Below are 55532 nucleotides of genomic sequence, written 5' to 3'. Positions count from 1 at the left end.
GTGTGGGACCTGTGCCACAGCGCGGGCGCCCTGCCCGTGGGTCTCGACGCGCACGGCGTCGACCTGGCCGTCGGCTGCACGTACAAGTACCTCAACGGCGGGCCCGGTTCGCCGGCCTATCTGTACGTCGCCGAACGCCATCAGGCGGCTTTCGACTCGCCCCTGCCCGGGTGGACCTCGCACGCGGACCCGTTCGCGATGACTCCCGGATACGCCCCCGCGGACGGTTCCGTACGGGGCAGGGTCGGCACCCCGGACATCCTGTCCATGCTGGCCCTGGAGGCTTCGCTGGACGTGTGGGAGGGCGTCGCGGTCGAGGCCGTGCGGGCCAAGTCCCTGGCGCTGACGGACTTCTTCCTGGAGTGCGTCGCCGCCTACGTCCCCGAGGGCCGGGTCACCCCGGTCACCCCCGCCGCCCACGCGGAGCGCGGCAGCCAGGTCTCGCTGCGGTGCGAGAACGCGGACGAGACGGAAACGGTGATGCGCGCGCTCATCGAGCGCGGTGTGGTCGGCGATCTGCGCCGCCCTGACGTCCTGCGCTTCGGTTTCACCCCGTTGTACGTCGGTTTCGCCGACGCCGAGCGGGCGGCACGGATCCTCGCCGAAGTGCTGGCGGTCTGAGACCGACCGTCCTATGGGGGGCGGACGGTCGGTCCGACCCTCCGCCGCCGTGCGGGTCCACACTCCGGGCCCGTACGGCGGCGGTTCGTCGTACTGGTACCGTCCCCGCAGGTCAGTCCAGTTGGGCACGGGCCCAGGACGGTTGGAGCAGCATGTCGGATTCTGCCGCGCGTGATCGTGACGCCGCCGAGACCGAGTCGGCGTTCGCCCATCCGGTGGTCGCCCCCGACGGGTCCGCGGCCTACGGGAGCCACCCCGACCAGGTGATCGACTTCTTCGCGCCGCGGGACGGCCGTGCCGGGGCGCCGCTCGTGGTCCTGCTGCACGGCGGTGCCTGGCGGGCGCCGTACGACCGGCAGCACGTGTCGCCGTTCGCGGACTTCCTGGCGCGGCGCGGTTTCGCGGTGGCCAGCGTGGAGTACAGGCGCGGTGGCGAGATCCCGCGGCAGGGCACGGCGGGTCCGGTCGCGGGGCGCTGGCCCGAGACCTTCGACGACGTGGCCGCGGCGATGGACGCCCTGCCGGCGCTGGCGGCCCGGGGGCTGCCGACGGCGGATCTGCGCAAGACCGTGGTCGCCGGGCACTCGGCCGGCGGACAGCTCGCCCTGTGGGCGGCTGCCCGGCACGTGCTCCCCGAGGGTTCGCCGTGGCGGCTGCCCGCCGCGCCGCCGCTGCGAGGTGTGGTCGCGCTGGCGCCGATCGGGGACTTCGCGAGCGCGGTGGAGCTGGATGTCTGCTCGGGTGCGCTGCACCAGCTCCTGGGCGGCGTGGACGGCTTCGAGGCGCGGAGCGCGCACGTCGATCCGGCACTGCTGCTGCCGACGGGGATCGCGACCGCCGTGGTCCAGGGCGTGGACGACATCACCGTGCCGCCGGCCGTGACGGAGGCGTTCGTGGACGCCGCGGCGAAGGCGGGGGAGATGGTGGGACTGACGCTGCTGGACGGGGTCGGGCACTTTCCCCTGATCGACCCGTCGGCGGACGCCTGCGCCGTGGTGGCCGAGGAGATCGCCCAACTGGCCTGGTAGTACTTACGACGGACGGCGAAGGATCCGTATCACTGCTGACGACCGGAGCCCGGGGCGGCGCCTACCGTGTGAGCGTGACCGAGACGAAGACCAGAAGCCCGGAATTCCGGCTGGCCGCAGGGGCGATAGGCGGCCTGCGGCAGGACCTGTTCCACCACGGGTTCGATTACCGTCCCCTGCCCCCTCTTGGCACCGGCGGTCCCGTGATCAGGAGGCTGCCGAAGGCGATCCGTACGCGGGCGGTCTGGGCACCGCACGCGGTGGTCGGGGTGGTCGCGCTGATCTGCGTGCTGGCCGGCACCTTCGAGGCGAACACCTACTCGGTGTTCGGCATCGGAACCGTCATCACCGCCGGCGTTCCGGCCGCCGCCCTGCTGATGACGCTGGTCCGCCCCGTCCTCGGGTTCTGGGTGTCGATCGTGAGCACCCCCTTCGTGGCCGCCGCGGGCCAGGGGGACTGGCCGTGGGGTCCGAACGCCTTCGTGTGTCACCTGGGCGTGCTGATCGTCGTCGCGGCGAGGACCCGGCCGCGTACCGCCGCCTGGATGTGGCTGATCACCTTGTTCGCCGGGTCCTTCCTGGGCAACTTCGCCGGCCCCTACTCCTCCACCACCGCGCCCATGGCCGTCGCCTCGGCATTCGCCCTGCTCCTCGTCACCGTGGTGCAGGTACGCCGCGAGGCCCAGCGGGAGGTGACCGTGCAGCGCACCGTCACCGCCGTGGAGCGTGACCGGCGCACGCTCCTGGAGGAGCGCACCACCATCGCCCGTGAGCTGCACGACGTCGTCGCCCACCACATGTCCGTCGTCGCCATCCAGGCCGAGGCCGCCCCGTACCGGGTGGAGAATCCGCCGCCCGAGCTGGAGCAGGCGTTCGTGACCATCCGGGAGAACGCCGTCGCCGCGCTCACCGAGCTGCGCCGCGTCCTCGGCGTCGTACGGGCGGAGGACTACGAGGCGCCGGACGCCCCGCAGCCCACGCTCGCCGAGCTCGACCGGCTGCTGGACAACGTCCGGGAGACGGGCCTGGAGACGGAGAAGACCGTCACCGGCGCGGTGCGGGGGCTTCCGCAGGGCGTCGAGCTGTCGGCGTACCGGATCGTCCAGGAGGCACTGAGCAACACGCTCCGGCACGCGCCGGGCGCCACCGCCAAGGTGGAGATCGGCTATGTGCTCGGCGGGCTCGGGGTGCGTGTCGTCAACGGCCCCGCACGGGGGCTGGTCAAGCCGTCGCCGGGTGCCGGGCACGGAATCACGGGGATGCGGGAGCGGGTCGCGATGCTGAACGGGGAGATGACCGCGGGGGCGTCCGGGGACGGCGGCTACGAGGTCGCCGTGTTCCTGCCCGTACCGGCGCAGCGCTCCGGCGCGGAGGACGGTGAGGGCGCGTGAACGAGTCGCCCATCCGGGTCCTGATCGTCGACGACCAGATGATGGTCCGCGAGGGCTTCTCCGTGCTGCTCAACGCCATGCCGGGCATCGAGGTCGTCGGTGAGGCCGTCGACGGGCGGCAGGCCGTCTCGCAGGTCGCCGCGCTACGGCCCGACGTGGTCCTGATGGACATCCGGATGCCCGAGCTCAACGGCATCGAGGCGACCCGGGAGATCGTCGCCGCCGACGCGGACGCCAAGGTGCTCGTCCTGACCACCTTCGACCTCGACGAGTACGTCTACCAGGCCCTCCGGGCCGGCGCCTCCGGCTTCCTCCTGAAGGACGCCTCGGCGCGGCAGCTCGCCGAGGGCGTACGGGTGGTGGCGTCGGGCGAGGCGCTGCTCGCTCCGACGGTGACCCGGCGGCTGATCACCGAGTTCTCGAAGATCGCCGATGCGCCGAGACCGCCCGCCATGTCCAGGATCGGTGACCTCACCGAGCGGGAGACGGAGGTGCTCGTGCTGATCGCCCAGGGGCTGTCCAACCTGGAGATCGCCTCGCACCTGGTGGTCGCCGAGTCGACCATCAAGACCCATGTGAGCCGCATCCTGGTGAAGCTGGGGCTGCGCGACCGTACCCAGGCGGCCGTGTTCGCGTACGAGGCGAGGCTGGTCACGCCCGGATAGCGTCGGGCCCATGCACGTGTCCTTCGACCCCTGGTCCCCGGCGTTCGTCGCCGACCCGTACCCCGCCTACGCCGCGCTGCGCGCCACCGGCCGGGCGCACTACTTCGAGCCGACGCGGCAGTGGCTCGTCCCGCACTACTCCGATGTGTCCGGGCTGCTGCGCGACCGGCGGCTGGGGCGGACCTATCTGCACCGCTTCAGTCACGACGAGTTCGGCGTGACCGCGCCGAACTCCGCCCACGAACCGTTCCACACGCTCAACGGGCACGGGATCCTCGATCTGGAGGCCCCCGACCACACCCGGATCCGGCGGCTGGTCGCCAAGGCGTTCACGCCCCGGCGGGTCGAGGCCCTCGCCCCGACGGTGGAGCGGCTGGCCGCCGGGCTCGTCGACGACTTCGTCGAGGCGGGCGGCGGCGATCTGCTGAGCGCGGTCGCCGAGCCGCTGCCGGTGGCCGTCATCGGCGAGATGCTCGGGGTCCCGGAAGCCGACCGGCATCTGCTGCGGCCCTGGTCGGCGGCGATCTGCGGGATGTTCGAGCTGAACCCGCCGGAGGAGACCGCGCGGGCCGCCGTACAGGCGTCGGTCGAGTTCTCCGGCTATCTGCGCGAACTGATCGCCGCGCGGCGCGCGGACCCGGGGACCGATCTGATCTCCGGGCTCATCGCCGCCCACGACGACGAGGACCGGCTGACCGAGCAGGAGATCGTCTCCACCTGCGTGCTGCTGCTCAACGCCGGTCACGAGGCGACCGTCAACGCCACCGCCAACAGCTGGTGGATGCTCTTCCGGCACCCCGGGCAGCTGGCCTCCCTGCGCGGGGACCACAGCCTGCTGCCGACGGCGGTGGAGGAACTGCTGCGCTACGACACCCCGGTGCCCATGTTCGCGCGGTGGGTCCTGGACGACATCGAGGTCGACGGCACCGTCATCCCGCGCGGTGCGCAGGTCGCGCTGCTCTTCGCGTCGGCCAACCGGGACCCGGAGCGTTTCGCCGACGCGGAGACGCTGGACCTGTCCCGGCGGGACAACCCGCACATCTCCTTCGGCGCGGGCATCCACTACTGCCTGGGTGCCCCGCTGGCCCGCCTCGAACTGACCGCTTCGTTCGGTGAGTTGCTGCGCAAGGCGCCCGGTATGCGGCTGACCGCGGAGCCGGAGTGGAAGCCGGGCTACGTCATCCGGGGGCTCCGGGAGCTACTGGTCGAGATCTGAGGAGAGCGCGCCGGAGAGCCGTATGTGGTCCGGGTGGTGCGGGTTCGTGCACGGCGGGAGTCCCCACGTGGACAGGGCGAGGACTCCCGCCGTGCACGTGCCGGCGACGAGGGCCCGGGACCGCAGGGATCTGGGCCCGCGAAGCAGACGCAGGGTCAGCAGCCAGGTGAGCGGCGGGATCAGGGCTCCGGCGAGCAGGACGAGGGGCAGCTCCGTCCAGAGGACGGAGAGGTCCCTGCCGTGCCCCTCGAAGCCGGCGCCCATGTGCAGGCCTGTACGCAGTGACGAGCCCCAGACGTACAGGGCGGTCGCCGCCCCGAGCGCCGCCGTCGCACACCCGCCGTAGCCCGCCGCGTCACGTTGCTCCATACGCGTCCAGACGTGCGCGCACCAGGGCCGGTTCCCTACTTGGTCTGCAGGTCCCGTCGCCGGAAGCCCTCCAGGCCGAGCAGGATCAGGGCGGCGGCGATCAGCGTGAGTACGGCCATGGGCGTCCAGCTCATGGGGGCCGCGGGCAGCTGCGGCACATGGCCGAAGGGCGACACGTTGTTCATCCAGTGCGGGAACCGCAGCAGTCGGCCCAGGTAGCCGACCACGAACGCGTACACCGGCACGGCCCAGGCCGCCGATGCCGCCCGGGGCAGCCAGCCGAAGAGGACGGCCGCGACCCCGACGGTGACCCAGAGCGCCGGAGCGTACGCCAGCGCGGCCCCCACCAGCTTCAGGAGCAGCCCGGAGTCGCCGGCCGACGCCGCCCCCGCGACGCCGATGCCGAGCCCCGCGAGGAGCAGCACGAGCGTGCCGCCCGTCAATGCCACGGCGAGGTGGCTGCCCGCCCAGCGGGCGCGGGACAGGCCGGTCGCGAGCAGGGGCTCCACCCGGCCCGCGTTCTCCTCGGACCTCGGCCGCAGGGCGGCCATCACCACGTACACGGCGGCGACGACGGCGAGGACCACCATGACCATCGAGGCGAAGGACTCGGCCATGGTCGTGCCGCCGATGTCCTTCAGCGCCTCCTGCAGCTGGTCGATGTTCTTCAGCATGTCGTCCGCGTTGCCGAGGATCGACCCGTACATCGCACCCATCAGGAACAGTCCGGCGCCGAAGCCGGCGAGCACGGAGCGGTGCAGCCGCAGAGCGAAGCCCAGTGGTCGGGTCAGGGACCTGGACGCGACCGGGCTGCCGAGCCGCGCGGCACGCAGCCCGGCCCCCACGTCCCGCCGGGTGGACAGGACGAATCCGGCGCCCGAACACAGGACGGCGAGTGCCGCGCAGAGCAGCAGCGGCCACCAGCGGTCGTCCACGTACGGGTAGGTGCGCTGGACCCAGCCGATGGGGGAGAGCCAGGAGAGAGTGTCGTTGCCGCCCGCGTCACCGGCGGCCCGCAGGACGTACGCGAGGCCGATGACCGCCATGGCCATGCCGGAGGCGCCCCGGGTGTGCGCGGTGATCTGGACGGTGACCGCCGCGACGCCGGCGAAGACGACGCCCACGGCCGCGTGCGAGAAGCCGTAGAGCAGGGAGCCGCCGGTGTCGATGGAGTCGATGCCCATCGAGCCGAGACCGACGGCCAGCAGCAGCGCGAGCGCGAGGTTGGCGAGCACCGCGACGGACAGCGCGGCGGCAAGGTGGGCGTGCCGGCCGACGACGGTGGAGCGGACCAGCTCGGCGCGGTTGGTCTCCTCCTCGTCCCGGGTGTGGCGGGTGATGATCAGGACGCTCATGAGGCCGACGAGCACGGCCATGAAGCCGAGCATCTGGTGGCCCGTCATCGAGCCGAAGGTGTAGTCGTCGAGATAGTGCTCGGGCCCTGTCATGGCCAGTCCGGCCGGGCTCTTCATGGTGGTGACGACGGAGGCGCGGTCCGCGGGGTCGGCGTACAGCGTCGTGTAGTTGCTCGCCGTGGAGGCCGTGCCGACGAACAGGGCGAGGACCCAGACGGGCAGCCGGACACGGTCCCTGCGCAGGTTGAACCGGATCAGGGTGCGGGTGCCGGCCAGAGCGCCACCGCTGTGCGTGAGGGGCCGGGCGGGTGCGGGTGCCCGGGTCGTGGTGGCGGCGGTCATCGGACGCCTCCCTCGGGGTGGCCGCCCACGGCGAGCTCGTCGCCGTAATGGCGCAGCATGAGCTCCTCGAGGGTCGGCGGATGGCTGATCAGGCTGCGTACGCCGCATTCGGCGAGCCTGCTCACGGCGTCGTGGAGGTGGCCGCCGTCCACGGCGAACCGCACCCGGCTTCCCGGCCCGTCGTCGCCGACCTCCACGGAGTGCACCCCGGGCAGGCCGTCGAGCCCGGTGGCGGGCCGGTCCGTCTCGGCCTCGATCGTCGTACGCGTCAGATGCCGCAGCTCGCTCAGCGACCCGGACTGCACGGTCCTGCCCAGCCGGACGATGCTGATCCGGTCGGCCAGTTTCTCCACCTGGGCCAGGATGTGGCTGGAGAGCAGCACGGTCCTGCCCGCGGCCTTCGCCTGCAGGATCACGTCCTGGAAGACCACCTCCATCAGGGGGTCGAGGCCGGAGGTCGGCTCGTCCAGGAGCAGCAGTTCCGCTTCGGAGGCCAGCGCGGCGACGATGGCCACCTTCTGCCGGTTGCCCTTCGAGTAGGCGCGGCCCTTCTTCGTCGGGTCGAGGTCGAAGCGCTCGATCAGCTCGTCGCGGCGCCGCTTGTCGGCCCCGCCGCGCAGCCGCGAGAGCAGGTCGATGGCCTCGCCGCCCGTGAGGCCCGGCCAGAGCTCCACGTCGCCGGGCACGTAGGCGAGGCGCCGGTGCAGCTCCACGGCGTCGTGCCACGGGTCCTTCCCGAGCAGCTGGGCCGCGCCCGAATCGGCACGGAGCAGGCCCAGCAGGACCCGGATGGTGGTGGACTTCCCGGCGCCGTTGGGCCCCAGGAAGCCGTGTACCTCGCCGGTTTCGACGGTGAGGTCGAGGCCGTCCAGCGCGTGCGTCCGCCCGAACGACTTGTGCAGTCCGGACACGGTGATTGCCTTCGTCATGTTTCTGAACGTACGCTTGTTTCACAAAGTTGTGAAGTTAAGGAAACGTATAAAGTTGGTGCCGTGACCGGAGAAGGGGAGGCGGCGGAAGCTATGGCGAGCGGGACCGGGGAGTCCGGGAGGACGAAGGACGGCGCGGACGGGCGTGACGAGGACGCGGTGTCCCGTTTCGTCGAGCGCTTCGCGGCGGAGATGACCGAGGCGGGGATGCAGCGGATGGCCGCGCGCGTCTTCGCGGCGCTCCTCGCCGACGACGACGCCTCCATGACCTCGGCGGACCTCGGGCGGCAGCTGCGGATCAGCCCGGCCGCCGTGTCGGGTGCGATCAACTACCTCACCCAGGTCGGCATGGTCGGCCGCGAGCGGGACCCCGGCTCACGCCGCGACCGCTACCGCCTGCACGACGAGATCTGGTACGCGACCTTCGCCAACCGTGACCAGGTGCTGGTCCGCTGGGGGCGCACGATCAAGGACGGTGCGCGCTCCCTGGGCGAGGACACACCGGCGGGAGCGCGCCTCGCGGAGACGGCGGAGTTCTTCGAGTTCATGCAGGCGGAGCTGGTCGGCGTCCTGGACCGGTGGCGCGAGAGCCGCAAGACCTCGGGGTGAGGCCCCGGGGCGGCCTCAGGCCCCCGCCGCGGGGAGCACAAGCCCCCAGGCGCCCGCCCGTACGGTCCATGTGCGGGTCCTGACGGGGCCCGCGACCTGTATGTCCGCCCGGTAGCGGAAGTCGGGCCCGGAGACCGTGACCGCCTTGGCCTCCGCCGTGTGGGTCGTGCCGGAGGCCGTGCGGATCACCACGTCGGCAAGGCCTCCGTCGCCCTGGGCGGTCACCGAGACGCCCTCGACCGGCCGGTCCAGGTCGTTCAGCAGGACCCCGTCCGCCTCGACCCTCAGCCGGTGGGAGCGGGAGGGGCCCGAGGACGAGGGCGGGGCGGGGCGGACCAGTGAGGCCACGAGGGTGCGGCAGGTGTCCCACACCGTGTGGGGCGGGCCGGGCGAGGGCCAGGCCGCGGGGATGCGCAGCTCCCCGAGGACCACCCCGTCGCTGTCGTCGACGAGCAGGTCCAGCCGGCGCACGGCCCCGTCGAGCGCGGTGCGCGCCGCCGCGACCGCGCCCCGGGGCACGCCGAGCGCGTGGGCGAGTTCCAGCGTGTGCGCAGCGCCGACCGGGATCAGGGAGAGCGCGCTGTCGGCCAGCTCCCGCTCCCGGTGGAGCTGGGACACCGCTCGCAGCAGCGCGTGGTCGTCGCCGACGACGACCGGGCGCCTGGAGCCCCTCCGGTGCAGGGCTCTGGCGAACTCGTCGGGGCCGTCCGCGAAGCAGATCTTGGCGTGCGCGCCGGCGCTCAGCACATCCTTCGCGATGCGCACGGATTCGCCGTCGTAGCGGCGGGCAAGGGGGTCGATGAGCACGAGTAGCTGGTGGTCGCCGTCGCCGGGGGGCTCTGCAGCCGACACCTCGGTCCTTCCTCGGGTAGCATCTTGGTGCAAGAGCCCCTTGCGCTATTGCGCCAGGGGCTTCGTCTATTCCGGGGCACCCGGTTCGACGGCTCAGGCTTTGCCGTACATCGTCGTGCGGCAGGTACGACCTTTACGTACGCCCCCTGACCTTGGACATGCCCCGCCCGGAAGGGGTGTACGCCTGTGCCCGCACTTGTGCTGCTCGGTGCTCAGTGGGGTGACGAGGGCAAGGGGAAGGCCACCGACCTCCTCGGTGGATCCGTTGACTATGTGGTGCGATACCAGGGCGGCAACAATGCCGGCCACACGGTTGTCGTAGGCGACCAGAAGTACGCACTGCATCTCCTCCCCTCCGGAATCCTTTCGCCGGGGTGTACCCCGGTCATCGGTAACGGTGTCGTCGTCGACCCGGCGGTCCTGCTCTCCGAGCTGAGCGGTCTGAACGAGCGAGGCGTCGACACGTCCAAGCTCCTGATCAGCGGCAACGCTCATTTGATCACTCCGTACAACGTCACCGTCGACAAGGTGACGGAACGCTTCCTCGGTAAGCGCAAGATCGGCACGACCGGGCGCGGTATCGGCCCGACGTACGCCGACAAGATCAACCGCGTGGGCATCCGCGTCCAGGACCTCTACGACGAGTCGATCCTGGAGCAGAAGGTCGAAGCGGCGCTGGAGCAGAAGAACCAGCTCCTCGCCAAGGTCTTCAACCGGCGCGCGATCGAGGCCGACAAGATCGTCGAGGAGATGCTCCAGTACGCGGAGCAGATCAAGCCGTACGTCGCCGACACGACGCTGATCCTGAACAACGCCATCGACGAGGGCAAGGTCGTCCTCTTCGAGGGCGGTCAGGGCACTCTGCTGGACGTCGACCACGGCACGTACCCCTTCGTCACCTCGTCGAACCCGACCGCGGGCGGCGCCTGCACCGGTTCCGGCGTGGGCCCGACGAAGATCAGTCGGGTCATCGGCATCCTCAAGGCCTACACCACCCGCGTCGGTGCCGGACCCTTCCCGACCGAACTTCTCGACGAGGACGGCGAGGCGCTGCGCCGGATCGGTGGCGAGCGCGGTGTCACCACCGGCCGTGACCGCCGCTGCGGCTGGTTCGACGCCCCGATCGCGCGGTACGCGACCCGGGTCAACGGCCTCACCGACTTCTTCCTCACCAAGCTGGACGTGCTGACCGGCTGGGAGCAGATCCCGGTGTGCGTGGCGTACGAGATCGACGGCAAGCGCGTCGAGGAGCTCCCGTACAGCCAGACCGACTTCCACCACGCGAAGCCGGTCTACGAGATGCTGCCGGGCTGGTCCGAGGACATCACGAAGGCCAAGACCTTCGGCGACCTGCCGAAGAACGCGCAGGCCTACGTGAAGGCGCTGGAGGAGATGTCCGGGGCCCCGATCTCCGCGATCGGTGTCGGCCCCGGCCGCACCGAGACCATCGAGATCAACTCCTTCCTGTAGGAGATTCCTCAGCGCGACGGCCGGACCTTCCCCCGCGGAAGGTCCGGCCGTCGCTGTTGCCGGGGGCGGGCGCCGTCAGGGCAGCTGCCGGAGGAACGCGACCACGAACAGCGCCCCGGCGGCGGAGCAGACGAGCACCGCCGGCAGCACCCAGCCGGGCCTGCGCTCCCCGCGCAGCGGCGCCGTCAGCCGCTCGTGCAGCCGGGCGACGCCGGTGAGCGCGGCGACCGCGGCGACGGCGCAGGGGGTGGCGACGGCGCAGTGCGCGAGCCAGGCCCCCGCCCTGCCCGGGCCGCCCCAGGAATGGTCGTAGGGGCCCTGGTCCACGAACCCGTAGAACAGCCCCCGGGCCACGGCCATCAGGAGCACGCCGGTCAGGACCAGGGAGAGCGCGCCCAGCAGCACGGTCGCGACGGCGTGACCGGCCGCTCGTACGACTCCCGGAGGTGGTGCTACGGGCCCGGCGTCAGCCCGTAGCAGGGAGCGCGCGGACCCTCCGCGGCCCGCGGCGGCCGCTCCGAGCGCTGCCACCCCGCGGGGCAGCAGGGTGACCGCGTCCCAGGTGCGGAGCGCGATGAGGCGTGCGGTGAGGGGCGTCCGTCGGGTGTTCATGGGCGCGGATGCTAGGAGCGGGTCCGGCCGCGTCGCCAGATACCAGGGTGCTGTCCTCGCCCCCTACCCCGGTATGGCTCAGCCCTCCCCGCAGAGCCGCATCCCCTTCGGGGTCGCGCACGGCAGGTGGCCGTTGGTGCGCATGATCTCCTCGCCGTAGTTGTCCAGGTAGTTCAGGAAGCCGGCCACCAGGGATTCCGCGGGCGGTGATCCGTAGGTGTACGCGTACTCGATCTCCTGGTACGGGTAGCTGCTGGCCCCGATCGTGTCGACGGACGGGGTGGTGCCGTCGATGGCCGTCCGGTGTGCCCCGTCGGGCACTTCGCCGTTCCGCAGTTCGGTGTAGCCGATCGCGCCGTCCAGCTCGGCGACCTCGGACAGGACCTGGTCCGTGCCGTCGAGTTCGCAGCGCATGACAGGGGCGTCGGCGTAGTCCTTGGTGGTGCAGTCGCGCGAGGAGGTGGCGAGCTCGTTGGTGTTCAGGACGCGGCGCTGGAAGACCTCGCGGGTACCGGAGTTGGCGTCCCGGCTGACGAGGCGGATCTCCAGGTCGGGGCCGCCCTCGACGATCTCGTTCCAGTTGCGGATCTCGCCTCGGTAGATCCGTCTGACCTGGTCGAGGGAGAGATCCTTCACCGGCACCGTGTCGTTGACCACGAGGGAGAACAGCGAGATCGCGACCGGCTTCCCGTGCAGCTTGGTGAGAGCGGCGGGCCTGGGACCGTCGGACAGGGCGATCATGGTGGGTGATCCGGCCGATCCGGCCTTCGCGCCCAGGGCGTCGAGCTTCCGCACCCCGGCGTTGCTGCCATGGATGTCGAGGCGGATCTCGGCGCCCTCGCACTCGTCCTCGTACTTCTCCTCCAGTTCCTCCAGGACCGGCTCGAACGCGGTGGAGCCGGTGACCGTGAGGGTGCCCACGGCACAGTCCATCGGGGGAGGGGAGTCGTCCCGTACGACGATGATGCCGGCGAGGGCGATGACACAGGCGGTGAGGGCCACGGTGATGAGCCTGGCCCCCCGGCCGAAGATCGGGGGCTTCTCGTCGGGGCGGGCCGCCTTGTTCCGCTCCACCTTTCCGTCCCGGATGCTCCCGGTGACCTTGATCGGGCCGCCCACGTTCGAACCGGTCAGCAGGACCAGGAGCTTGAAGTGCTCGTTGCGGTTGAGCGGGACGCGCGGCAGCCAGATGAGGGAGCCGTTGTGCTGGACGGCGTCGTCCGGGGTGAAGGTGTCCATCAGGTGGTCGGCGCCCGGCGCATGGGTCACGGCGATACCGCGTACGGTGCGGCCCGAGAACTCGACGGTGAGGCCGGGGTGCACTGCGCGCTGGGGGTAGTCGTCCTCGCCGATCGACTGCGAGCCGTCGTTCTCGATGCGCAGCAGGACCAGGGTGGCGTCGGCCATGCCCGGGGTCTCGTTGAAGAGGCCGACCCGCACATTGACCCGGCCCTGGCTGACGCCGCTGCCTATCGGGGTGTCCATCTGCACGCGGTAGCCGATGCGTTTGCGGCGCGGGACGCGGCGCTCGTACCAGAGCACACCCGCCGAGGTCAGGATGCCCAGCAGGGCGGTGAGGACGGCTACGACGTTCTCGGGGGTGAACAACGAATCCATGTTGCTCGCGCTCCCTCGTGGGTGCGGTGTGCCGGACGGCGTCACCGTACGGCCGGGGGCCGTGGGGTGGGGGAGCCTCCGGATTCCTTCCGGTGAAGTTCGCCTTCTGTTCAACAAGCTGGTGCTGAGGCGGAGTTGGGGCACGCGGTCCGATGGGCGAGTTCTGGTCTAGACCTTGACAGGTCCAGACCATCGACGCTTGAGTGGGCCCAACCCCCCATGGCGGCGCTCGCTCGGTGCGGGCGCCGCGCCGAAGGAGTGATCCCGTGGCCAAACGTGTCATGAGCCTGATCGCCGCGCTGGGCGCGGTCATCGCGACGTTCGTCTTCCTCCCCGCCTCCACGGCATCGGCCGCCGCCTGTGCCCCTGCCTGGAGCGCGTCCTCCGTCTACACGGGCGGTGGATCGGCCTCCTACGGCGGGCACAACTGGTCCGCGAAGTGGTGGACGCAGAACGAGCGGCCGGGCACGGCCGACGTCTGGGCCGACCAGGGCAGTTGCGGGTCCGGCGGCACGGAGGAGCCGAACCCCACGGGCTTCGTCGTGAGCGAGTCCCAGTTCAACCAGATGTTCCCGAGCCGGAACTCCTTCTACACCTACAGCGGGCTCACCGCCGCGCTGAGCGCCTACCCCGGCTTCGCCAACACCGGCAGTGACACGGTCAAGAAGCAGGAGGCGGCGGCGTTCCTCGCCAACGTCAGTCACGAGACCGGTGGCCTGGTGCACATCGTGGAGCAGAACACCGCGAACTACCCGCACTACTGCGACACCAGCCAGTCCTACGGCTGCCCGGCCGGCCAGGCCGCCTACTACGGCCGTGGCCCGATCCAGCTCAGCTGGAACTTCAACTACAAGGCCGCCGGTGACGCGCTCGGCATCGACCTGCTCGGCAACCCCTGGCAGGTGGAGCAGAACGCGGCCGTCGCCTGGAAGACCGGTCTCTGGTACTGGAACACCCAGTCCGGCCCCGGCACCATGACCCCGCACAACGCCATCGTCAACGGCGCCGGCTTCGGTGAGACGATCCGCTCGATCAACGGCAGCATCGAGTGCAACGGTGGCAACCCCGCCCAGGTGCAGAGCCGCATCGACAAGTACCAGGCGTTCGTCCAGATCCTCGGCACCACACCCGGCTCGAACCTGAGCTGCTGAGCCCGGCCCCACCCCGGGGAGCGGGGGCGTGTCCGGCAGCGGCCGGGCACGCCCCCGATTCGCGTTCCGGGGCCGGTGGTCGGCAGGATCACCGACCATGGACACGGACAGCGACGCCACACCTCCCACGACCACCGAGGCCCGGCTCGCCCTGATCGACAGCGTTCTCGCCCTGCCGTACCCCGCGGGGGAGGAGAGCGAGGACGACGGCGTGCACAGCAGCGGGCCCGGACACCACCTGCTGATCCTGCAGGTGAGCCAGGACTTCTGGGACGACCGGTCGCCCGAGCTCGTCGAACCCGCCGAGCAGGAGATCGAGGACGAATTCAGCGTCCTGGCGAACGCGTTGAGCGGGCGGTGGGGCGAGCCGGAGACCGTCGACCTCTGGCCGTATCTGGAGGGGGACGAGGACGGCGTGCGCGCCGCCGTTCCCGAGCCGATGGGGCAGCTCTGCAATCTGGCGGGCAGCATGCAGGTCTGGCGCGTGCCCGGCGGCACGCGGTGGCTCGGTCTCGCCGTGGGGCAGGCCGACAGGGAGTTCCCCATCTGGCTGATGGCCGCCGTGGGGGAGACGTCCATCCTCCCGGGGTGAGACCCGGAGGCTCCCGCTCCACCGAGGAGGTCAGAGCAGCGGCGGTTTCACGGACATCAGCAGGTGCTGGTGCGTGGCCGCCCCGGTGCCCTCCCCTCCGGTGATCATGGCGCGCTGTCCCGGCCCCATCAGCTCCATCCGGACCGTCGCGTCCTCGAAGGAGGACAGGGCGTCCATCAGATACGCGGGATTGAAGGCCACCGTCATCTCCGTGTCGCCGGGAGAGGCCGTCGGCAGCCGCTGCGAGGCCACGTCGTCCTCGAACCCCGCCTGCAGCAGCACCGAGCCGTCCGGTCCGGCGGAGAAGGACATCTGGAGCGGGCTGCCCCCGTCCGCGACCACGGAGACCCGCTTGACGGCCTCCACCAGGCGGGCCCGGTCCAGCACCACGACCGCGGGGTCCGTCAGCGCGAACAACTCGTCGTGACGCGGAAGTCGGCCGTCCAGCAGGCGCACCGTCGTGCGCGTCCCGGCGTGCTCGAATCCGACCGACCCCCCGTCCACGGAGACGTCGACCTGTCCGGCCCTGCCGAGCGACCGGGCGATCTCGGCCAGTCGGCGGGCCGACACCACGACATCGGCCGTCACGTCGGGCGCCGTCGCCCTGAACGGCAGGGTGCGCACGGCGAAGCGGTACCGGTCCGTCGCCGCCAGCGTCATCGTGGAGCCGTCGAGCCCGAGGCGGATCCCGGTGAGCGTCGGCAGGGTGTCGTCCCGCCCCGAGGCCACGGCCACCTGCGCGACCGCCGAGGCGAACTCCCCGGCGTCCACCGCCCCGCGCACCTCCGGCAGCGGCGGCAGGGCGGGGTAGTCGTCGAGGGGGAGGACCGAGAGGCCGAAGCGGGAGCCGTCTCCCGTGACCGTGAAGCGAGAGCCCTCCACCGCGCACTCCACGGGCCCCTCGGGCAGGACCTTGCAGATGTCGAGCAGCCGCCGCCCCATGACCAGCACCTTCCCCGGCCGGACCGTGTGCGCCTCCGTCCCGACGCGCGCGGAGGCCTCGAAGTCCAGCCCGGACACGAGGAGTCGGCCGGGGTCGGCTTCGAGGAGGAGCCCGCCGAGGACGGGAACGGGGGAACGCGCGGGAAGCACCCGCGCCGCCCGGGAGACGGCATCGGTCAGCGCACCACGTTCCATGCGGAATTCCACAGCAGGGGGCCTCTCCGGCGTACGACACGGTCGAGAACCACGCTAGGCGGCACCACTGACAGCCGGCCGCGGACCGACGACAGCGACCACCCCCGTGAGCCGCTGCCGCCGTGCCTTCCGGACGTCCCCCGACGTCCTCAGGCCCCCGGATCCGGGGCGTCCTGACGTCCCCCGACGTCCCCCGAACGCCCCGGAACACGCTGGGGACTTTAGGTGGGCGGGACGGCGTGCGGGGAGATTCAAATCGCACTGTGTGGCCTCCGACGGGTATCAAACCGCACAGCCGGACCGGTACTCTGCACTCCGGTTTCGGGGAGGAACGGAGGACACGTGCGTGCGCGTGAACGGGCCGACGACGTACTGCTGATGTACCGGCTGGCGCGGACCGGTGGGTCGCCGGAGCTGCTGCGCAGGCTGGCCCAGCGGGCCGAGGGCTGGGCCGGGATCCTGGACGGGGGCGGCACGGTGCTCCAGTCCGTCGCCGGGAACGTCCGCTGGCCCGGCCACGAGGCCGCCGGACTCGCCGCCCGGGCGGCGCGGGAACTGACCGCCCGGAGCGCCGGCTCGTACGCCCTCGACACCGAGGAGTGCTCCGCGCTGCTGCTTCCCCTCGACCGGACACCCGAAACCGACGGCGCGGTCCTCGCTCTCGTAGCACCCAAGCCTCTGCCCGGCGGGCTGACCACGCTCATGGCCGACGCGGTGATGCCGCTGGCGCTGTCCTGGGCGTCGGAGAGCGTCGAACGCAAACGGCGTCGGGTGGACCTCGCGGAATCCCGGGGCCGCGAGGCCGTGCTGCATCTGCTGATGACGGGCCAGCTCTCCATCGCCCACCAGGTGGCGGGCGCCCTGCGGCCGAAGCTCCCCGATCCCGTACGCGTCTGCGTCGTCGAGTGCTCCGGCGGGCAGCGGGACGAGGTGGCCCGGATCTGTACGGACGTCTCCGGCGGCCGGACATGGATCGTGCGCTGCCCGGTCTACGCCCGGCATCTGATCCTGATCGTGCCGGCGGACGAGGAGACGGAGGCGGAGGGGCCGGAGGGCGGCCGCACACTCGGAGCGGCCGTCGCCGGGCTCGTGGACGACTGTGTAGTGGGCGTCAGCGAGGAAGTACGGCTGCCCGACACGGCGACCGCCTACCAGCAGGCCTTCCACGCCCTCGCCGTCGCCCGTGGGCTCCCCGGGCGCCACGCCAGATTCGGCGCCGCCCAGGAGCCCGCGCTGGTGGCCGGCGCCGCCGGCGCGCGGTGGGCCGATGCCCTGCTCGCCCCCCTCCTCGCCCATCTGCCGCGCCGCTCGCAGGACCCGGGCAGCCAGGAGCTGTCGGCGACCGTCGCGTCCTGGCTGGCCTTCTCCTCCCATGCCACCCAGCACCTGAAGATCCACCGCAACACCCTGGCCGCCCGCCTCAAGCTCGTCGGCGAACTCCTCGGCCTGGACCTGAACCGGGTGCCGGACCAGGCGGCCGTCGACCTGGCGCTGCGGATCCGGGCCACTCCGGCCCTGCGCCGCTCCGGCCCCGCGGTCTCCACGCCGTCCGAGGACCTCGACACGGTCCTGCGCGCCCCGGAAGTACAGGACTGGGCCGTCCAGCAGCTGCGCATCCTCGCCCAGGCCGGACCGATGGCCGAGGAGACCCTGCGCACGTGGCTGCGCTGCGAGGCCCAACTGAGCCCGACAGCCGCCGAACTGGGTATCTCCGTGCCCGGTGCGCGCAAGCGCCTCACGCGGCTCGAGGCGTTGCTGTGCCGGTCGCTGCTCCAGACGCCCAGCGCACGGTACGACCTGTGGCTCGCGTTCCGGGCGGTGGACGTCGCGGCGTGAGCCGGACGGCGGATCCCACAGCGTGAGCCGGACGGTGCACTCGCGGCGTGAGCCGGATCGGTCCCGTACCGCTCAGCCTGTTTTCGTGTACGTCAGGCTCTGGCCGGTGGCGGTGATCTCGCGGCGCAGGGAGCCGTCGGGCAGCAGCGTCAGGACAGTGGGCTCCCCCGGGGTGCACGACGACTGCGGTTCACCCTCGGTGACCCGGGAGGGGCCGATGCGGACGGGCCCGCCGGAGGAGGGCTCGCTCGCCAGGTCGGCCTGGAACACGCAGCGGTAGGAGCCGCCGGTGTCGAGCGGGCCCTCGGTGGTGAGGGACAGGACCGCGTCTCCCACTTCGCCCTGATGCACGACGAGTTGACGGGTGGACGCTCCCGCGCCGCCCTCGACGGCCCCGGACCAGGTGCCCAGGAATCCGGCCGGGACGGTGCCGTCGTCGCCTGTGCCGTCCTCGCCCGCGCCGTCGGAGTCGGTGCCGTCCGGGCTCTTCCCGCCCGCGGTGGAGCCGTCGCCGGAAGGGGAGACGCTGCCGGTCGGGGACGCCGTGGGACCGCCGTCCCCGCTCCGCATGAAGGCGTAGACCCCCCAGCCCGCCCCCACCGCGACGATCAGGGCGACGGCCACCAGCAGCAGGGTGGAGCCCGCCCTGCGGCGCTCGGGTGCGGGCGGGGCGAAGCCGCCCGGCGGGCCGTACGGGGGCGTGGGCCCGTATCCGTAGGCGGGGGCGGGCTGTTGCGGGTAGCCGTACGACGCCGGCTGCGACACCGGGACAGGCGGCCCGACCGCCGTGGGGAGCCCGTGCGTGGCGCCGGGCGCCCGTGCCGGTGGGGGTGGAGCGGGCCTGGTGGGGGCGGCGGGCGGCACGGGCGCGGGCGGCGCCGCCCGCGGGCCCTCCGCTGGGCCCTCCTCCGGGTCCTCGGAATCCAGCAGCTCCACGGCGTGCCGGCCCAGCTGGGCGATCAGCGCGCCCGGAAGCCATGGCTCCGCCGTGTCCGTGTCGCCGAGCCGCTCCAGGACGCTGTCCGTGGAGGGCCGCGCGGCCGGGTCCTTCGCCAGGCAGTCCCGGATGAGCTCGACCAGGTCGACGGGCACGCCGGTGAGGTCGGGATCCTCCTGTGCGATCCGGAACATCAGCGCGTGGCCCCCGCTGTCCGCCGCACCGAACGGCAGCCGGCCGGTGGCCGCGTACGCCAGCACGGAGCCGAGGCAGAACACGTCGCACGCGGGCGTCACACGCTCGCCCCGCACCTGCTCGGGCGACATGAATCCGGGGGAGCCGATCATCGCCCCGGTGCGGGTCAGGCCGCCGTCGGCGGCGGTCTCCAGGGCGCGGGCGATCCCGAAGTCGATGACCCGGGGGCCGTCGATCGTCATCAGGACGTTGGACGGCTTCAGGTCACGGTGGATCAGCCCGGCCCGGTGGATGTCCTGGAGGGCCCCCGCGAGCCCGGCGCCCAGGATGCGGACGGAGCGCCCGGGGAGCGGACCGTACGCCCCCGATTCGGTCACCGGGGCGCCCGGAAGGCCCGAGACGATGCGGTGGAGCGAAGGGCCCGCTACGTAACCGGTGGCCACCCACGGCACCGCGTCGTCCACTCCGGCGTCGAGCACCGGCGCGGTCCAGGAACCGCCGACCCGCCGGGCGGCCTGCACCTCCGCACGGAAACGGTCGCGGAAGTGCTGCAGTTCGGCGAGCTCGGGGCGGACCAGTTTGATGGCGACGGTGCGGCCCCGGTCCGAGCGGGCCAGGAACACCTGGCCCATACCGCCGGCGCCGAGGCGCCCCAACAGGCGGTAGCTGCCGATGCGTTGCGGATCGCCGGAGCCCAGCTTCTCCATGGTGCGCTTCCTCCCCCGTACGGCCGTGGCGGGCCGTGGGTCGAGAATAGCGGCGCGGGTGCCCGTGGACCGCCCCTCAGCCCCCGGAGGACTCCCCCTGCTGTCCGGCCGGGGACGGCAGGGTGTCCATGGCGTCCGAGAGCCGCTCCAGCACCTGGACGGTCCGCGCGAACTCCTCCTCGCCCAGCGCCTCGGCGAGCCGTGCCGCGAACTCCGCGTGGTCGGGGACGATCCGGCTCACCGCCGCCCGTCCCTCCTCGGTGGGCCGGAGCAGCTTGGCCCTCCGGTGGGCCGGGTTCGCGACGTATTCGGCGAGGCCCCGGTCGACCAGCAGGTCGGCGACCCGTTGCACGCTCTGCCGGGTGATCCCCATCGCGCGGGCGATGCCCGACACGGGAAGCGGCTCTGTAAGGACCGCACCGAGGACCTGCCACCGGGCCGCCGTGAGCCCGGCGGGCCCGGCCAGCTCCTCGGCCACGGCCAGGAACCGGCCGTTGAGCCGGAACACCCCGATCGCGGCGCGGCTGAGCAGCGAGGAGTTCTCGGCGTTCCCGTCGGCCGTACCGCTCATTCGTTCAGCTCCTCGTAGGCGCTCGCGTCCGAGTCGTGGAAGAGCCGGTACCAGGCGTCCAGCTTCTTCGGTCCGAACACCCCGAGCAGCTCGAAGATCTCGCGGGCGAAGGCGATCGGCTCGGTCGGCCCCGCCGTGACGAGAGCGCCGCGCGACGCCCCGCCGGCGTCCGTCACCGCGTCGGCCTCCACGTAGTGCGCGCCGCCCGCGTATCCCGTGGCGGCGAGGTAGAAGGAGACGGCGCTCGTGTGGGAGCGGTCGTCGAGCAGCCCCTCGCGGGCCAGCCCCGCGGTCGCCCCGCAGATGGCCGCCACGGGCACACCGGCGTCCAGGAAGTCCCGTGCCGCACGGGCGAAGGGGTCGAGCGTGTCGCCGGTGTCCCAGAGCGAGGCGCCGGTGAGGATCAGCAGCTCGCTGTCGCCGGGGGCCAGGCCGGCGAGCGCCAGGTCGGGCTGGACGCGCACCCCGCCCATGGTGGTGACGGGAGCGGTGGTGAGGCCGACGGTCCGCACGGTGTGGCCGTGGTCGGTGAGCTGGGCCGTGGCGAAGCCCGGCTCCCAGTCGGCGAAGGTGTCGTAGACGGCCAGGTGGACGCTCGTGCCGGTCATGGTGACCTCCGTCGGGGAACTGGCGGGAACGTTGTGCACTTCGAGCTCTATGACAGAAGGCTGTCATGACGACAGCATGCTGTCAATTGGTTGGCCGGTCGCGGCCGTGAACCCGACACCCTGCCGAGCCGCGCGGCCCAAGCCGTACACAGTGGCCATGGAGGACGCCCCGCGCCGCCGCATACGCTCGCCGCATGAGCACCGATGCCCCTCGCGCCCCGTACGTCGACTCCGCAGCGGGCGCGGCCGTGAAGGCCGCCGACCGCGCGCACGTGTTCCACTCCTGGTCCGCCCAGGGCCTGATCGACCCGCTCGCCGTCGCCGGCGCCGAGGGGGCGTACTTCTGGGACTACGACGGCAACCGCTACCTGGACTTCACCAGTGGTCTCGTCTTCACCAACATCGGCTACCAGCACCCCACCGTCGTCGCGGCGATCCAGGAACAGGCGGGCAGGCTCGCCACGTTCGCCCCCGCCTTCGCCGTCGAGGCGCGTTCGGAGGCGGCACGCCTCATCGCCGAGCGCACCCCCGGCGACCTGGACAAGATCTTCTTCACCAACGGCGGCGCCGAGGCCGTCGAGAACGCCGTCCGCATGGCCCGGCTGCACACCGGGCGCCACAAGGTGCTCTCCGCCTTCCGCTCGTACCACGGCGCCACCGCCACGGCGATCAACCTCACCGGCGACCCGCGCCGCTGGGCGTCCGACACCGGTTCGGCGGGCGTCGTCCGTTTCTGGGCTCCGTTCCTCTACCGGTCCCCGTTCTACGCGCAGACCGAGGCCGAGGAGTGCGCCCGCGCGCTCCAGCACCTCGAGGACACCCTCGCCTTCGAGGGCCCGGCGACCGTCGCGGCCGTCGTCCTGGAGACGATCCCCGGCACGGCGGGAGTCATGACGCCGCCGCCCGGCTATCTCGCGGGCGTCCGCGAGATCTGCGACCGGTACGGGATCGTGTTCGTGCTGGACGAGGTGATGGCCGGCTTCGGGCGGACCGGGAAGTGGTTCGCAGCGGACCACGACGGTGTCGTGCCGGACCTGATCACGTTCGCGAAGGGCGTCAACTCCGGTTACGTGCCGCTCGGCGGTGTCGCGATCAGCGCCGAGATCGCCGCCACTTTCGAGACCCGGCCCTACCCCGGCGGACTCACCTACTCCGGGCACCCGCTGGCCTGCGCGGCGGCCGTCGCGACGATCAACGTGATGGAGGACGAGAAGGTCGTCGAGAGCGCGGCACACCTCGGTGAGCACGTGCTCGGCCCCGGTCTGCGCGAGCTCGCCGAGCGCCATCCGTCCGTCGGCGAGGTGCGGGGCCTGGGCGCCTTCTGGGCGCTGGAGCTGGTCCGCGACAGGGAGACCCGCGAGCCCCTGGTCCCGTACAACGCGACCGGCGAGGCCAACGCCCCGATGGCGGCCTTCGGCGCGGCCTGCAGGAAGCACGGTCTCTGGCCCTTCATCAACATGAACCGCACCCACGTCGTCCCCGCGTGCAACATCACCGAGGCCGAGGCGAAGGAGGGCCTCGCGGCCCTTGACGCGGCCCTCTCGGTCGCCGACGAGCACACGCTGTAGAGCAGGCGCGTGCACGGTGTGACCGGCCCGGACGTGGTGCCGTCCCCCGTCCGCCGGTCGGTCTAAGGTGACCCGAGCCGAGAACGGGAGGGGGCGTCATGGGTGCGGGCGGAGGTGTGACCCGCAGTACGCTGCGGCAGCAGATCGCCGACGCACTGCGTGACGAGGTGCTCGCCGGGCGTCTGCGGCCACGGGTGGAGTTCACCGTCAAGCAGATCGCCGAGCAGTACGGGGTGTCCGCGACGCCCGTGCGGGAAGCGCTCTTCGACCTCTCCGCGCAGGGACTGCTCGAATCCGACCAGCACCGCGGCTTCCGCGTCCGCGAGTTCTCCGTCGCCGACTACCGGGCGATGGTGGAGGCGCGCGCACTGGTCATAGACGGGGTGTTCCGGCGGATCTTCGACGGCTCCGGTTCGGCGCCCGCCGTGATCGGCGCGCACCGCGCCGCTCTCGTCTCCGTACGCCGCCGGGGCGAGGAGGCGGCACGGGCGACGCGCAGCGGCGACCTCGACATCCTCATCGGCTACGACCTGCGGTTCTGGCGGGAGCTCGGCGCCGTCATCGGCAACGCCTACATCAGCGACTTCCTGCAACGGCTGCGGATGCAGGCCTGGGCCTTCGCCGTCCCGTACCTGCGCGGGGACGGCGACGTGCGCGACTGGCTGTGGAACGGCCACCAGGAGCTGGTGGAGGCGATCACGGCCGCCGACGGGCCGGCCGTACGCACGGTGCTGGACGACTACTACACCCACGGGCTGGACTGGGCGGACCGGCTGGCCGCCGACGACCCCCCGCATCCGGGCCACACCTGAGCGCGTACCGCTCCGACGCGGACCGCGGTCGGCCCGCACCCTGTGCGCGGGGTCGCGGCCGCATTACGCTGTCCCGACCATCGCACGAACCCGTTGGAGAGCGAGACTTCGTGGCCTGTGACCTGTGGCTGGTCCCCCTCGTCGATGTGCTGTGCCACAGCCCCGACAATCCGTTCGCCGAAGAGATCGCCGTCTACGACAAGGCGTTGACCGAGGCGGGGCTGCCGCCCGTGCCGGTCTACGCCTACATGCCAGGACTCACCGGGGACGTCGCCCCGGTCGCGGGCTTCGACTACGACGCCCTGCACTTCCTGCGCCGCGCCTACCTGCTCCAGCTGAGCGGCCTCGCCGTCACGCCCGTCGACGAACTGGGCGGGGACTACGAGCAGTTGCTGGAGATGTTCGAGCAGAGCGCACAGGAGTCCCACCTGGTCTGGCACTACGACCACGCCGGAGCGTATGTCCCGGTGGACTTCCCCCGGCCGCTCTCCGACGACCAGCTCCTGGAGGGCGGAGGCCCGCTGGGCTCCTCCCACGGGCTGCTGCGCGAGCTGGAGTTCGTGGCCCCGTCCATCGGCATCGACCCGGCCAACCCGCCGGCCGCCCCCCTTCCGCCCGCCGGTCCCACCTCGCTGGAGGAACCGGCCGCTCCGGTCCCGTACGACGAGAACCCCTTCGCCCGGGAGCGGCACGTCTGGCTGGGCCTGCACGCGGCGGCCACCCGTAGCCTCGCGCAGGGCTCGATGATCATCTTCAGCTGACCGGCGCCGGCCGCCCTGCTTCCTCAGCGGGGCGGGTCCGGTCTCAGCGTGCGGGTCCGGTTTCAGCGGGGCGGCTCCGGCGGCCGCTGGCGCGGCATGTTCGGCCGGACCGCCGCAGGCATCGTGAGCCGGCCGGGTGCGGACCCCGGCTCGGGGCGGCCGCCGGGCCCGCCCGTCACCAGCGACTGCATGCCCATGGGCGCGGGCCCGGCCCGGAACTCCACCATCCAGTCCGCCGTCTCCATGCGGACGAGCTCGGTGATGTCCTCCGAGAACCGTCGCAGCACCCCCAGGCACCGCTCCGCGGCCTCGCTGGCGGTGCCCTCCGTCGGCCCGAGCACCTCCCGGACGCACTCGGAGGACCAGTCGAACTGGAGCACCTGCAGGCGCCGCTGCACGGCCTGTGCCGTCGCGAGGTTCCTTATCCAGCCGGAGGTCAGGCCGAAGTACCGGTCGCACGCCATGCACGCGGCGCCCAGCAGCAGTGACAGATAGCCCCAGCCGGCCGACCCGTGCAGCTCCCCGGTCAGATCGAGCAGCGGGAGGGCCGCGCCCGCGACCACTCCGGCCGCCGTGCCGAGCCGGAGCAGCCTGGCCGTGCGCCGCTTGCGGACCCGGTCACGCAGATACCAGTCGGCGGTCTCCATGGCGCCGGCCTCGACCCACCGGTAGAGCTCGTCGAGCCGCTCGGCGGGTTCACCCCAGTCGCCGAGGGGGAAGGCGCGGCCGGTCAGGTCCCGGGGGCTCGAACCGTAGCGTGAACCGGACCGATCGGTTCCGGTGCCTGCACCGGATCCCGCGCCGGACTCCTTGCGGGGCGGCCCCTCGGGCTGCATCTCCGGCTGACTCACCGGGGCACTCCTCTGCACTCTGCGTTCGGCGCGTATCGACGCGGATCGGCACGGTTCTCGGTCACGGAGGGGGCCGGTGTCCGGCATATGACCGGGGCCCCACCCGTGTAACTCTGCGTTACCTTCGCTGTGCGTACGGGTACGGATACCCATCCTCTTCCTACCGCCGAATGGTGGGCCGCGGGGTCGAAATCGCGGGATTCCCGCCTGGACACGGCCTCTGGTCAGGTATAGGAGCACGGCAGGCACTTTTCAGAACTCACCCGAAAGAGTTGGTCCCCGGCGGGTGGGGCGCGGCGTCGGGCGAACACGTAGGCTCGGCATACCGAAACAATCCGTCGTCGAAGTGCCAGGAGTGACCGTGATTCCCGGTGGTGGCCAGCCCAACATGCAGCAGCTGCTCCAGCAGGCCCAGAAGATGCAGCAGGATCTTGCCGAGGCCCAGGAGGAGCTGGCCAGGACCGAGGTCGACGGACAGGCGGGCGGTGGTCTCGTGAAGGCCACCGTGACCGGGTCCGGCGAGCTCCGCGCCCTGGTGATCGATCCCGGAGCCGTGGACCCGGAGGACACCGAGACGCTCGCCGACCTCGTGGTCGCGGCGGTCCAGGCGGCGAACGAGAACGCCCAGCAGCTCCAGCAGCAGAAGCTGGGCCCGCTGGCCCAGGGCCTGGGCGGCATGCCGGGTCTCCCGTTCTGACCCTGTAGCGACCCACCCGTACCGGATACGGTACGAGCAGGAAAAAAGGAGAGGCGTTCCGTTGTACGAAGGCGTGGTTCAGGAGCTGATCGACGAGCTGGGCAGGCTGCCGGGCGTCGGTCCCAAGAGCGCGCAGCGGATCGCCTTCCACATCCTGCAGGCCGAGCCCACCGACGTACGCCGTCTGGCCCATGCCCTCCTCGAGGTCAAGGACAAGGTCCGCTTCTGTGAGATCTGCGGCAACGTCGCACAGCAGGAGCAGTGCGGCATCTGCCGCGACGCGCGCCGCGACCGCTCGGTCATCTGCGTGGTCGAGGAGCCCAAGGACGTCGTGGCGATCGAGCGGACCCGTGAGTTCCGGGGCCGCTACCACGTGCTCGGCGGCGCGATCAGCCCGATCGAGGGCGTCGGCCCCGACGATCTGCGCATCAGGGAGCTGCTGGCCCGGCTCGCGGACGGCTCCATCACGGAGCTGATCCTGGCGACCGACCCCAACCTGGAGGGCGAGGCCACCGCGACGTACCTCGCCCGGATGGTCAAACCGATGGGCCTGCGGGTCACGCGGCTGGCCAGCGGGCTGCCCGTGGGCGGCGACCTGGAGTACGCGGACGAGGTCACCCTCGGCCGCGCCTTCGAGGGGAGGCGGCTGCTCGATGTGTGACCCGGCATCTGACTGCGGTTTTATGCGCGGCGGCGCTATGTTCTACCCACCGTTCGCGACCGTGCCCACGGGAGGTCCCCTCGATGTCTGACGCCACGCTGAACTCCGTCACGCAGGATCCGGACGACTTCGCCGTCCAGATCGCGGACCAGATCAAGACCTTCATCGTCGCGGTCACCGAGGTGTCCAAGGCGGAGGAGCCCGAGGAGGCCGTCCCGGTCCTCCTCCTCCAGGTCTCCCAGCTCCTGCTGGCCGGCGGGAGACTCGGCGCGTACGAGGACATCCTCCCGGACGAGCGCTACGAGCCGGACCTGGGCGCCGAGCCGGACGCCGACGGGCTGCGTGAGCGCTTCGCGGAGCTCCTGGAGCCCATCGACGTGTACTCCGAGGTCTTCGACCCGTACGAGCCCCGCAAGGCGCCCGTACCCCACCGCATCTCCGACGACCTGGCCGACCTGGTCACGGACCTCGGCCACGGCCTCGCGCACTACGAGGCGGACCGCACGGCGGAGGCCATGTGGTGGTGGCAGTTCTCGTACTTCTCGAACTGGGGCTCCACCGCGTCCTCGGCCCTGCGCGCGCTCCAGTCGCTGATCGCCCACATCCGGCTCAACCAGCCGCTCCAGGAGCTCGACGGCCTGGACATCGACCAGGACCCGGGGGACGGGGACCTGGCCGAGGAGGCGGGGCGTGTGATGGCCGAGGAGATCGCGGGGCCGCTGGGCCTGCGACCGGTCCTGTAACGGTCCTCCGTGGCTTGTGCGACGGCTGCGCCTGTTGTGTCCTGGGACACAAAGAGGCGTGCGGTCCGGGGCAGCGGGCAACAGCCCGGTACGAGCAGTTCGGAGCGACATGCCGTTTCGGGTGGTGGGCGGGACATCTCACCATCCGGTACCGACGGGTTGATTCCGGACTGCTCGTTAAACTGAGCCGACCGCACCATTATTGAGCGAGGAGCGCACGTGGGCCTTGTCGTGCAGAAGTACGGAGGCTCCTCCGTAGCCGATGCCGAAGGCATCAAGCGTGTCGCCAAGCGAGTCGTGGACGCCAAGAAGAACGGCAACCAGGTGGTTGTCGTGGTGTCCGCGATGGGCGACACGACGGACGAGTTGATCGATCTCGCCGAGCAGGTATCCCCGATGCCTGCCGGGCGTGAGTTCGACATGCTGCTGACCGCCGGGGAGCGGATCTCCATGGCCCTCCTGGCGATGGCGATCAAAAACCTGGGCCACGAGGCCCAGTCGTTCACGGGCAGCCAGGCCGGTGTCATCACCGACTCGGTCCACAACAAAGCGCGCATCATCGATGTCACGCCCGGCCGCATCCGGACCTCGATCGACGAGGGCAACATCGCCATCGTCGCCGGGTTCCAGGGGGTCAGCCAGGAGGGCAAGAACATCACGACCCTCGGTCGCGGTGGCTCCGACACGACCGCTGTCGCACTGGCCGCCGCGCTGGACGCCGAGGTCTGTGAGATCTACACCGATGTGGACGGTGTCTTCACCGCCGACCCCCGGGTCGTGAAGAAGGCCCGGAAGATCGACTGGATCTCCTTCGAGGACATGCTGGAGCTGGCGGCCTCCGGCTCCAAGGTGCTGCTGCACCGTTGCGTCGAGTACGCACGCCGTTACAACATCCCGATCCACGTCCGCTCGTCCTTCTCCGGACTGCGTGGCACCTGGGTCAGCAACGAGCCGCAAGGGGACCAGCAGGTGGAGCACGCCATCATCTCCGGAGTCGCCCACGACGTCTCCGAGGCCAAGGTCACGGTCGTCGGGGTTCCCGACAAGCCGGGCGAGGCCGCCGCGATCTTCCGCGCCATCGCGGACGCGGAGATCAACATGGACATGGTGGTGCAGAACGTCTCCGCCGCCTCGACCGGTCTCACGGACATCACGTTCACCCTGCCCAAGGCCGAGGGCCGCAAGGCCATCGACGCCCTGGAGCGCAGCCGCGCCGGCATAGGCTTCGAGTCGCTGCGCTACGACGACCAGATCGCCAAGATCTCCCTCGTCGGCGCGGGCATGAAGACGAACCCCGGTGTCACCGCGGGCTTCTTCGAGGCGCTGTCCGACGTCGGTGTGAACATCGAGCTGATCTCGACGTCCGAGATCCGCATCTCGGTGGTCACCCGTGTCGACGACGTCAACGAGGCCGTGCGCGCCGTGCACACCGCATTCGGACTCGACAGCGACTCCGACGAGGCCGTCGTCTACGGGGGCACCGGCCGATGACAGGACGCCGTCCTTCGCTCGCGGTCGTCGGCGCGACCGGTGCGATCGGCGGCGTCATGCTCCAGATTCTCTCGCAGCACGAGGACGTCTGGGGCGAGGTCAGACTGATCTCCTCTCCGCGCGCGGCCGGCACCAAGCTGGTCGTACGCGGTGAGGAGACCGAGGTCCTCGCGCTCGCCGAGGACGTGTTCGACGGCGTGGACGTCGCCCTGTTCCTGGTGCCGGACGAGGTGTCCGCGCAGTGGGGGCCGGTCGCCGCCGCCAAGGGCGCGGTGGTCGTGGACGACTCGGCCGCCTTCCGCCTCGACGACGACGTTCCCCTCGTCGTACCCGAGATCAACCCCCATGCCGCGCGGATGCGACCGCGCGGCATCGTCGCGTCCCCGAACTGCACGACGCTGTCGCTGATCGTCGCGGTCGGCGCGCTGCACGCCGAATTCGGGCTGCGGGAGCTGATCGTCTCGTCCTACCAGGCGGTGAGCGGCGCCGGCCGGGACGGAGTCGCCGTGCTCCGCGAGCAGCTGGCCCTGGTGGCGGGTACGGAGCTGGGCACCCGCCCCGGCGACGTACGGCGGGCGCTGGGCGACGGCGAGAAGAGCCCCTTCGCAGCCCCGGTGGCTCTGAACGTGGTGCCCTGGGCCGGGACCGACGCCGGGGACGGCTGGTCGTCCGAGGAGCTGGCGATCCGCCAGGAGTGCCGGAAGGTCCTGGGTCTGCCGGACCTCAAGGTCACGGCGACCTGTGTGTACGTGCCCGTCGTCGCGACGCACTCCATGTCCGTGCACGCCCGCTTCGAGAACGAGGTCTCGGTGGCCCGGGCGCACGAGGTCCTGGCGACCGCGCCCGGGGTGGTGCTCTTCGACAGCCCGGCGGCCGGTGACTTCCCCACGCCGTCCGATGTCGTGGGCACCGACCCGACCTGGGTGGGCCGGGTGCGGCAGTCGATGGACGATCCGCACTCCGTCGAGATGTTCATCTGCGGCGACAATCTCCGAAAAGGCGCGGCTCTCAACGTGGCCCAGATCGCCGAATCGGTGGCGGGCGAATTTCTTCGTACCTGATCGAACCTGTTTTGTAGGATCTGTGTGCGCTCTGTGGGTAACTTGCTGGTCTGAACCTCTTGAGCTGGGGCGTTGTCATATCCGACGATGATCTCCTCGCCCTCCGCAACCGCTGGGCGGGCGCTACGCGTCTCTGTCGTCACTTCTTGCGTGGCTGGATGCGTTTTCGGGGCATTTGGGGAAGAGCAGGTACGAATGAGGGCATGTCGCACAGCATCGAACGCGGTGCCGTACGCGTACAACCCTGACGGGGGGAAGCGTGTCCAACTGGCGTGGCAGAGGTTCTCGACATCACAGTGGTGGGCCCGTTGCGAGGCGCTTCGGTGCGTCCGCTCCGGAGGCCCCGCGCGGCCGGCGGCATGCCGGTGATCGCGCCCATGCCCGCTGCGCGCTCCACCCGGCTGCCTTCGCAGCGCGAGGGCGCTGAGGAGACGGTGGCGGCAGGAACGACGGTCGACCATCTCACCGAGACCTATCGCGCGCACTACCGCTCGTTGCTGGGGCTCGCGGCGCTCCTGCTGGACGACACCGCGTCCTGCGAGGACGTCGTGCAGGAGGCCTTCATCCGGGTGCACTCGGCGCGGAACCGGGTGCGCGATCCGGAGAAGACGCTGGCGTACCTGCGCCAGACCGTGGTCAACCTGTCGCGCTCCGCGCTGCGTCGGCGCATCCTCGGGCTGAAGCTCCTCTCCAAGCCGATGCCCGACATGGCGAGCGCGGAGGAGGGCGCGTACGACCAGCTGGAGCGGGACGCGCTGATCAAGGCGATGAAGGGACTGCAGCGGCGCCAGCGTGAGGTGCTGGTGCTGCGCTACTTCTCGGACATGACGGAGGCCCAGGTCGCCGAGACGCTGGGTATATCGCTCGGTTCGGTGAAGGCGTACGGTTCCCGGGGCATTGCGGCACTGCGCGTGGTGATGGAGGCGCAGGCATGAGCAGGCCCGAGCACAGGCACGACGATGACCGGACTGGAAACGGAATTGTGAACCACGGGCCGGAAAACATCCCGAACACCGATCCGGAGCAGGACGGTGAACGGAAGCAGGACGCGGTCGACGGCGCGGAAGCCGCCTCAGGGACCGCCGCCCCGGCAGCGGACTCGGACGGCCTCGGCCCGGACGGCCATCGCCCGGACGGCCATCGCCCGGATGGTCACGGCGGCTCGGACGGTGACGGCTCTGACGGCCGTGACGTGGGTGGCCGTGCTGCCACGGCCGGCGACGGCGGCACGCTGACCGAACTCTTCGGCGGCGGGGGCGGCCAGGGCGGCGGTGCCTCCGGTGGCGGTTCCGGCGGTGTGGCCGGCGGTTTCGACGGTGAGGGCATGGACGAGGTCGCGCTGCGCCGCATGTTGCGGGGCGCCGTCCAGGGCCTGGAGCCCTCCGACGGCACCCTCGACCATCTGCACCGCGCGGTGCCCGCCCGGCGTGCCAGGCGGCGGCAGGGCGTGGTGGGCGCGGCGGCAGCGGCGCTGCTCATCGGTACGGCGGTTCCCGCGTTCGTCCACGTGGCGAATTCGGACGGCTCGGCCACCGCCAGCCCGGCCATCGCCGGCCACGGCGAGCAGGCGCAGGGAGGCAGCGGCGAGGACACGGACGCCGAGGCCGACGGCGGGAGGACGGCGGGCCCCGAGAACCGCCGGAGCGAGGGCGCCGAGGGCGAGACGGGTAACTCCGCGGCTCCGTCGCGGGGATCGGACCCGGGTGCCGAGAGCAGCGGGGCCGAGGGCCTGGACGACCCCCCGGGTGCCGGTGCGGCCGCGGCCACGGCCTGCTCCCCCGACCAGCTCGGTGTGGCTTCCGCCGACGCGGGCGCGGCCCGCGCCGACGGCACGGTGTACGGAACCTTCAAGATCGCGAACGTCTCCGGCGACTCCTGCTCGGTGACCACCAACGGCACCGTCGGCTTCCAGGCGGTGGGCGCCGCCGACCCGCTGAAGATCACCGTGGTGCAGCACACCGCGGGCGACCCGGCGGCCGGTCTGCCCGATCCCTCGCTGGAGCCGGGGGCCGTACTCCTGAAGCCGGCGATGACCTACGAGGTGCGCTTCGCGTGGGTGCCGTCGGACACCTGCCCGACCACCGGCGGTTCGCCCAGCCCGACGCCCACGGACGGCGGGGGAGGCGGCGGCGAGGGTACGACAGGGAGTGACGCCGGTACGACGGACGCGGCGGCGCAGTTCGGCAGCGCGGACGAGGGGCCGGCGGACGGCAGCATCGCGGTCACCCACACCCCGGAGGCGGGTGCGCCGACGGCGGAGACCACGATCGCCAACGCGTGCGCCGGCACGATCTACCGCACGGGCGTACTGGACGCGTCCTAGACGTAGAACTGACGGACTTCGTGTTCGGACCCGCCAGGAACTCTCGGGTTCCGGCGGCCCCTCCCGCTGCTGTCGCCGAAGCCGCCGCTGCGGTCCTGTCGTTCCCGCCTGTCGCCGGACCCCGTCAGTCGGCGTCGGCCGCGAGTCCCAGCTGGATGTCGCGCGCGGCCTCCGCCTCGCGGCGCATCAGCCGGAACCACATGAAGAGCACGAAGCCGCCGAAGACGAACCACTCGCCGGTGTAGCCGAGGTTCTGGAAGGCCTTCAGATCGAGCCCGCTGCCCTGCGCCGCCGCCGCTGGGACGGGCTCCATGCCGCCGTCACCCGCGTCACCCGCCGCCGGTCCGGGCAGGGTCACCCACGCGTCGTAGACGTCGTACGGCACGAGGTTCACGAGGGACGCCGCGCTGATCATGCCGAGCTGGCCCTCGGGGAGCCCGCCGCTGAGGTCGACACCGGTGGTGCCGCTGTTCTCGGAGGCCTGCAGATCGCCGGTCACCGTGACCTCGCCGGCCGGGGCCTCGGGCACCTCCGTACTGCCGGGGCTGCCCGCCAGCCAGCCCCGCACGACGGGCAGGGCCTTGCCGCTGTCGGTGCGCAGCAGATCCAGCACGTAGAAGCCGTCACGGTCGTCCAGCTTGCGGCCGGGGACCAGGAACTGATCGGCGTACGTCCCCTTCGCCACAGCGGGGCGGCCGGACGTGTCGGTGCTGACGGGGAGCAGTTCGTCGAGCGGTGCCGGGGAGCGGGTTCCCGGATCGGGGCGCTCCTCGGCCTCCTCGTGCGACTGCACACGGTCCTCGAAACGGCCGAGCTGCCATGTGCCCATGAAGACGCAGAACGGGATGGCCAGCACGACGAAGAGGTTGATCCCCCACCACCGCGGGGTCAGCAGGAACCGGTACACCCCTCCAAGGTACGGTTCCCCGCTCCGGTCCTCCGGAGCGGGGTGCACCATTTATCCGGACCTTATGCGGTCGGCTTCTTTCCCTCCTGTCCCGGCCCGAGGTGGCGGAGGGCGAAGTCCAGCTCCAGCCGCACCTGCTTGATCCGCTCCTCCACGACGAGCGAGCCGTGCCCCGCGTCGTAGCGGTACACCTCGTGGACCGCGCCGCGGGCCGCGAGGCGGTCCACGTAGTTCTCCACCTGGCGGATCGGGCAGCGCGGGTCGTTGACGCCGGCCGAGATGTAGACCGGGGCGCGCACGGCGTCCACATAGGTCAGCGGGGACGAGGCCTCGAAGCGCTCGGGCACCTCCTCCGGGGTGCCGCCCAGCAAGGTGCGGTCCATCGCCTTCAGCGCTTCCATCTCGTCGTGATAGGCGGTGACGTAGTCGGCGACCGGGACAGCGGCAAGCCCGAGGGCCCAGGCGTCCGGCTGCGTCCCCAGCCCGAGCAGCGTCAGATAGCCGCCCCACGAGCCACCGGCCAGCACCAGCCGCTCCGGGTCCGCGAGCCCCGACTTCACAGCCCAGTCCCTGACGGCCTCGACATCCTCCAGTTCGATCAGCCCGACGCGGTGCTTGAGCGCGTCCGTCCACGCACGGCCGTACCCCGTCGACCCGCGGTAGTTGACCCGCACCACCGCGAAGCCGTGGTCCACCCACGCGGCGGGACCCGACGCGAAGGAGTCGCTGTCGTGCCAGGTGGGCCCGCCGTGTATCTCGAAGACCGTGGGGAACGGGCCGTCGCCGGCCGGGGTCTGCACCAGGGCGTGGATGCGGCCTCCGGGGCCGTCCACCCAGGCGTCCCGCACCGGCACCGAGGCCGGAGCCTTCGCACCCGGCGGGTCGAGGACGACGGCGCCCGTCGTGGACCGCACCGCGGGCGGCTGCGCGGCCGACGACCACAGATACTCCACCGTGCCGTCCGGACGGGCCGTGGCGCCCGACACCGTCCCGGACGGTGTCTCGACCCGAACCGGCCCCGCGGCGCCCGGCTCGAATCGCCACAGCTCGCTGCGCGCCTCGAAGCTGTGCTCGATCAGCAGCGCGGATCCGTCCGGATACCACTCGGCCCCCGCGTCACCGGGCAGGTCGACCGGCAGGTCCGTCTGCGTGCCCGCGACCGGGTCCCAGATCATCGGCTCCCACCGCCCACGCCGCTGGTGCCCGACCAGCAGCCGGGTGTCACCCGCCACCGGGGCGAAGCCCAGCACCGACAGGCCGAGCTCCTTCGTGCCGCCCTCGGTGTCGTCCAGCTCCGCGACCGTCGAACCGTCGGGGCGCACCACCCGCAGCGCCGAGTGCATCGCGTCGCCGTGCTCCGTGTGTTCCAGGGCGATCAGCGTCCCGTCGTGGGAGAGGTCACCGACCCCCGCGGACTCCCGGTGCCGGTAGATCTCGACCGGCTCCGCCCCGGCGCGCACCAGATGAACGGTCGTCCCGTCCTCGTCGGTCGAACGGCCGACCACCGCCGTGCCGTCGCGGCCGATCGCGAGCCCGGCCGGGTAGGAGGGTTCGAGGCCGGGCGTGGCCACCTCGTCCGCACCGCCGTCGAAGGGCTGCCGCATCCACACGCCGAACTCGTCGCCGTCGGTGTCGGCGAACCACCAGACGGCCCTGCCGTCCGGCGTCAGCACACCGTCGGTCGTCCCGTTGGGCCGGTCCGTGACCTGGCGCTGCCTCCCGGTCGCCCGGTCCCACGCGTACAGCTCGTACGTGCCGGTGGCGTTCGAGACGAAGAGCGCGCGGTCGGGGGCGTCCTCGGCCCAGTCGGGCAGGGACACCCGCGCAGCGCGGAACCGCTGCTCCCACTGCGGCGGCTCCTGCTCCCGCTCCGGTACTGACGCGTCGTTCTGTGTGTCGCTCATGACCCCATCCAACCCGATGTGACCACGACGCCGGGCGGCCTGTGGATAACCGCTCGCAGGCACCCCCAGCCTGTGGGTAACTTTCACGGCATGTACGCACCGACGCCGGACGACTGGCACGAGGCCAACCGAGCGCGCTGGGACGAGCGCGTGGCCATCCACGCGGCCAGTGACTACTACGACCTGGACGCGTTCCGGGCAGGCAAGGAGGCTCTGCGCGGCTTCGAGCTCGCCGAGGTCGGTGACGTGACCGGCCGGACCCTCCTGCACCTGCAGTGCCACATCGGCCTCGACACCCTCTCGTGGGCGCGCCACGGCGCCGCCCAGGTCGTGGGCCTCGACTTCTCCGAACCCGCCGTCGAGACCGCCCGTGACCTGGCACGTTCGCTGGGTCTGACGCCGGAGCGGGCGACGTTCGTCGCGTCCGACGTGTACGACGCCGCGCAGGCCGTCCCGGACTCCGCGTACGACATCGTCTACACCGGGATCGGCGCCCTGAACTGGCTGCCTGACGTGCGCCGTTGGGCGGAGGTCGTGGCCTCGCTGGTCGCGCCCGGCGGGTTCCTCTACCTGGCGGAGTTCCATCCGCTGACCGACTGTCTGGACGACGACACCGGCTCGACGATCGCGTACGACTACTTCAGCCGCGATCCCTGGGTGGAGGAGACGCCGGGCACGTACGCCGACTTCGATGCCGCCACCGTCCACAACCGCAGCGTCGAGTGGCAGCACCCCGTGGGCGAGGTCGTCTCGGCGCTGGCTGCGGCCGGGCTGCGGATCGAGTTCCTGCACGAACACGATGCCTCGCTCTTCGCCCGCTACCCGGCGCTGGTGCGGCATGCCGACGGCTACTACCGCTTCCCGGCCGACCGTCCGCGCATCCCGATGATGTACTCGGTCAAGGCGTCCCGGCCGGTCAGCGGCTGACCGAGGCCGCGTCGAGGCCGATTGTCAGTGGCGGGGTCCACACTCTTGGACATGACCGATATGGCTGACAGTCCGGGCGCGGCGTGGGGCACGGCCGAGGTGCGAGCCGCCGTGGAGACGTACCGGGCCGCGGCGGACGCCCGCGACTGGGACGCGTTCGCCGCCACCCTCTCCGGCGACGTGGTGTACGAACTGCCGCAGAGCCGTGAGCGCATCCTCGGCAGGGAGCGCTACGTCCGGTTCAACCAGGTGTATCCGGGGGACTGGCGCGTCCGGATCGAGCGGGTGGTGGCCGACGGGGAGGGCCGGCAGGCCGCTGTCCGGACGCTCGTCACCGTCGGACCGGAAGAGACGCACGCCATCCACTTCTTCACGTTCGACGCGGACGGCATGATCTCCGGGGTGACGGACTTCTGGCCCGAGCCCTACGAGCCCCCGGCCGGCCGGGAGCACCTGGTCGAGCGGTACTGACCACGGAGCGCACCGAGCCGGGGGCCCGCCCGCCGTGCGGCGCGACCTCCGGCGGCGGACCCGCCCGGCGTGTGCCGGGCGGGCCCTCTCCATGCGCGCTACGCCACGGAGTCGAAGGCCGGAAGGTAGCCGTTCGACTGCCCGATGGCCTTGGGGTGGTAGGAGTTGGTGATCGGGACGGACACGCTGTGGATCCACGCGTCACCCGAGCAGAGTTCGTGCCCGGTGAATTCGTCCACCACACTCGAATACGTGAAGCCCGCGTCGGCCGCCCGCTTGGCGAGCACCCCGTTCAGTACGTCCGACGCGTTGTTGATGGCCCCGCGCTCGGTCTCCGTGAGGCCGGCGATGCAGGTGCCCGACAGCTTGTAGAAGCGCGGGTAGCCCAGGACCACCACATGGGCCTGCGACGCCCGTGAACGGATGCCCGCGTAGAGGGAGTCGAGCCTGCCGGGCAGTGCGTTCTCCATCTCGGAGACCGCGGTGTTCACCCGGGCCACACAGGCGGCCTCGCTCTGCAGGACGCAGGTCTGCATGACGTCCGCGAACCCGACGTCGTTGCCGCCGGCGGTGACGCTGACGAGCGTGGTCGACGAGCTCAGCGCGCCCAGCTGGCCGCTGGACACGGAGGCCGTCGTCGCACCCGAGCAGGCGACGAACGTGAACGACGACGGGGCGTTCGCGTTCTTCCAGAGGTAGGGGTACGCGTTGGTGCTGCGCTTGCAGTCACCGCTCTCGGAGGTGTAGCTCCCGGCGCCGACGCCGGAGGAGTAGGAGTCACCGAGGGCGACGTAGTTGTCGCCTGCGGCGGACGCCGGTTGTGCGAGGCCGAGTGCGGCCACGGCCGTGATCGCGAGGGTGGTGAGGGACGCCCGGAAGGTTCGTACTGACATGGCTGCCAGCCCTTCGAAATGTGGGGGACGAGTGGGGAGTTCGTGGGGCGTGCACGTTTGTAGCAGCTCCCGGTACTCGGCGGTAATGGCCTCGGGAAAAGTCGTCTGATATGCCCGAAGGATCGTTCGGTCGTCGATGCTCCGCGCGTAGATAAACCTTCAACAGGCCCTCGAACGGGTGAAGTTGTGGATCTCTCCGACACCCGGGGCGACTCCTGAGAGTCACCTTCAGGGGGGCGGCACCTGTTCGAACGGCAGCCGCTTCCCGCCGTCGCGCCGTCTTCACAACCGCCCCGTACCGCACACGCGCCCCGTACCGCACACGCGCCCCGTACCGCACACGCGTCCCGTACTGCACACGCGTCCCGCACCGCACACGCGCCCCGTACTGCACACGCGTCCCGCACCGCACACGACTGCGGCCGCCAGGAATCCTGGCGGCCGCAGTGGGGCGGGGGACGGTCCGGGGACTAGAGCGTGCGCTCCAGGCGGTCCGCCATCAGCCTGCTGAAGCGTGAGGGGTCACTCAGCTCGCCACCGTCCGAGAGAAGCGCGAGCCCGTGGACCAGCTCGGCCGTCTCGGCCAGTTCGGTGTGGGTGCCCTCCTCGCCGCTCTGCTCGGCGTACGCCTTGTTCAGCCCGCTGATCAGCGCGTGCGAGGGGTTGAGTTCGAGGATGCGCTTGATCTGCGGCACCTCCTGGCCCATGGCGCGGTACATGTTCTCCAGCGCCGGGGTGACGTCGTGCGTGTCCGAGACGATGCAGGCCGGCGACACGGTGAGCCGCGAGGAGAGACGTACCTCCTTCACGGTGTCACCGAGCTGCTCGGTCATCCAGGTCAGCAGGCCGGCGTAGTCCTGCTGCTGCTTCTCACGCTCGGCCTCGACCTCCTTCTTCTCCTCGTCGGTGTCGAGGTCGACCTCGCCCTTGGAGATGGACTGGAGCGGCTTGCCGTCGAACTCGGGGACCGACTGGACCCAGACCTCGTCGACAGGCTCGGTCAGCAGCAGGACCTCGAAGCCCTTGGCGCGGAAGGCCTCCATGTGCGGCGAGCTCTCCATGGCCGCGCGGGATTCGCCCGTCATGTAGTAGATCTGCTCCTGGCCCTCCTTCATCCGCTCCACGTACGAGCGCAGGGTGGTCAGTCCCTCCTCGTCCTGGGTCGAGGCGAACGAGGAGATCTCCAGGATCGCGTCGCGGTTCTCGAAGTCCTGGAACAGCCCCTCCTTGAGGACCCGGCCGAACTCCTTCCAGAACGTCTCGTACTTCTCCGGGGTGTTGGACCTCATGTCCTTCACCGTCGAGAGCACCTTCTTGACCAGACGGCGCCGCATCATCTCGATCTGGCGGTCCTGCTGAAGGATCTCGCGCGACACATTGAGCGAAAGGTCCTGTGCGTCGACCACGCCCTTCACGAAGCGGAGATACGTCGGCATGAGCGCTTCGCAGTCATCCATGATGAATACGCGCTTCACATAGAGCTGAACTCCACGCTTGTGGTCCTGCATGAACAGGTCCTGCGGCGCGTGGGACGGGAGGAAGAGCAGGGCCTGGTATTCGAAGGTTCCCTCCGCCTGCATGCGGATGGTTTCGAGCGGGTCGGTCCAGTCGTGACTGATGTGCTTGTACAGCTCGCTGTACTCCTCATCGGTCACGGAATCCTTCGACCGGGCCCACAGAGCCTTCATCGAGTTGACCGTCTCGGCCTCGGGCTCCGCTCCCTCCTCGCCCGCCACCGCTGCCATGCGGATGGGCCAGGTGATGAAGTCCGAGTAGCGCTTGACGATTTCCCTGAGCTTCCAGGGCGAGGTGTAGTCGAAGAGCTTGTCCTCGGCGTCCTCGGGCTTGAGCCGCAGTGTGACCGAGGTGCCCTGCGGTGCGTCGTCGACGGACTCGACGGTGTAGGTGCCCTCGCCACTGGACTGCCAGCGCGTGCCCGTGTCCTCGCCCGCGCGCCGGGTCACCAGGGTGACCTCGTCGGCGACCATGAAGCTCGAGTAGAACCCGACACCGAACTGCCCGATGAGCTCCTCGGAGGCGGTGGCGTCCTTGGCTTCCTTCAGTTCCTGGAGGAATTTCGCCGTACCGGAATTCGCGATCGTCCCGATCAGCTGCACGACCTCGTCGTGCGACATTCCGATGCCGTTGTCGCGCACGGTCAGCGTGCGCGTCTCCTGGTCGGCCTCGACGGCGATATGCAGATCGGACGTGTCCGCCTGGAGCGTGTCGTCGCGGAGAGTCTCCAGCCGCAGCTTGTCCAGCGCGTCCGAACAATTGGAAATGAGCTCACGCAGGAATACATCCTTGTTCGAGTAGATCGAATGGATCATCATCTGCAGGAGCTGGCGAGCTTCTACCTGAAACTCGAATGTCTCGGCCGGCATGGGTACGGGTTCCCTTTCCTGGGGTAAGTCATCTGAGCCGTTCCATATCGTAACCAGGCCCCGGGCACGTCATGTGCCGGTTCCGCCACGGGCGTTCACCGCCGGCCGTCGCGGCGGACGGTGGGCACGCGCACCCGTCGTGGGAGGAGCGGCTTCCCCCAGCAGGCAGACTGGGCACATGGGCGATACGCGAGCGACTTCCCGGGCCGTGGGAGACCTCGGCCTCCCTCCTGTGATCACGTGCCGGGAGCCGGGCAGTTTCGCCCGGGGCGTCATGGCCGAGCGTCATCCGGCCCTGATCGAGCAGGTGCGCGAAGCCTTCCCGTACGGCCCCCGGATCCACCGCGACCTGGACACCCTGCTCCACGAGATCGTCCACGGGGTCGTCGAACCGCTCGGCCCCGGCAGCCCGGACCGTGAGCTCTGGCTGGGGTGGGGGCGGGAGCACTTCGGACGTCCGTGGTTCGACGCGCCGTTCCTCTGGTCCGAGAGTTACTTCTACCGCAGGCTCCTGGGAGCCGTCGGCTACTTCGACGAGGGTCCGTGGCAGGGCGTAGACCCCTTCGCGTCCTTCAAGCGCGCGGAACTGCGCGGTCCCACGGTCGAGGAGGAACTCCGCTCGCTGGACGACCTCGCCGGCGCCCCCGCCGCCGATCGGGCGGCAGCCCTGCTCCAGGCCTCGCTGTGGGGGAACCGTGCTGATCTCGGCTTCCGCGGCCCGGCCGGCGAGGCCGACCCCGGCGAGGCCGACCCCGGTCTGGTGGCCGACGACAGCGCGGCGCTGTGGTCGCTTCTGCCCGTCGGGTCCCCGGCGACCGTCGCTGTCATCGCGGACAACACCGGGCGCGAGCTGATCCCCGACCTCGTCCTCATCGACCACCTTCTCGAACACGGCCACGCCGACCGGGTGGTGCTCCATGTGAAGCCCGGCCCGTATTACGTCTCCGACGCCATGACGGCCGACGTGGTCGACTGCCTGCGCCGGCTGAACAGCGCCCCCGGTGAGGCGGGAGCGATCGGCGTCCGGGTCTGGGAGGCCATGGGGGCCGGCCGGCTCGAGGTGCGTACCCACCCGTTCTTCTGCGCCCCGTTCCCGTACGAGCGGATGCCCGAGGACCTCCGGGCGGAGCTCGGCGCGGCCACGCTGACGATCCTGAAGGGCGACCTCAACTACCGGCGTCTGGTGGGCGACCGGCTGTGGCCGGCGACCGCGCCGTTCGCCGATCTCACGGCCTACTTCCCGAGTGCCGTCGCCGCGCTGCGCACGCTGAAGTCCGACGTCGTGGTGGGCCTGGATCCGCGGACCCTGGAGAGCCTGGACCGGTCCGGCCGGGAGTGGCGTACGAGCGGCACGCACGCCCTGGTACAGGTGCGGTCGCGGCCCGATGGGGCCGCCCTCAGCGCGCCACCCCGTAACGGCTGAGGAGGTCGTGCCAGCCCTGCTCCAACCGGTCGACGGCGATGCCCCGTTCACATGTCAGATGGTGGACGAGGGGCGTGTCGATCGACCCGAGCAGCGTGTGCGCGAGCAGTTCGGGCTCAGCCTCCGCGTGCGCCTGGCGGAGCAGCAGGGTGACATGGCTGAGCCTCAGCCGCTGCGCGGGGACCTCGTAGGTGCGCAGGGGGTCGGTGCGGGAGGCCAGGATCAACTCGTGGTGATCGCGTTCGTGGCGCATCAGGGCAGGGCCGAAGGCGTGCAGCCGCTCGGCCGCGGGGGCGTCCGGGCCCATGGGGGGTGGCCCGGAGAGGAAGGCGGCCTGCAGCAGGGCCTCGCGGTGGTCCAGGAGCGCGATGAGCAGGCCGGTGCGGTCCTTGAAGCGCCGGAAGACCGTGCCCTTGCCGACTCCGGCGGCTGCCGCGACCGATTCCATGGTGAGGTTCGCCGCCCCGCAGTGAGCCAGCAGGCGTGAGGCGGCGTCCAGCAGGAGCGCCCGATTGCGCGCCGCGTCCGCCCGCAGCATCTCGGGTTCGCCGACGGTGGCGAGCGTGAGATTCGTCCGTGCCTCGCCGGTGTCGGGCGGCCCGGGCGGCGGGGGGAGGGAGGCGGTCATGGCTTCAGGGTAGCCCCGGACGGACGGAAGTGGACCACGGTCCGTTTAGGTGGTACAACTTTAAACGGACTATGGTCCGCTTACTTCTGCAGTCTCCGTCTCCCGGGAGCTTCCCTCATGTCTGTACGCATCCTCGCCCTCGTCGGCAGCCTCCGCGCCGGCTCCCACAACCGCCAGCTCGCCGAGGCGGCCGTCAAGCACGCGCCCGAGGGTGCCGAGGTCGAGCTGTACGAGGGCCTCGTCGAGGTCCCCTTCTACAACGAGGACATCGACGTCGAGGGCAGCGTTCCGGCTGCCGCGGCCCGGCTGCGCGAGGCGGCCGGCCGGTCCGACGCGTTCCTGCTGTTCTCGCCCGAGTACAACGGCACCATGCCCGCCGTCCTGAAGAACGCCATCGACTGGCTGTCCCGCCCGTACGGCGCCGGCGCCATGACCGCCAAGCCGGTCGCCGTGGTCGGCACCGCCTTCGGCCAGTTCGGCGGCGTGTGGGCCCAGGACGAGGCCCGCAAGGCCGCGGGCCTCGCGGGCGGAGCGGTCCTGGCGGACGCCAAGCTCTCCATCCCCGGCTCCGTGACCCGCTTCGCCGAGCTCCACCCGGCGGACGACGCCGAGGTCGTCACCTCGCTGACCGAGGTGCTCCGTCAGGTCACCGAGGGCGCCACGGCAGCTGCTGCCGCCTGATCCACCCTTGACGGCGGTGCGCCGGGAATCCCGCACCCCGTCCTCGTGCCGCCCGGCATGACTCACGTGGGCCCGGTCCCCTCTCGTCACGAGAGGGGACCGGGCCCACGTGCCGTTGCGGGGGTGTTCTCCCGTGGGTCCGGTCCGCACCTCCGGCAATATGGCAAACAGAATCGTTGACAATCCTGTTCCCCTAGATTTAGGTTCGACAGGCACTCACTCAGGGGGGCAACGATGCCGAAGCAAGCCGGCCCGACCAGTGGGGAGCAGGCCAGGCAGCTGGCCCTGACCCAACTGCGGCAGGCGATTCTGCGCGGCGAGATGGCACCGGCCCAGCGGCTGGTGGAGAACGAACTCGCCGAGCAGTTCGGTGTGACACGGGCCAGCGTCAGAGCGGCGCTGATCGAGCTGGAGTCGGAGGGGCTGGTCGAGCGGATCCGTAACCGCGGATCGCGGGTTCGTGTGGTGAGCGTCGACGAAGCCGTCGCCATCACCGAGTGCCGTATGGCCCTGGAAGGGCTCTGCGCGGCCAAGGCAGCCGTCGCGGCCGACGCCGGACAGCTCGAACGGCTCACGGCGGTCGGCGAGGCCATGACCAAGGCCGTCGCCGACGGCGACCCCATGCTCTACTCCGACCTGAATCATGAGCTCCACGCCATGGTCAGGGAGTTCTCCGGGCAGCGGACGGCCGTGTCGCTCCTGGAGCGGCTGAACGGCCAGCTGGTGCGCCACAGGTTCCAGCTCGCCCTGAGGCCCGGACGCCCGCAGCAGTCCCTGAGTGAACACCTGGCCATGATCGACGCGATCAGGGCCAGGGAGCCGCAGGCGGCCGAAGCGGCCGTCCGCTCCCACCTGGCGAGCGTGATCGAGGCTCTGCGCGGGTGACGCGCGGCGTCTGATCGACGCACTGCGCGCATGGCGCGCCGCGCTGGTGGGCCGACGCCCTGTCCAGCAAGGAGAGTTCAGCCATGACAATCGAGACGGAGCGGATCACGGAGCCGCCGGCATGAGCGGCATCGTCGTCACCGGACCGCCGAGGGCGGACGCGCGGGACATCGAGGCGCTCGCACCGTACGGCGTCGCCACCGTGAGCGAGGCGATGGGCCGCACCGGCCTGCTCGGCCCCGAACTACGCCCCGTGCAACAGGGCGTACGGATCGTGGGCAGCGCGGTCACCGTGCTCAGCTGGCCCGGCGACAACCTCATGATCCATGCGGCGGTGGAGCAGTGCGGCGAGGGCGACGTCCTCGTCGTCACCACCACATCCCCCTCCACCGACGGCATGTTCGGAGAGCTGTTCGCCACCGCGCTCCAGAGGCGCGGGGTGCGCGGGCTGGTGATCAACGCGGGCATCCGCGACACCCAGGAGCTGCGGGACATGGGCTTCGCCGCGTGGGCGAAGGCGGTGTCCGCCCAGGGGACCGTGAAGGCGACCGGTGGTTCCGTCAACGTCCCGGTCGTCATCGGGGGCCAGGTGATCCGCCCGGGCGACGTCATCGTCGCCGACGACGACGGAGTGGTGGCCGTTCCCCGTGAGCGCGTCCGTGAGACCGCCGAGGCGTCCGGGGCGCGAGAGGCCAAGGAGGCCAAGGCGCGCGCGGCCTTCCTGGAGGGCCAACTCGGGCTGGACCGTTACGGACTGCGCGAGAAGCTCGAAGACCTCGGCGTGCGCTACACCGCGTACGAGGACCACGCGGGGGAGGCCGGGGCGTGACCGGCGGACCGGCCGAGGTCCGCTGCCTCCTGATGCGGGGCGGTACGTCCAAGGGGGCCTACTTCCTGGCGGAAGACCTGCCGCAGGACCCGGCCGCCCGCGACGACCTGCTGCTGCGGATCATGGGCAGCCCGGACCCGCGGCAGATCGACGGTCTCGGCGGGGCGCACCCGCTGACGAGCAAGGTCGCGGTCGTCTCCGTACCGGACGACCCGGACATCGATGTGGACTATCTCTTCCTCCAGGTCGCCGTGGACACCGCGGAGGTGTCCGACCGGCAGAACTGCGGCAACCTGCTCGCCGGGGTCGGCCCCTTCGCCTTGGAACGGGGCCTGGTCGCCGCCGGGGAGGGGCAGACGTCCGTACGCATCCGGATGGTCAACACCGGCGGCCTGGCCACGGCGGCCTTCCCCACCTCCGGCGGGCGCGTCGACTACACGGGGGCGGCCCGGATCTCCGGGGTGCCCGGGACCGCCGCACCGGTGGTGATCGAGTTCGCCCGGGGCGGCGGCCCGCTTCTGCCCACCGGCCGGGCCCGCGAAGTGATCGCCGGCACCTCGGTGACCTGCGTCGACAACGGCATGCCGACCGTCCTCATCCCGGCACAGGCCCTGGACATCACGGGTTACGAGACGCCGGGGGAGCTCGAGGAGAACAGCGCCCTGCGTGAGCGCCTGGAGCGGATCCGCCTCGAAGCGGGCCCCCTGATGGGCCTCGGCGACGTACACGACACGACGGTGCCCAAGCTCAGTCTGCTGGCCCCGCCCGCCCAGGACGGTGCGGTGACGACCCGAACCTTCATCCCGCACCGCTGCCACACCTCCATCGGCGTCCTCGGCGCCGCCGGCGTCGCGGCGGGGCTGCGCGTCTCCGGCAGCGTCGCCGAGGGCATCGCCCGGCTCCCCTCGGACAGCGACAGGCTGCGCATCGAGCACCCCACCGGGTTCATCGACATCGAGGCCGGTGTCGGAACGGGTGCGGACGGCAGTCCCGTCGTCAGGCGCACCGCGGTGGTGCGTACCGCGCGAAAGATCTTCGACGGCACCGTCTTCCCGCGGCCCGAGCGGACAGCTCCCCCGACCCCCGAACTCTCCCAGCAAGGAGCCACAGATGACTCCCCCTCTCGGTGACATCGCCCATGTCGGTCACGCCGAACTGCTCACTCCGGACCTCGAGGGCAGCGTCGGCTTCTTCACCGACTACCTCGGCCTGACGGTCAACGGGCAGGACGGTGACTCCGTCTACCTGCGCACCTTCGACGACTACGAGCACCACAGCCTCGTACTGACCGCCGCCGGGAAGCCGGGCCTGCGCCGCACCGCCCTGCGCACCTCCAGCGAGGAGGCCCTGGCGCGCAGGGTCGCCGAACTCGAAGCGGCGGGCCACGCGGGGCGCTGGGCGGAGGACGAGCCGGGCATCGGCAAGCTCTACCTCACGGCCGACCCCGACGGCCACGAGATCGCTCTGTACTGGGAGAGCGAGCACTACCAGGCACCCCCGGAGCTCAGGCCGGCGCTGAAGAACCAGCCGCAGGCCAAGCCCAACCGGGGTGTGGGGGTGCGCCGCCTCGACCACATCAACTTCCTCGCGGCCGACGTCGCCGCCAACGCCGACTTCCACCAGCACATCCTCGGCGCGCGGCCCACCGAACAGATCCAGCTCGACGACGGCAGGATCGGCGCGAAGTGGCTGACGTTCAACAACAAGTCGTACGACGTCGTCTACACCTCGGACTGGACGGGTTCCACCGGCCGCCTGCACCACATCGCGTTCGCCACCGACACACGTGAGGACATCCTGCGCGCGGCCGATCTCGCCATCGACAGCGGCGTGTTCATCGAGACGGGCCCGCACAAGCACGCCATCCAGCAGACGTTCTTCCTGTACGTCTACGAGCCCGGCGGCAATCGCATCGAGCTGTGCAACCCGCTCACCCGCCTCGTGCTCGCCCCCGACTGGCCCCTGATCACCTGGACCGAGGCCGAGCGCGCCAAGGGCCAGGCGTGGGGCCTGCGGACCATCGAGTCCTTCCACACCCACGGCACCCCGCCGCAGGACTGAACCGGCGGTGTGACGGGCAAGGCCGACGGGTCGGGGGCGACGGGGCTGGGGCCGCTTCGCGTGTTGCCAGATTGTTTCTGTGATTGTTGACAAAAACGTTGACGTTAATGGAGGGGTTCCTTAACGTCATCGGCACACTCGGATCCGCCGCGATCGAGCCGCACCCGCCCTCCCAGAGCTCCTTCAAGGGACAGAGCTGTCCCGGACGAGAGGAATACCCCGATGTCCTCCCCGACCCCCGCCCCCGGGGCCCGCAGCAGCCGGCTCGCCCTGCTGGTCGTCGGCCTGTGCTGGCTGGTCGTCCTCTTCGACGGCCTCGACATGTTCATCTACGGTTCCGTCCTGCCGCACATGCTGGAGACCAAGGCCCTCGGCATCGACCCGGGCAAGGCCGGTGACATCGGTTCCTACGCCACCTTCGGCATGCTGATCGGCGCCCTCTCCTCCGGCACCATCAGCGACTGGGCAGGCCGTAAGAAGACGATCGTCGTCTCCACCGCCGTCTTCTCGCTGGCCTCCGCCGTCTGCGCCGTGGCCGGCAGCCTCGGAGTCTTCAGCCTCGGCCGCTTCCTGGCGGGGCTCGGCCTCGGCGGCCTCCTGCCGAGCGCCATCACCCTGGTCAGCGAATACGCCCCGCGCGGCCGCGGCGCACTGATAGTCGGCTCCCTCATGACCGCCCACCAGGCCGGTGGGATCGTGGCCGGGTTCGTGGCGCTGTGGACCGGAGACTGGCGCGTGTCGTTCTGGGTCTGCGTGATCCCGCTCTTCGTCGGTGTCCCGCTGGCCATCAGGTTCCTGCCCGAGTCGCTCACGTTCCTGCAGGCCAAGGGGCGTACTGAAGAGGCGCAGGCACTCGCCGAGCGGTACGGCGTCGGGGCACCCGCCCCCACCGAGGACAGGAAGCGCCCGGTCGGCACCGACCGGTGGAGCGCGGTCGGCGCACTGTTCCGCGGCGGCCTGTGGGTGCAGACCCTCTTCTTCTGGCTGGCGTCCTTCGGCGGACTGCTGCTCGTCTACGGCGTCTCCCAGTGGCTGCCCTCGATGATGCGCGCCGCAGGCTACGACCTCGGCTCCTCGCTCGGCTTCGTCATCGTCATCAACCTCGGCGGCATCGTCGGGATGCTCGTCGGCGGCAAGCTCACCGACCGGTTCGGCGGCGCGCGCATCTGCGCGATCTGGTTCGGCGCCACCGCCGTCGGCGTCTACCTGCTGAGCGTCCACATGCCGCTGGCCGTCACCTACGTCGTGGTGTTCCTGACCGGCCTGTTCCTCTTCAGCGCCCAGGCGATGATCTACGCCACGGTGGCCGCCCACTCGGACGACGACAACCGCGCCACCGCGGTCGGCTGGACCTCCGGCATGGGCCGCTTCGGCGCGGTCTTCGGCCCCTGGCTCGGCGGCCAGCTCCTCGCCACCGGCTCGACCACCACGGGCTTCACCGTCTTCGCGGCCGCGGGTGTCTTCTCGCTGATCTTCATCGGCCTGACCGGCCTGCCGTCCGTGAAGCGCTCCACGGACAGCGACTCCACCCGCCCGGTGGCCGCGGCGGGCTGAACCGCCGGCCCGCCCGGCCCCCGGACACGACAAAGGCCAGGTCCTGAATTCAAGGACCTGGCCTTTGACCTGGTGTTTCAGCTGTCGGGGTGGCGGGATTTGAACCCACGACCTCTTCGTCCCGAACGAAGCGCGCTGCCAAGCTGCGCTACACCCCGATGTCCACCGATTGTCCCGGCGACATCGATTACTTTAGCCCACCCGCGCCCGGAGGCGAAATCCGGTTTATGTGCCCCGGGCGGGGAGCCTCAGTCGCGGGGCGTCAGTGTCAGCAGGGTCGCCTCGGGCGGGCAGGCGAAGCGGACCGGGGTGTATCGGTTCGTGCCGCAGCCCGCGGAGACGTGGAGGTAGGCGCGCTGCTCGCCGACCGTGTGGCCGGAGAGGCCCTTCACCCGGTCCGTGTCCAGATCGCAGTTGGTGACGAGGGCACCGTAGAAGGGGATGCAGAGCTGGCCGCCGTGGGTGTGGCCGGCCAGGATCAGGGGGTAGCCGTCCGCCGTGAAGGCGTCCAGGGAGCGCAGGTACGGGGCATGGACGACGCCGATCGAGAGGTCCGCGCCCGTCTCGGGGCCGCCGGCGACCTCGGCGTAACGGTCCCGCTTGATGTGGGGGTCGTCCAGGCCGGTGAACGCGATCTCGAGCCCGTCGGCCTTGATCCGGCCCCGGGTGTTGGAGAGGTTCAGCCAGCCCGCCTCGTCGAAGGCGTCCCGCATCGGCTCCCACGGGTTGTGGACGGCGCTGACCGCCGGTGCGTTCCCGTTGAGCCCGTGCTTGCCCTGCGTCTTCTCCAGGAGGTAGCGGACGGGGTTACGGAGCTTCGGGCCGTAGTAGTCGTTGGAGCCGAAGACGTAGACCCCGGGGAACTCCATCAGCGGGCCGAGCGCGTCGAGCAGCTCCGGTACGGCTTCCGGGTCGGAGAGGTTGTCGCCGGTGTTGACGACGAAGTCCGGACGGAGGCCCGCCAGCGACTGCAGCCAGGCGCGCTTCTTGCGCTGGCCGCCCACCATGTGGATGTCGGAGACCTGGAGCACGCGCAACGGGCGTGCCCCGTGCGGGAGTACGGGAATCGTGATCCGGCGGAGGCGGAACGAGCGTGCCTCGAATCCGGCCGCGTATACGAGGCCGGCGGCACCGACTGCTGCGCCGACTGCCGTTACTTTCAGGGGTACTCCGTAGCGTGCGCGCATGGTGCCATCGTCGCAGAAACGGCGCGGTGGGACGAAAACAGACGGGCGGCAGGTGCCCCGTACCTGTCACAATCGCCGCATGACCACGCTCAAGTCCAAGCTCAAGGAAGACCTCACCACGGCCATGAAGGCGCGTGACGAGCTCACCTCGTCCACCCTCCGGCTCACCCTGACCGCGATCACCAAGGAAGAGGTCAGCGGCAAGACGTCGCGCGAGCTCTCCGACGACGAGGTGCAGAAGGTGATCGCCAAGGAGGCGAAGAAGCGCCGTGAGGCGGCCGAGGCCTTCGCGCAGGGCGGCCGGACGGAGCAGGCCGAGCGGGAGAAGGCCGAGGGTGAACTGCTCGACGCGTACCTGCCGAAGCAGCTCTCCGACGACGAGCTGGACGTGATCGTCGCGCAGGCCGTCCAGGAGGCGAGGAGCGCCGGTGCCGAAGGGCCCCGGGCGATGGGCGCCGTCATGAAGATCGTCAACCCGAAGGTGGCCGGGCTTGCCGACGGCGGCCGGGTCGCCGCAACGGTGAAGAAGCTGCTCGCGGGCTGAGACCGACACGTGAAAGGAGGGGCGCCCCCGGCTCGGGGCGCCCCTCCTCTCTCATCAGGTCGTCGTGCGATCCGGACGGTCAGGGACCGTTGCCGCCGCGCCCGCCGCCGTCATTCCCGCCGATGATGCCGGGCGGCAGGGTGATGCCGCCGATGGGGTCGGAGCCGGGCTTGTCGTTGCCATTGCCGTTCCCGTTGCCGCCGCCGCCGCCACCGTTGCCGTCGCCGCGGTCGCCGCCGTCGTCCTTCTCCTTGTCCTTCGCCTTCTCCTTGGCGCGGGGCACCGAGATCGGGTTGAAGGACGGGGTCTCCGACGCGTCCAGCGCGCCGGTCATCGCCGTCTTCCAGATGGGACCGGGAAGGCAGCCGCCGCAGACCTTGTCGTAGTACTGGCCGCCGATGGTGATGTCGTACATCTTGGTCGTCTTCTCACCGATGTCGTCACCGACCCAGACCGCGGTGGAGAGGTTCGGGGTGTAGCCGACGAACCAGGCGTCGAGACGGTCGTTCGTCGTACCGGTCTTGCCGGCGTTGTCACGGTCGGAGAGACCGGCCAGTTGACCGGTGCCGTCCTCGACCACGCCCTTGAGCATCTGGCTGATGGTGTCCGCCGTCTTCTCCTCCATCGCGCGGGAGCACTTCGTCTTCGGTACGCCGATCTTCTTGCCGTTGGCGTCGGTGATCGACTCGATGGCGATGGGGGAGCAGTACGTGCCCCGGTTGGCGAACGTGGCGTACACGGAGGCCATCGACAGCGGGGTGCTCACTTCACCGCCGAGGGTGATCGAGGCGTTCTCCTCGATCTGCTTGCCGTCACCACGCTCGTAGCCGACCTTCTTCGCCATCTGGACCGTCTCGCAGAGCCCGGCCTTCTGTTCCAGCTTGGCGAAGTAGGTGTTGATGGACTTGCCGAGCGCGCTCGTCATGTCCCAGCTGCCCTTTTCGGACTCCATCTCGTTCTGGAGGTCCCAGTTGCTGCTGCCGGTCGGGGCTCCCGCACACGTACGGAAGGAGTTCAGCGGCAGCGAGATCTTCCAGTCGGTGGCGTAGCTCTCCGCCGGGCTGATGCCCTTCTCCAGGGCGGCGGCGGCGGTGATCGGCTTGAAGGTCGAGCCGACCTGGAAGCCGTAGGTGCTGCCGCCCATCTTGTTGCTGACGCCGAGGTTGAGGACCGTCTCGTTCTTCTTCTGGTCCAGGCCGTACGGCCTGGACTGGCCCATCGAGAGGATCTTGCCGGTACCGGGCTCGACCTGCACCACCGAGGCGGCGACCTTGTCGTCCTTGTAGACCTTCGAGGTCGCGGCCTCGTCGGCCGCCTTCTGCGCGCGCGGCGAGAGTGTGGTCCTGATGGTCAGGCCGCCGAGGTTCCAGAGCTTGGAGCGCTCCTCGTCGGTCTTCCCGAAGGCCGGGTCGGTCAGGATCGTCTTGCGCACGTAGTCGCAGAAGAACCCGGCGCCGCTCACGGCGGTGATGCAGCCGTTCTTCGGCCTGCTGACCTTCAGCGCGAGAGGGCTGGCGATGGCCTTCTGGGCCTCGGCCTTCGAGATGCTGCCGACGGCGGCCATACGCTGCAGCACGGTGTTGCGCCGCTTGGTCGCCTCCTCCGTGTCGTTGACCGGGTCGTAGCGGGTCGGCGACTGGACGAGGCCGGCCAGCATCGCGGCCTCTTCCACCTTCAGGTCCTTGGCGTGCTTGGAGAAGTAGCGCTGGGAAGCCGCCTCGACCCCGTAGGCCTGCTGCCCGAAGAAGGTGATGTTGAGGTAGTTCTCCAGGATCTTCTTCTTGCCGAGCTCTTCCTCGACCTGGATCGCGTACTTCAGCTCCCGGACCTTGCGGCCCAGGGTCTGCTGCGTGGCCTCGGCGACCTTGTCGGGGTCGTCGCCCGCCTCCTCGACGAAGACGTTCTTCACGTACTGCTGGGTGAGCGTCGAGGCGCCCTGTGCGGCGCCGCCCTCCTGCACGTTGCGGTTCATCGCGCGCAGGATGCCCTTGAGGTCCACCGCACCGTGCTCGTAGAAGCGCGAGTCCTCGATCGCGATGATCGCGTCCTGCATGTACGGCGAGATGTCCTTGAGCGGGACGACGGTGCGGTCACGCGAGTACACCGTGGCGATCGCGCCGCCCTCGCTGTCCAGGATCGTGGTCCGCTGGCTCAGCGGTGGGGTCTTGAGGTTGGAAGGGATCTCGTCGAATCCCTCGACCGTCCCCTTGGCGGCGAGCCCGAGTGCGCCGGCGGCCGGCAGTGCGATGCCGGCCAGCACAGCTCCGGAGAGCGCGGCGACACCGAGGAACTTGGCGGCCTGCTGGGTCGTCGTCAGACCCCCGCCTGAGCGCTTCTTTGGCATGGGGGCAGCCTACGTTCTCATTCGCCGGACACACGTATAGGCCTTGGCCTAAGCTGCTCTCAACTGTCACAGCAGTCCGGTTTTGCATCAACCCCCTTGCACGCCCCTCAACGGAATTCAGCCACCTGCCGAGGCATTCCCGAATTCGCCTCATGTGTCGCTCAATGTCCGTTGCGACTTGGGGTTTCTGTCCCGATTCCGTCGGGAAGGTCCCGCATGTCCTCCCGTCACTCCCCTGGGTGATCTGCCGCGTACGCATAGTCCGTTCGGACCATTCAAGATTGGGCCCGAAGGGGGTGTTGTGCTGTCGCCACCTTCCGTAACGTCCTCAACTGGCAGCGGTGAATATGCCGCTACCGCCGTGGGGGAGCCTCGATTCGGGAGAGGACGGCGCCGGCATGGGCTGGGTAACCGACTGGAGTGCGCAGGCAGCCTGCCGCACTACCGATCCGGATGAATTGTTCGTACAAGGGGCAGCGCAGAACAGGGCCAAGGCGGTGTGCACCGGTTGCCCGGTGCGGACCGAGTGCCTGGCTGATGCGCTGGACAATCGCGTCGAGTTCGGCGTGTGGGGCGGAATGACGGAGCGGGAGCGCCGCGCACTGCTGCGCCGAAGGCCAACCGTCACGTCCTGGCGCCGCCTGCTGGAGACCGCGCGCAGTGAGTACGAGCGGTCCACGGGGATGCTGCCGGCAGCGGTGGGTCTGCACGACGATCTGCACGACGAGGGTCTGCACGACGACGAACTGCACGAGACGTTCGCCGCCGTGGGGTAAGTGCGGGCAGTGCCGCACGGACCGCCCCGGGGCACGCCCGGTGGTGGTCCTAGGCAGCTCCGGCCGGCGCGGAAGCGGAACCGGTCGCGAGCAGTTCCCCGATGGCCCTGAGGCCTGAGAGGTCGTGTACGTCACCGGGCAGCGCGGCCACCTCGGCCACCGGCACCTCGGGGTGAAGCGTGGTGAAGTGGTCCCGGGTGTGCTGCTCGCGTGCGACGACGTGCATCCGCTCCGCGTGCAGCCGCAACAGACCCGCGGTCAGCTGCTCGATGGAGACCTCGACGGATACGGCGTCCGTGGCGGGTGTGCTGTGCCTGTCTGCTTCCGTGCGCGCGGCTTCCGTGTGCGCGGCTTCTGTGCGCGCGGCTGGTCCGGACGGGTCAGGCGATTTCCGGCCACGGCCGTGCGGCTCGGGCTCAGGGGTGTGCGTCGTCCGGTCGTGCTGGGGCGGCTCCTGCTGTGACGGCTCGTGCGGGGCGTGCTCGTTGCTGCGCTCGGGGGAGAGCGGCTCCGGGGCTTCGGGAGAGGCGGCGGACCCAGGGTCCACGTCACCAAGGCCAGCCTTCCCGGCCGTCTGATCCACAATGCCGACGCCTTCAAGATTTTCTGCGGCTGCCAGCGCCTGCTCCGAGGAGAGCCGTGCGGCCTCGCTTCCGTGCACCCGGTTGAGGACCAGGCCGGCCAGTGGCATCTCCTCCGCGGCCAGTCGTTCCACGAAGTACGCGGCCTCGCGCAGTGCGTCCCGCTCCGGCGTCGCCACCACGAGGAACGCCGTGCCGGGCGCCTGCAGCAGCTTGTACGTGGCGTCGGCCCGGGTACGGAATCCGCCGAACATGGAGTCCATCGCGGCGACGAAGGTCTGTACGTCGCGGAGGAACTGTCCGCCGAGCAGCTTGCCGAGCGTCCCCGTCATCATCGACATCCCGACGTTGAGGAACTTCATCCCGGCACGCCCGCCGATCTTCGCCGGGGCGATCAGCAGCCGGATGAACTTCCCGTCCAGGAAGGAGCCGAGACGTTTCGGCGCGTCCAGGAAGTCCAGCGCGGAACGGGACGGCGGAGTGTCGACGATGATCAGGTCCCACTCGTCGCGCGCCCGCAGCTGGCCCAGCTTCTCCATCGCCATGTACTCCTGCGTGCCCGCGAACCCGGCCGACAGGGACTGGTAGAAGGGGTTCTCCAGGATCGCGCGCGCCCGCTCGGCATCCGTGTGCGCCTCGACGGTCTCGTCGAAGGTGCGCTTCATGTCGAGCATCATGGCGTGCAGCTCGCCCTCGCCCTCGATGTCCTCGACCCGGCGCGGGATGTTGTCCAGCTGGTCGATGCCCATGGACTGGGCGAGCCGGCGGGCCGGGTCGATGGTGAGGACGACGACCTTGCGCCCGCGCTCGGCCGCCCGTACGCCGAGAGCCGCCGCGGTCGTGGTCTTGCCCACGCCCCCGGAACCGCAGCACACGACGATACGGATCTCCGGGTCGTCCAGGAGCGCGTCGGTCTCCAGCCCCGGTGCGATGTCCGTGCCCAGTGTCATGACCCCACCCCTTCTCCGGATCCGCGTCGCTTCCCGCCCCGGGCCCTCTGCCCCGCCGCGTCCGCGGTCTCGTCGCCCACACCCTGCTTGCGGAACTCCGCCGCCAGCTCGTGCAGCGCGTTCGGACTCACTCCCTCACCCATCAGCGGGAGCTCGGCCATGGGCAGTCCCAGCCCCGCCAGCACCGCCCGTTGCTCACGCTCCAGGCCGACGCGCTGGGCGTGCTCGGCGGCCTGCGTGACGAGCGGTCGTACCAGCCCGGCGGAACCTGTCACCCCGGCCCGGGTGAGCGTCTTCGCGATCTCCTTGCGACGGTCTCCCGAGGCCGTACGCAGCGCGTCCTCGTCCAGGAGGTGGGGCCGCACCATGTTCACGACGACCCGGCCCACGGGCAGTTCGGCGGCGCGGAGCTCGGCGATGCCGTCCGCTGTCTCCTGGACCGGCATCTCCTCCAGGAGCGTCACCAGGTGGACCGCCGTCTCGGGGGACTTCAGGACCCGCATCACGGCCTGCGCCTGATTGTGTATGGGGCCGATCCGCGCCAGCCCGGCCACCTCGTCGTTCACGTTGAGGAAGCGGGTGATGCGGCCGGTGGGGGGCGCGTCCATGATCACGTAGTCGTAGACGAACCTGCCCTGCTTGTCCTTGCGGCGTACGGCCTCGCAGGCCTTGCCCGTCAGCAGGACGTCGCGGACCCCCGGGGCGATGGTGGTGGCGAAGTCGATCGCGCCGAGCTTCTTCAGGGCCCGGCCCGCGCTGCCCAGCTTGTAGAACATCTGGAGGTAGTCCAGAAGTGCGCGCTCGGCGTCGATCGCCAGTGCGTGGACCTCGCCGCCGCCGGGAGCCACGGCGATCCTGCGTTCCTCGTAGGGGAGTGGTTCGGACTCGAAGAGCTGGGCGATGCCCTGCCTGCCCTCGACCTCCACGAGGAGAGTGCGCCTGCCCTCGGTCGCGAGGGCGAGCGCGAGTGCGGCGGCGACCGTGGTCTTACCGGTCCCGCCCTTGCCGCTGACGACCTGGAACCTGCTCACGTCTTCGAGCCTAACCAGTCGGCAGGCAGGCTACGCACGAGGCCGCCTGTGCCAGGCATTACAGTCGGCTCATGACCAAGTGGGAATACGCGACCGTGCCCCTTCTCGTGCACGCGACCAAGCAGATTCTGGACACCTGGGGCGAGGACGGCTGGGAGCTGGTCCAGGTCGTTCCCGGCCCGAACAACCCCGAGCAGCTCGTGGCCTACCTGAAGCGGGAGAAGCCGTAGTGGCGGGCGCCGTCGAGGCGAAGCTCGCCGAACTCGGCCTGGCGCTCCCGGACGTCGTACCGCCGCTGGCCTCCTACCAGCCGGCCGTGCAGTCGGGGGTGTACGTCTACACCTCCGGCCAGCTCCCGATGGTGGGCGGCACACTCGCGGTGACCGGCAAGGTCGGCGCCGAGGTGACGGCGGACGAGGCCAAGGAACTGGCGAGGACCTGCGCACTGAACGCCCTCGCGGCGGTGAAGTCGGTCGCCGGCGACCTGGACCGGATCGCCCGGGTCGTGAAGGTCGTGGGCTTCGTCGCCTCCGCCACCGACTTCACCGGGCAGCCGGGGGTCGTCAACGGTGCGAGCGAGCTCCTGGGCGCGGTCCTGGGCGACAAGGGCGTGCACGCCCGCAGTGCCGTCGGCGTGGCGGTGCTGCCGCTGGACGCACCGGTCGAGGTCGAGGTCCAGGTCGAGCTCGTCGACGCCTGATCCCGCACTTCCATGATCCCGTCCGGTCCTGGGACCGGGCGGGATCTGTGTGTAAGGGGCAGGGAACGGTGCCCGGGGGCCCTCGAACATCGGC

At 70.8% G+C, this 55532-nt stretch carries 53 protein-coding genes and 1 tRNA gene (1 of these 54 only partly in view); 33 read left to right on the top strand and 21 right to left on the bottom strand.

The features are described 5' to 3' along the window. From kynU to ACIQM3_RS24590, 5 genes are all read left to right on the top strand, one after another. Window positions 1–621, top strand: the 3' portion of a protein-coding gene (gene kynU / locus ACIQM3_RS24610; RefSeq protein ID WP_401627612.1) for a kynureninase. 576 nt of this gene lie to the left of the window's left edge; the window shows 621 of its 1197 coding nt (coding positions 577–1197); its start codon lies beyond the left edge, outside the window; its stop codon occupies window positions 619–621. A 152-nt stretch (window positions 622–773) separates the two neighbouring features. Continuing rightward, on the top strand, window positions 774–1649 hold the full coding sequence (locus ACIQM3_RS24605; RefSeq protein ID WP_401627610.1) for an alpha/beta hydrolase: 876 nt from the start codon (window positions 774–776) through the stop codon (window positions 1647–1649). A gap of 74 nt (window positions 1650–1723) precedes the next feature. Beyond that, window positions 1724–3040: a sensor histidine kinase gene (locus tag ACIQM3_RS24600; RefSeq protein WP_401627608.1), complete on the top strand. Its 1317-nt coding sequence runs from the start codon at window positions 1724–1726 to the stop codon at window positions 3038–3040. Beyond that, window positions 3037–3705, top strand: coding sequence for a response regulator (locus tag ACIQM3_RS24595; RefSeq protein ID WP_401627606.1), 669 nt, complete (start codon window positions 3037–3039; stop codon window positions 3703–3705). Before ACIQM3_RS24600 ends, ACIQM3_RS24595 begins: the two co-directional genes overlap by 4 nt. A gap of 10 nt (window positions 3706–3715) precedes the next feature. After that, window positions 3716–4921, top strand: a complete 1206-nt coding sequence (locus ACIQM3_RS24590) for a cytochrome P450 (protein ID WP_401627604.1) — start codon at window positions 3716–3718, stop codon at window positions 4919–4921. On the opposite strand, the gene ACIQM3_RS24585 is transcribed toward ACIQM3_RS24590, so the two are convergent. Genes ACIQM3_RS24585 through ACIQM3_RS24575 form a run of 3 tightly spaced genes read right to left on the bottom strand, consistent with a single transcriptional unit; the run spans window position 4904 to window position 7916 of the window. Further along, window positions 4904–5290 (bottom strand): hypothetical protein, encoded by a 387-nt coding sequence (locus tag ACIQM3_RS24585; RefSeq protein ID WP_401627602.1) that lies wholly within the window; start codon window positions 5288–5290, stop codon window positions 4904–4906. The genes ACIQM3_RS24590 and ACIQM3_RS24585 overlap by 18 nt on opposite strands. A gap of 35 nt (window positions 5291–5325) precedes the next feature. Further along, entirely contained in the window at window positions 5326–6987 is a 1662-nt protein-coding gene (locus ACIQM3_RS24580) for an ABC transporter permease (RefSeq protein ID WP_401627600.1), read from the bottom strand. Beyond that, window positions 6984–7916 (bottom strand): ABC transporter ATP-binding protein, encoded by a 933-nt coding sequence (locus tag ACIQM3_RS24575; protein WP_401627598.1) that lies wholly within the window; start codon window positions 7914–7916, stop codon window positions 6984–6986. Before ACIQM3_RS24575 ends, ACIQM3_RS24580 begins: the two co-directional genes overlap by 4 nt. A gap of 93 nt (window positions 7917–8009) precedes the next feature. On the opposite strand from ACIQM3_RS24575, the gene ACIQM3_RS24570 reads away from it, so the two are divergent. Further along, window positions 8010–8525, top strand: a complete 516-nt coding sequence (locus ACIQM3_RS24570) for a GbsR/MarR family transcriptional regulator (RefSeq protein ID WP_401628363.1) — start codon at window positions 8010–8012, stop codon at window positions 8523–8525. Window positions 8526–8540: 15 nt separating this feature from the next. On the opposite strand, the gene ACIQM3_RS24565 is transcribed toward ACIQM3_RS24570, so the two are convergent. After that, window positions 8541–9377 carry a diacylglycerol kinase gene (locus ACIQM3_RS24565; RefSeq protein WP_401627596.1) on the bottom strand — a complete coding sequence of 279 codons (837 nt, stop codon included), beginning with the start codon at window positions 9375–9377 and terminating at the stop codon, window positions 8541–8543. A 186-nt stretch (window positions 9378–9563) separates the two neighbouring features. Between ACIQM3_RS24565 and ACIQM3_RS24560 the strand changes: the two genes are divergently transcribed. After that, window positions 9564–10847 carry an adenylosuccinate synthase gene (locus tag ACIQM3_RS24560; protein WP_401521373.1) on the top strand — a complete coding sequence of 428 codons (1284 nt, stop codon included), beginning with the start codon at window positions 9564–9566 and terminating at the stop codon, window positions 10845–10847. Between the two features lie 75 nt (window positions 10848–10922). On the opposite strand, the gene ACIQM3_RS24555 is transcribed toward ACIQM3_RS24560, so the two are convergent. Both ACIQM3_RS24555 and ACIQM3_RS24550 read right to left on the bottom strand, forming a co-directional pair. Continuing rightward, entirely contained in the window at window positions 10923–11459 is a 537-nt protein-coding gene (locus ACIQM3_RS24555) for a hypothetical protein (RefSeq protein WP_401627594.1), read from the bottom strand. 78 nt (window positions 11460–11537) lie between these two features. Then, on the bottom strand, window positions 11538–13076 hold the full coding sequence (locus ACIQM3_RS24550; protein ID WP_401627593.1) for a substrate-binding domain-containing protein: 1539 nt from the start codon (window positions 13074–13076) through the stop codon (window positions 11538–11540). Between the two features lie 266 nt (window positions 13077–13342). Between ACIQM3_RS24550 and ACIQM3_RS24545 the strand changes: the two genes are divergently transcribed. After that, entirely contained in the window at window positions 13343–14227 is an 885-nt protein-coding gene (locus tag ACIQM3_RS24545; protein WP_401627591.1) for a glycoside hydrolase family 19 protein, read from the top strand. A gap of 97 nt (window positions 14228–14324) precedes the next feature. Beyond that, entirely contained in the window at window positions 14325–14819 is a 495-nt protein-coding gene (locus ACIQM3_RS24540) for a hypothetical protein (protein ID WP_401627590.1), read from the top strand. Window positions 14820–14849: 30 nt separating this feature from the next. On the opposite strand, the gene dnaN is transcribed toward ACIQM3_RS24540, so the two are convergent. After that, window positions 14850–15968 (bottom strand): DNA polymerase III subunit beta, encoded by a 1119-nt coding sequence (gene dnaN, locus ACIQM3_RS24535; RefSeq protein WP_401627588.1) that lies wholly within the window; start codon window positions 15966–15968, stop codon window positions 14850–14852. Window positions 15969–16334: 366 nt separating this feature from the next. Here dnaN and ACIQM3_RS24530 point away from each other — a divergent pair, with 366 nt between their 5' ends. Then, entirely contained in the window at window positions 16335–17792 is a 1458-nt protein-coding gene (locus ACIQM3_RS24530; RefSeq protein ID WP_401628360.1) for a helix-turn-helix domain-containing protein, read from the top strand. Between the two features lie 72 nt (window positions 17793–17864). Here ACIQM3_RS24530 and ACIQM3_RS24525 read toward each other — a convergent pair whose 3' ends face one another. The 3 genes from ACIQM3_RS24525 to ACIQM3_RS24515 all read right to left on the bottom strand — a co-directional run bounded on the left by ACIQM3_RS24525 (window position 17865) and on the right by ACIQM3_RS24515 (window position 20810). Further along, window positions 17865–19631 (bottom strand): serine/threonine-protein kinase, encoded by a 1767-nt coding sequence (locus ACIQM3_RS24525; protein ID WP_401627586.1) that lies wholly within the window; start codon window positions 19629–19631, stop codon window positions 17865–17867. A gap of 76 nt (window positions 19632–19707) precedes the next feature. Next, window positions 19708–20202 carry a MarR family winged helix-turn-helix transcriptional regulator gene (locus tag ACIQM3_RS24520; RefSeq protein WP_401627584.1) on the bottom strand — a complete coding sequence of 165 codons (495 nt, stop codon included), beginning with the start codon at window positions 20200–20202 and terminating at the stop codon, window positions 19708–19710. Next, on the bottom strand, window positions 20199–20810 hold the full coding sequence (locus ACIQM3_RS24515) for a DJ-1/PfpI family protein (protein ID WP_401627582.1): 612 nt from the start codon (window positions 20808–20810) through the stop codon (window positions 20199–20201). Before ACIQM3_RS24515 ends, ACIQM3_RS24520 begins: the two co-directional genes overlap by 4 nt. Window positions 20811–21004: 194 nt before the next feature. Between ACIQM3_RS24515 and ACIQM3_RS24510 the strand changes: the two genes are divergently transcribed. The 3 genes from ACIQM3_RS24510 (at window position 21005) to ACIQM3_RS24500 (ending at window position 23951) form a co-directional block, all read left to right on the top strand. Then, complete coding sequence (locus ACIQM3_RS24510; RefSeq protein ID WP_401627580.1) at window positions 21005–22378, top strand: aspartate aminotransferase family protein; 1374 nt, start codon at window positions 21005–21007, stop codon at window positions 22376–22378. A 98-nt stretch (window positions 22379–22476) separates the two neighbouring features. Next, window positions 22477–23190 (top strand): GntR family transcriptional regulator, encoded by a 714-nt coding sequence (locus ACIQM3_RS24505; RefSeq protein ID WP_401627578.1) that lies wholly within the window; start codon window positions 22477–22479, stop codon window positions 23188–23190. A 110-nt stretch (window positions 23191–23300) separates the two neighbouring features. Next, window positions 23301–23951, top strand: coding sequence for a hypothetical protein (locus tag ACIQM3_RS24500; protein WP_401627576.1), 651 nt, complete (start codon window positions 23301–23303; stop codon window positions 23949–23951). A gap of 62 nt (window positions 23952–24013) precedes the next feature. On the opposite strand, the gene ACIQM3_RS24495 is transcribed toward ACIQM3_RS24500, so the two are convergent. Next, window positions 24014–24802, bottom strand: coding sequence for an SLATT domain-containing protein (locus ACIQM3_RS24495; RefSeq protein ID WP_401627574.1), 789 nt, complete (start codon window positions 24800–24802; stop codon window positions 24014–24016). Between the two features lie 361 nt (window positions 24803–25163). On the opposite strand from ACIQM3_RS24495, the gene ACIQM3_RS24490 reads away from it, so the two are divergent. The 7 genes from ACIQM3_RS24490 to ACIQM3_RS24460 all read left to right on the top strand — a co-directional run bounded on the left by ACIQM3_RS24490 (window position 25164) and on the right by ACIQM3_RS24460 (window position 31778). Continuing rightward, window positions 25164–25499 (top strand): YbaB/EbfC family nucleoid-associated protein, encoded by a 336-nt coding sequence (locus tag ACIQM3_RS24490; protein ID WP_356713924.1) that lies wholly within the window; start codon window positions 25164–25166, stop codon window positions 25497–25499. 61 nt (window positions 25500–25560) lie between these two features. Continuing rightward, window positions 25561–26160, top strand: coding sequence for a recombination mediator RecR (gene recR, locus ACIQM3_RS24485; protein ID WP_099173476.1), 600 nt, complete (start codon window positions 25561–25563; stop codon window positions 26158–26160). An 83-nt stretch (window positions 26161–26243) separates the two neighbouring features. Continuing rightward, window positions 26244–26903: a DUF5063 domain-containing protein gene (locus ACIQM3_RS24480; RefSeq protein WP_401627572.1), complete on the top strand. Its 660-nt coding sequence runs from the start codon at window positions 26244–26246 to the stop codon at window positions 26901–26903. Between the two features lie 219 nt (window positions 26904–27122). Continuing rightward, the gene (locus ACIQM3_RS24475) at window positions 27123–28394 is read left to right on the top strand and encodes an aspartate kinase (protein WP_104787074.1); all 1272 of its coding nucleotides are present in this window, start codon (window positions 27123–27125) and stop codon (window positions 28392–28394) included. After that, the gene (locus tag ACIQM3_RS24470) at window positions 28391–29455 is read left to right on the top strand and encodes an aspartate-semialdehyde dehydrogenase (protein ID WP_401627570.1); all 1065 of its coding nucleotides are present in this window, start codon (window positions 28391–28393) and stop codon (window positions 29453–29455) included. Before ACIQM3_RS24475 ends, ACIQM3_RS24470 begins: the two co-directional genes overlap by 4 nt. Window positions 29456–29814: 359 nt before the next feature. Further along, a complete protein-coding gene (locus ACIQM3_RS24465; RefSeq protein ID WP_099173480.1) occupies window positions 29815–30390 on the top strand; it encodes a SigE family RNA polymerase sigma factor in 576 nt (191 codons plus the stop codon). Beyond that, window positions 30387–31778 carry a hypothetical protein gene (locus ACIQM3_RS24460; protein WP_401627568.1) on the top strand — a complete coding sequence of 464 codons (1392 nt, stop codon included), beginning with the start codon at window positions 30387–30389 and terminating at the stop codon, window positions 31776–31778. The genes ACIQM3_RS24465 and ACIQM3_RS24460 overlap by 4 nt, the downstream gene beginning before the upstream one ends. Before the next feature lie 124 nt (window positions 31779–31902). Here ACIQM3_RS24460 and ACIQM3_RS24455 read toward each other — a convergent pair whose 3' ends face one another. Together ACIQM3_RS24455 and ACIQM3_RS24450 are read right to left on the bottom strand one after the other, a co-directional pair. Next, window positions 31903–32685: an SURF1 family protein gene (locus tag ACIQM3_RS24455; RefSeq protein ID WP_401627566.1), complete on the bottom strand. Its 783-nt coding sequence runs from the start codon at window positions 32683–32685 to the stop codon at window positions 31903–31905. A gap of 62 nt (window positions 32686–32747) precedes the next feature. Beyond that, window positions 32748–34589, bottom strand: a complete 1842-nt coding sequence (locus ACIQM3_RS24450; protein WP_401627564.1) for a S9 family peptidase — start codon at window positions 34587–34589, stop codon at window positions 32748–32750. A 90-nt stretch (window positions 34590–34679) separates the two neighbouring features. On the opposite strand from ACIQM3_RS24450, the gene ACIQM3_RS24445 reads away from it, so the two are divergent. Together ACIQM3_RS24445 and ACIQM3_RS24440 are read left to right on the top strand one after the other, a co-directional pair. After that, window positions 34680–35516, top strand: coding sequence for a class I SAM-dependent methyltransferase (locus tag ACIQM3_RS24445; RefSeq protein WP_401627562.1), 837 nt, complete (start codon window positions 34680–34682; stop codon window positions 35514–35516). Between the two features lie 51 nt (window positions 35517–35567). Continuing rightward, window positions 35568–35987: a nuclear transport factor 2 family protein gene (locus tag ACIQM3_RS24440; protein ID WP_401627560.1), complete on the top strand. Its 420-nt coding sequence runs from the start codon at window positions 35568–35570 to the stop codon at window positions 35985–35987. A 98-nt stretch (window positions 35988–36085) separates the two neighbouring features. On the opposite strand, the gene ACIQM3_RS24435 is transcribed toward ACIQM3_RS24440, so the two are convergent. After that, window positions 36086–36880, bottom strand: coding sequence for an SGNH/GDSL hydrolase family protein (locus ACIQM3_RS24435; RefSeq protein WP_401627558.1), 795 nt, complete (start codon window positions 36878–36880; stop codon window positions 36086–36088). 470 nt (window positions 36881–37350) lie between these two features. Then, entirely contained in the window at window positions 37351–39264 is a 1914-nt protein-coding gene (gene htpG, locus ACIQM3_RS24430; RefSeq protein WP_401627557.1) for a molecular chaperone HtpG, read from the bottom strand. A 178-nt stretch (window positions 39265–39442) separates the two neighbouring features. On the opposite strand from htpG, the gene ACIQM3_RS24425 reads away from it, so the two are divergent. Beyond that, on the top strand, window positions 39443–40687 hold the full coding sequence (locus tag ACIQM3_RS24425) for a damage-control phosphatase ARMT1 family protein (protein ID WP_401627555.1): 1245 nt from the start codon (window positions 39443–39445) through the stop codon (window positions 40685–40687). Here ACIQM3_RS24425 and ACIQM3_RS24420 read toward each other — a convergent pair. After that, complete coding sequence (locus tag ACIQM3_RS24420) at window positions 40662–41315, bottom strand: TetR/AcrR family transcriptional regulator (RefSeq protein ID WP_401627553.1); 654 nt, start codon at window positions 41313–41315, stop codon at window positions 40662–40664. The two genes, ACIQM3_RS24425 and ACIQM3_RS24420, sit on opposite strands and share 26 nt — an antisense overlap. 117 nt (window positions 41316–41432) lie before the next feature. On the opposite strand from ACIQM3_RS24420, the gene ACIQM3_RS24415 reads away from it, so the two are divergent. The 6 genes from ACIQM3_RS24415 (at window position 41433) to ACIQM3_RS24390 (ending at window position 47325) form a co-directional block, all read left to right on the top strand. Then, window positions 41433–41996, top strand: a complete 564-nt coding sequence (locus ACIQM3_RS24415; RefSeq protein WP_401627551.1) for an NAD(P)H-dependent oxidoreductase — start codon at window positions 41433–41435, stop codon at window positions 41994–41996. Between the two features lie 234 nt (window positions 41997–42230). Then, a complete protein-coding gene (locus ACIQM3_RS24410) occupies window positions 42231–42881 on the top strand; it encodes a GntR family transcriptional regulator (protein ID WP_401627549.1) in 651 nt (216 codons plus the stop codon). A 121-nt stretch (window positions 42882–43002) separates the two neighbouring features. Next, window positions 43003–43710, top strand: a complete 708-nt coding sequence (locus ACIQM3_RS24405; protein ID WP_401627548.1) for a 4-carboxy-4-hydroxy-2-oxoadipate aldolase/oxaloacetate decarboxylase — start codon at window positions 43003–43005, stop codon at window positions 43708–43710. Then, window positions 43707–44840: a 4-oxalomesaconate tautomerase gene (locus tag ACIQM3_RS24400; RefSeq protein WP_401627547.1), complete on the top strand. Its 1134-nt coding sequence runs from the start codon at window positions 43707–43709 to the stop codon at window positions 44838–44840. The genes ACIQM3_RS24405 and ACIQM3_RS24400 overlap by 4 nt, the downstream gene beginning before the upstream one ends. Then, complete coding sequence (locus ACIQM3_RS24395; RefSeq protein WP_401627545.1) at window positions 44821–45771, top strand: catechol 2,3-dioxygenase; 951 nt, start codon at window positions 44821–44823, stop codon at window positions 45769–45771. The genes ACIQM3_RS24400 and ACIQM3_RS24395 overlap by 20 nt, the downstream gene beginning before the upstream one ends. 222 nt (window positions 45772–45993) lie before the next feature. Continuing rightward, window positions 45994–47325 (top strand): MFS transporter, encoded by a 1332-nt coding sequence (locus ACIQM3_RS24390; protein WP_401627543.1) that lies wholly within the window; start codon window positions 45994–45996, stop codon window positions 47323–47325. A gap of 84 nt (window positions 47326–47409) precedes the next feature. On the opposite strand, the gene ACIQM3_RS24385 is transcribed toward ACIQM3_RS24390, so the two are convergent. Together ACIQM3_RS24385 and ACIQM3_RS24380 are read right to left on the bottom strand one after the other, a co-directional pair. Then, window positions 47410–47483 (bottom strand) — tRNA-Pro (locus ACIQM3_RS24385). Between the two features lie 90 nt (window positions 47484–47573). Beyond that, a complete protein-coding gene (locus tag ACIQM3_RS24380; protein WP_401627541.1) occupies window positions 47574–48512 on the bottom strand; it encodes a metallophosphoesterase in 939 nt (312 codons plus the stop codon). A 79-nt stretch (window positions 48513–48591) separates the two neighbouring features. Here ACIQM3_RS24380 and ACIQM3_RS24375 point away from each other — a divergent pair, with 79 nt between their 5' ends. Continuing rightward, window positions 48592–49056 carry a GatB/YqeY domain-containing protein gene (locus ACIQM3_RS24375; protein ID WP_362927278.1) on the top strand — a complete coding sequence of 155 codons (465 nt, stop codon included), beginning with the start codon at window positions 48592–48594 and terminating at the stop codon, window positions 49054–49056. 79 nt (window positions 49057–49135) lie between these two features. Here the strand turns inward: ACIQM3_RS24375 and ACIQM3_RS24370 are convergent, their stop codons facing one another. Continuing rightward, on the bottom strand, window positions 49136–51400 hold the full coding sequence (locus ACIQM3_RS24370; RefSeq protein ID WP_401627539.1) for a transglycosylase domain-containing protein: 2265 nt from the start codon (window positions 51398–51400) through the stop codon (window positions 49136–49138). A 398-nt stretch (window positions 51401–51798) separates the two neighbouring features. Here ACIQM3_RS24370 and ACIQM3_RS24365 point away from each other — a divergent pair, with 398 nt between their 5' ends. Then, window positions 51799–52176, top strand: a complete 378-nt coding sequence (locus ACIQM3_RS24365) for a WhiB family transcriptional regulator (protein WP_401627537.1) — start codon at window positions 51799–51801, stop codon at window positions 52174–52176. Window positions 52177–52225: 49 nt separating this feature from the next. Here the strand turns inward: ACIQM3_RS24365 and ACIQM3_RS24360 are convergent, their stop codons facing one another. Beyond that, window positions 52226–53707: an ArsA-related P-loop ATPase gene (locus ACIQM3_RS24360; protein ID WP_401627535.1), complete on the bottom strand. Its 1482-nt coding sequence runs from the start codon at window positions 53705–53707 to the stop codon at window positions 52226–52228. After that, window positions 53704–54738 carry an ArsA family ATPase gene (locus ACIQM3_RS24355; RefSeq protein WP_401627534.1) on the bottom strand — a complete coding sequence of 345 codons (1035 nt, stop codon included), beginning with the start codon at window positions 54736–54738 and terminating at the stop codon, window positions 53704–53706. The genes ACIQM3_RS24360 and ACIQM3_RS24355 overlap by 4 nt, the downstream gene beginning before the upstream one ends. A gap of 71 nt (window positions 54739–54809) precedes the next feature. On the opposite strand from ACIQM3_RS24355, the gene ACIQM3_RS24350 reads away from it, so the two are divergent. Next, window positions 54810–54968, top strand: coding sequence for a DUF4177 domain-containing protein (locus ACIQM3_RS24350; RefSeq protein WP_019992579.1), 159 nt, complete (start codon window positions 54810–54812; stop codon window positions 54966–54968). Continuing rightward, entirely contained in the window at window positions 54968–55438 is a 471-nt protein-coding gene (locus ACIQM3_RS24345) for a RidA family protein (protein WP_401627532.1), read from the top strand. Before ACIQM3_RS24350 ends, ACIQM3_RS24345 begins: the two co-directional genes overlap by 1 nt. Window positions 55439–55532 lie beyond the last annotated feature (94 nt).

This window comes from Streptomyces sp. NPDC091271, from assembly GCF_044757505.1.
In the GTDB taxonomy this organism is placed as follows: Bacteria; Actinomycetota; Actinomycetes; order Streptomycetales; family Streptomycetaceae; genus Streptomyces.
The sequence above is the reverse complement of the archived record's forward strand: the minus strand, read 5'-3'. Positions and strand labels throughout refer to the sequence as shown.

What these genes read in the sequence shown, in the direction of transcription:
- ACIQM3_RS24370 (WP_401627539.1), bottom strand. Translation starts at nt 51,400, where the DNA reads ATGCCAAAGAAGCGCTCAGGCGGGGGTCTGACGACGACCCAGCAGGCC.
- ACIQM3_RS24505 (WP_401627578.1), top strand. Translation starts at nt 22,477, where the DNA reads ATGGGTGCGGGCGGAGGTGTGACCCGCAGTACGCTGCGGCAGCAGATC.
- ACIQM3_RS24480 (WP_401627572.1), top strand. Translation starts at nt 26,244, where the DNA reads ATGTCTGACGCCACGCTGAACTCCGTCACGCAGGATCCGGACGACTTC.
- ACIQM3_RS24460 (WP_401627568.1), top strand. Translation starts at nt 30,387, where the DNA reads ATGAGCAGGCCCGAGCACAGGCACGACGATGACCGGACTGGAAACGGA.
- ACIQM3_RS24605 (WP_401627610.1), top strand. Translation starts at nt 774, where the DNA reads ATGTCGGATTCTGCCGCGCGTGATCGTGACGCCGCCGAGACCGAGTCG.
- ACIQM3_RS24515 (WP_401627582.1), bottom strand. Translation starts at nt 20,810, where the DNA reads ATGACCGGCACGAGCGTCCACCTGGCCGTCTACGACACCTTCGCCGAC.
- ACIQM3_RS24590 (WP_401627604.1), top strand. Translation starts at nt 3,716, where the DNA reads ATGCACGTGTCCTTCGACCCCTGGTCCCCGGCGTTCGTCGCCGACCCG.
- ACIQM3_RS24555 (WP_401627594.1), bottom strand. Translation starts at nt 11,459, where the DNA reads ATGAACACCCGACGGACGCCCCTCACCGCACGCCTCATCGCGCTCCGC.
- ACIQM3_RS24520 (WP_401627584.1), bottom strand. Translation starts at nt 20,202, where the DNA reads ATGAGCGGTACGGCCGACGGGAACGCCGAGAACTCCTCGCTGCTCAGC.
- ACIQM3_RS24440 (WP_401627560.1), top strand. Translation starts at nt 35,568, where the DNA reads ATGACCGATATGGCTGACAGTCCGGGCGCGGCGTGGGGCACGGCCGAG.
- ACIQM3_RS24365 (WP_401627537.1), top strand. Translation starts at nt 51,799, where the DNA reads ATGGGCTGGGTAACCGACTGGAGTGCGCAGGCAGCCTGCCGCACTACC.
- ACIQM3_RS24375 (WP_362927278.1), top strand. Translation starts at nt 48,592, where the DNA reads ATGACCACGCTCAAGTCCAAGCTCAAGGAAGACCTCACCACGGCCATG.
- ACIQM3_RS24390 (WP_401627543.1), top strand. Translation starts at nt 45,994, where the DNA reads ATGTCCTCCCCGACCCCCGCCCCCGGGGCCCGCAGCAGCCGGCTCGCC.
- ACIQM3_RS24550 (WP_401627593.1), bottom strand. Translation starts at nt 13,076, where the DNA reads ATGGATTCGTTGTTCACCCCCGAGAACGTCGTAGCCGTCCTCACCGCC.
- ACIQM3_RS24415 (WP_401627551.1), top strand. Translation starts at nt 41,433, where the DNA reads ATGTCTGTACGCATCCTCGCCCTCGTCGGCAGCCTCCGCGCCGGCTCC.
- ACIQM3_RS24410 (WP_401627549.1), top strand. Translation starts at nt 42,231, where the DNA reads ATGCCGAAGCAAGCCGGCCCGACCAGTGGGGAGCAGGCCAGGCAGCTG.
- ACIQM3_RS24575 (WP_401627598.1), bottom strand. Translation starts at nt 7,916, where the DNA reads ATGACGAAGGCAATCACCGTGTCCGGACTGCACAAGTCGTTCGGGCGG.
- ACIQM3_RS24525 (WP_401627586.1), bottom strand. Translation starts at nt 19,631, where the DNA reads ATGGAGAAGCTGGGCTCCGGCGATCCGCAACGCATCGGCAGCTACCGC.
- ACIQM3_RS24470 (WP_401627570.1), top strand. Translation starts at nt 28,391, where the DNA reads ATGACAGGACGCCGTCCTTCGCTCGCGGTCGTCGGCGCGACCGGTGCG.
- ACIQM3_RS24360 (WP_401627535.1), bottom strand. Translation starts at nt 53,707, where the DNA reads ATGACACTGGGCACGGACATCGCACCGGGGCTGGAGACCGACGCGCTC.
- ACIQM3_RS24420 (WP_401627553.1), bottom strand. Translation starts at nt 41,315, where the DNA reads ATGACCGCCTCCCTCCCCCCGCCGCCCGGGCCGCCCGACACCGGCGAG.
- ACIQM3_RS24465 (WP_099173480.1), top strand. Translation starts at nt 29,815, where the DNA reads ATGCCGGTGATCGCGCCCATGCCCGCTGCGCGCTCCACCCGGCTGCCT.
- ACIQM3_RS24570 (WP_401628363.1), top strand. Translation starts at nt 8,010, where the DNA reads ATGGCGAGCGGGACCGGGGAGTCCGGGAGGACGAAGGACGGCGCGGAC.
- ACIQM3_RS24350 (WP_019992579.1), top strand. Translation starts at nt 54,810, where the DNA reads ATGACCAAGTGGGAATACGCGACCGTGCCCCTTCTCGTGCACGCGACC.
- ACIQM3_RS24540 (WP_401627590.1), top strand. Translation starts at nt 14,325, where the DNA reads ATGGACACGGACAGCGACGCCACACCTCCCACGACCACCGAGGCCCGG.
- htpG (WP_401627557.1), bottom strand. Translation starts at nt 39,264, where the DNA reads ATGCCGGCCGAGACATTCGAGTTTCAGGTAGAAGCTCGCCAGCTCCTG.
- ACIQM3_RS24405 (WP_401627548.1), top strand. Translation starts at nt 43,003, where the DNA reads ATGAGCGGCATCGTCGTCACCGGACCGCCGAGGGCGGACGCGCGGGAC.
- ACIQM3_RS24580 (WP_401627600.1), bottom strand. Translation starts at nt 6,987, where the DNA reads ATGACCGCCGCCACCACGACCCGGGCACCCGCACCCGCCCGGCCCCTC.
- ACIQM3_RS24395 (WP_401627545.1), top strand. Translation starts at nt 44,821, where the DNA reads ATGACTCCCCCTCTCGGTGACATCGCCCATGTCGGTCACGCCGAACTG.
- ACIQM3_RS24530 (WP_401628360.1), top strand. Translation starts at nt 16,335, where the DNA reads ATGTACCGGCTGGCGCGGACCGGTGGGTCGCCGGAGCTGCTGCGCAGG.
- ACIQM3_RS24435 (WP_401627558.1), bottom strand. Translation starts at nt 36,880, where the DNA reads ATGTCAGTACGAACCTTCCGGGCGTCCCTCACCACCCTCGCGATCACG.
- ACIQM3_RS24445 (WP_401627562.1), top strand. Translation starts at nt 34,680, where the DNA reads ATGTACGCACCGACGCCGGACGACTGGCACGAGGCCAACCGAGCGCGC.
- ACIQM3_RS24585 (WP_401627602.1), bottom strand. Translation starts at nt 5,290, where the DNA reads ATGGAGCAACGTGACGCGGCGGGCTACGGCGGGTGTGCGACGGCGGCG.
- ACIQM3_RS24380 (WP_401627541.1), bottom strand. Translation starts at nt 48,512, where the DNA reads ATGCGCGCACGCTACGGAGTACCCCTGAAAGTAACGGCAGTCGGCGCA.
- ACIQM3_RS24510 (WP_401627580.1), top strand. Translation starts at nt 21,005, where the DNA reads ATGAGCACCGATGCCCCTCGCGCCCCGTACGTCGACTCCGCAGCGGGC.
- ACIQM3_RS24425 (WP_401627555.1), top strand. Translation starts at nt 39,443, where the DNA reads ATGGGCGATACGCGAGCGACTTCCCGGGCCGTGGGAGACCTCGGCCTC.
- ACIQM3_RS24450 (WP_401627564.1), bottom strand. Translation starts at nt 34,589, where the DNA reads ATGAGCGACACACAGAACGACGCGTCAGTACCGGAGCGGGAGCAGGAG.